Source organism: Spirochaetota bacterium (assembly GCA_004297825.1).
In the GTDB taxonomy this organism is placed as follows: domain Bacteria; phylum Spirochaetota; class UBA4802; order UBA4802; family UBA5368; genus FW300-bin19.
This window is the reverse complement of the sequence record SCSX01000071.1, coordinates 1-57,671: the sequence shown is the minus strand read 5'-3', so window position 1 is coordinate 57,671 and position 57,671 is coordinate 1. Positions and strand designations below refer to the sequence as shown.

The following is a 57,671-nucleotide window of genomic DNA, read 5'->3' as shown; positions in this document are numbered from 1 at the left end:
TATCGGTCCCACTTCCCCTGGCCGCGAAGCTCGGCGACGATGTCCTTCGCCTTCTCCTTGAGAGTCAGGTAGTCCGTCTTGGCCACACGGTTGAGCGGCATCTGCGCGGGGCCCAGGATGACCACGTGCGAGGGGCGTGAATAGGACGATATGTCGTCGCACGCCTTCATAACCATCTCCACGCTCACCTCCCTGCCGTCCAGCTTCTCCACGAAGGCCATGATCCCCTCGCTGAATACCTCGTGATCGACACCCACGACCGCGACCATCGACACGCTGTCCTTGAGTTTCTTGTGGATGTGGGTCTCCACGTCCTCGGGATACACCTGGTAACCCTTGGGCTTGATGACGAGCTTGGCGCGGCCCGAAAAGTGGAGCCCCTTGTCGTCGTAAAAGCCCAGGTCCCCAGTGTAGCATACGCCGTCGGAGGTGATGGTTTTCGCGGTGTTCTCGGGATCGTTCATGTAGCCCAGGAATATCTGCGGGCCGGAGAAGCAGATCTCCCCGATCTCGCCGGGGGCTTTGACCGCTCCGGCAGTGCGGTCGGTCTTTACCGGCTCGCGCACGCTGATGGGGCACAGGACGCTGTCGAAGCCGATCCCCTGGGTGATCTCCTCGACGCCGGCGTCCGGGTTCGTGTAGGTGACGAAGCCCGCGGTTTCCGTGAGCCCCAGCCCGGTCCCTATCCGCGGGGACATGGCTTTCATCTTTACGAGGAATTCCTTCGACACCGCCTGGCCCCCGTAGAGGACGAAGCGGAGCGTGGAAAGGTCGAACGAGGAGAATTCCGGGAGGCGCCATTGCATATTGAACAGCGCCGGTATCTGTCCCATGACCGTCACCTTGTGCTTCTGCACGGCTTCCAGGCTCATTTTCGCGTCAAAGATGTGAAGGATGACCATGGTCCCCCCGCCGAACACGGTCGTGGCGAGCTGCTCGGTCGTGCACCCCACGTGGGAAGGCGGGAGGTTGACGAGCATCCTGTCCCTGGCTTCGAGCTCGAAGGCGACTGCGAGCCCGATATTCTGGATAATGATGTTTTCATGGCACAGGAGCGCGGGCTTGGGCGATCCCGTGGAGCCTGTCGTGAAAATGATGAGGCAGGGATCGCGTTTCACCACCTTTTTACGCGCACGGCCGACCTTTCCGGTGAGCATGGACAGGATGAATACCTTCTTGATGTCCTTGACGAACGCAGCGATCCCCACGGCGCCGGGGATAATGAGGTTCGCTTCCTTCTGAAACTGGACCCATTGCTTCACGTACGGGGATTTGGGCATGAGCTCCTGGATCATGGGGCGGAAATCGGCGACGGGGGTTTTCCCCAAAAAGAAGTAGGCCTTTGGTTTGAGCTTGTCAAGGCAGTACTGGATCTCCGCGGTCTTGAGCCGGAGGTCGAGGGGCGAGATGATAATGCCGATCCGGAAGCACGCGTACATAAGGTAGATATGCTCTTTGAGCAGGGGCAGGCTCGTGGCTACGATATCCCCCTTCCGGAGACCGATCGAGAGGAGCTTCGCGGAGAACGCCGCAACCGAGGTATTGAACTGCTTCCACGACACGGATTCCCCCGTATTGTGCTCGATGATGGCGATGCCCGCCGCGTTATCCCGTGCGTACTTTGAGATGTAATCGGCGAGGTTGGGCAGCATTTCCCTGTACATCTCCCGGGAACGCTGGTCTTTCTTGGGGTCATGCATTATGTGCCTCCTATAAATAATGGCGATTTTGGATGCGCGGCGGCATGGCATGGGCCGCGGCCGGGCTCACGCCCCGGATCATAGCCTGGACCTGCATGCGGTTTTTGTCATCTTGGATTATGATTCCGGAAAGCAAATTGCGCGGAAAATTCCCGGCTTGTTTTCCAAGATTCGGGCACCGAAAGGGCATCGGGCAAAGAGTAGCGGGGTCCGATACGCGGGTCGGTCCGGGGCGGTGCGTATCGGACCCCGAAACCGGCGCTCCGGGTCCATGCGCTACGAGCGGGATTTCCGGCGGCCCTGGTTTTCCCGGTATTTCACGGGGGTCAGGCCAGTCAACTTGATGAACCATTCGTAAAAGGATGAAGGTGAATTGAACCCGACCGCGTAGGTGACCGATGTCACGGAACGCTCGGGGTCGGTCGTAAGGAGCCCCTGCGCCTCCCGGATACGGTATTCGTTCACGAAGGCGTTGAAGTTTTTATTCAGGCGCTCGTTCAATATCTGCGAAAGCTGGTAGGGCGCGATGGAGAGCTCCCCGGCAAGGAGCGCGAGGCTCAGGTCCTCCCTGGTATAGATTTTATCGGTATTCATCGCGTGAAGGAGGCGGTCCATCACCGCATCGACGTCCAGGCCCTGGATGCGCGAATTTTCGTAGCGAATTTTTCTCGCGCCTTCCCGCGCCTGGAGGGTGTACCGGGGGTATCTGCGCCCCATGTAATAGACGAGCAGGACGAAGGCGCACATCATGAGCGATATGGTCTTGATGACGATCTCGTAGAAGCCGTGACTGAAATCGTACACGTTGTAGAGCAGAAAGCCCGCGAAATAGGTGAATATGGCCAGGAAGGTGAGCGCCATGATGGCCAGCGAGAGGAAGGTGATCCTCCCGATTCGAATCAGGCGCGCGCGCATCAGGGAGGCGCTGTCTTTAAGGAATATCGCCATATAGATGATCATGGAAACGACGATGAGCAGGATGATGATGGCATAGACCGTCACGACGGGCCCGTCCCGGCTGAGCCGGATCGGGTTCACCAGGAGCTCTCGCTTCGTCTGGGCGTCCAGCGTGTAGAACGGGCTCAGGAGGAGGGTGATGAGCAGCCCGGGAATGAAGTGGAGGATGTTTATCAGCCGGTACCGATAACTATCGTCCGTGAGGAATCGGAAATAGAAGTACAGCAGGGGGCCCGTGAAATAGAGAAAAGGCGCATGCAGAAAGGCGAGATGGGGATATTCCGCGAGGATCCCCGATACCATGAAGCCGTGGTAGGATTGCCAGACGGCGATGCACAGGAGGAGCAGTGAAAGGATGTAGTTGCCCGCGTTCCTTGGACGTTCGATCATCTGGCCCACGGCAATGATGGCTGCAAGCCCCGCGCCGAAGAAGATCAGAAAAATGAGTATTTTATCCAGCATAGCGGACGTCCCGGTGCCTCATGATCATGGTGCATCATTGTCGGGGAATCCGCACGTTTGTCACCTGTTTTATCTGCGCCCGCCGCGCGCCCCCATGTGTGCCCGCTTGAAAAGTGACTTTACACGCGGGGGTGTATGCGTTACACAGGGCGGGCTAGGGGCGCGGCATGCGTCGATAAACATCAGGGAGGACGGTGCGATGAAGATGAAAGTGGGGGCGGGCATACTGGTGACACTGGCGGCGCTTGTCGTCGTCGTGCTGGGCATCGCGCGCATCATGGCGGACGTGCAGCCGGGGCGCGATGCCGCGGCGAAACTCGGTATTCCCTGCCCGGCGGTTATCGCGCACCGGGGGGCCTCGTACCTGGCCCCGGAGGAGACGGCCCCCGCCTTTATTCTCGCCCGCGACCTGGGCGCCGATTACCTGGAGCTCGATCTCCAGCGCACGAAGGACGGCGCGATAGTCGCCTTCCATGACGATACGCTCGAGCGTACCACGAACGTGAAAGAGGTGTTTCCCGGCCGTGAAAAGCAGTTCATCTCCGCATTCAACCTGGGTGAATTGAAGAGGCTGGATGCCGGTTCCTGGTTTAATAAACAATATCCCGACAGGGCGCGTCCGGCGTATGCGGACCAGAAGATACTTACTATTGAAGAGGCCGTCGCCATCGCCGAGGGCGGCGCGAATAAGATAGGGCTTTACCTGGAGACGAAGTCACCCGAGCGCTCACCGGGCATCGAGAAGCTGATCGTCGAAATCCTCGCCCTCCGGGGCTGGATAGGGCCTAATGCGAAAAAGGGCGCGCTCATCTTCCAGTCGTTCGATTCGGGAAGCCTGGACAGGCTCAAGGAGCTTGCGCCCTCGATACCGCGCTCGTACCTGGTGGATGAAGATATGGCGAAAAAGGAATCCTGGGCATCGCTGGTGGAGCGTGCTTCCGCGCATTCCGGTGTGGGTCCGGTCGGATATCTTGCGTTTCCCTGGAATATCGGCAAGGCGCATAAGAAGGGCCTCCTTGTGCATGTCTACACCATAAACGAGCTGGCGCATTTCAGGCTTTTCTCCTTTTTTGGCGCGGACGGGCTGTTCACGGACCGCTGCGACCAACTGCTCGCCTACCAGGGACGGGTGCTTCCCGCTCCGCCCGCGGATATTCTGAAAAAATACGGGTATTGAAAGCGCTGCAGGCTTCCCCGAAAATAGACTCAGGCATTTGAGTGCGGCCGGCGCTGATTTTAATCAGCCCGACCGGGGCATTCGTCGGCGCGCGTATTTATTTTCACCTACGTCGGAAATCATGCCGAAATCCGTCCCCCGGATCGTATAAGTACTATTAGATACGGAAATTGTCTTCGGGAGGCGTACAGTATGGAAACGACTATAAACATCAGCTTGAGGTATCGGAAGCTCCTTACCGAGCTGGCGAAATCGGTGGGAATTCCCCGGAGCTGGCTTGTCAGGAATCTGATACAGGGCGCGATGCAGGAGCGGGCCGGGAACGCAGCGGGATTCGTGCCGGTGCGATACCAGGAGCGAACTATGCCGGGGGTTCGGTCCGCGATGAGCGTGTGTCTTAACGAACGGGACTACGAGTGGGTTACCGATGCAAGGAAGTTTTTAAAGGAGTCTGTTTCGTTTATCGTCGTCTGGGCCATCGAAAAGTATTTAATCCTGAAACGAAAACCTGGGAAACGCCATGCTATAAAAAAATTCACCCATAACTATCGGTTCACCAATTATATCTTAGCATTTCAAGATACTCAAAGTGCGTTTTGCTGGATGATTTGCTGGGGAAAAGGAGGGAAAACGCCACCCATGGCAACTCCGACCAGACTCCTTATCGACCAGATCCCTTAGCAGCGAGCTCCGCACCCAGGTTGAACGCACGCGAATTCTTCGCGAAATCCGGAAACTGTTCCCTGATCGTTTCCAGCAGCGCTTCGCGCGGCACGGGAAGGCTGCCCAGCGCAAATGCGAGCCCCATCGAGATGGTATTGACCTGTCTCAAGGACTGGAAATGCTCCCGGGAAATTTCATCAAGGTTGAAAACGTGCACGCGGGGCGTGAACTCCCTCAGTCGTGCGTAGATCGATTCAACCGGTGGGTAGACGGAATCGCCGTTGCGCACCGAAACGGGGATGAGGGGAAAGTCATTCACGATCACGACCGAATCCTTATGCAGAAAGTGCGCGTGTCTCAGCGCCTCGAGCGGCTCCATCGCGATGAGCATATCGGCCCCGGCGGTGGGGATGAGTCCCGACACCTCGAATGCCCGCTCGTTCGGGGAATCGCCTGGCATGGTTCCAATATAACGCACGTTGCTCGTTACGACGCCTTCGCGCTGGGCCCCGCCACGGCGCTCGGCACCCACGACCGCGAGGCCGGCGCGGATCGCCGCGAGCTTGAGCGCGGTGCCCAGGGTGATCGCCCCCTGGCCGCCGATCCCGCAGATGAGAATATCGTAGCGGATCATTTCGCCGCCGCCTTATTCATGCGCCGAATCTCGGTGCGTACGATCGCGCCGTTGGGGCAGAGGTCGCGGCACGCGCCGCAGTCCAGGCAGGCCGTCTCCTCGATGTAATAGTAATAATCGGCGCCCGAATCCTTTCTTCGTATCGCCGGGCAGCCCAGTTCGATGTAGCACTCGTTGCATTTCTGGCAGCGCCCCGGGTCGATCTGGTGATATTCCTCGAAATCGTACGGATTGCGTGCAACGCGGCGCCCGTGCTGCAAAGCGCATTCCTGTTCGGCGATAACGACGCGCACCCCCTTTTTCACGCGAAGGGCGTCCTTCACGGCCGCGGTCGAGGCCTTTATGTTGAAGGGATTGACGGTCCGGACGTACGAAACGCCTATGGATTTGAGAAGCCCCTTGAGGTCCACCGGCTTCATCTTCGATCCGTCGATCGCGACATCCGTGGTGGGGCTGGGCTGGTGGCCGGTCATCGCGACCCACTTGTTGTCGAGGATCACGAGCACCATGTCCGCATTCTGCTGCACGGCGTTAATGAGCCCGGGAATTCCCGAATGGAAAAACGTCGAGTCGCCCACGTAGGCGATCACGTCCTCGCCCTCGATCTTCTGGAGCATGCCCTGCGCGATCCCTACGCCGCAATTCATGCACGTGACCCAGTCGAACGCGCGGAAGGGCGGGAGGCACGAGAGCGTGTAGCAGCCAATATCCCCGGCGAAGATCACCTTCCGGTCCGTCGCCTTTACGATCGAGTAGAGCGTCGCGCGGTGCGGGCAGCCGATACAGAACGCGCCCTGGCGCGGAGGGAGGTCCTTCGTGAGTTTTCCCGAAAGTTCCCGTGCCCGTCCGATGCGCGCGGGAAGCGGCTTTGAAAGCTCACGGCCTAGGAGGTCCGATATTACATCGGGGTCGAGCTCGCCGTACGCGGGAAAGATTTCCTTCCCCCTGATCGGGATCCGTACGTTCCGGTCATACAGGAGCCTCTTGACCTGGAACTCGACGAATCCCTCCAGGTCCTCCACGATGATGATTCTCTCGAGGCCATTCGCGAAGGACGCCACCTCGTCCGCGTTGATGGGAAAGGTGAGCCCCAGCTTGAGAACCGGCGCGTCCGTGACGCCGAGAAGCGCGAGGGATTCCATGAGGTACTGGAAGTTGATGCTCGAGGAGATAAACCCTGTCTTCCCTGTACCGGGGAAAACACGGTTGAATCCCAGCGACGGGGCGGTCGCCTGCAGTGCCGCCGCGCTCTCGATCACCCTGCGGTGATTAGCGACCGAACCCGCGAAGAGATTGATGTAGCGTACGGGGTTCCGCTCGAACCTTCCCTTTACCGCGACATCGGTAGGAAGTGAGCCTAACGCGAGTGATCCGATATTGTGGCAGAGCTTGCTGGGCGCGTTCAGGACGACGGGGACGTTGTATTTTTCGGAGAGCGCGAACGCGCGCAGGGTGAAATCCTTTGCCTCCTGGATGGACGCGGGTTCCAGCATGGGAAGGTGCGTGTGCAGGGAGTACCAGCGGTCGTCCTGCTCGCTCGTGGAGCTCGTGGCGCCCGGGTCGCTCCCGACCACCACCAGGAAGCCCGCCTTCACACCGGTATAGCCCGCGAAATGGAGCACCTCGGCGGCGACGTTCATGCCCACGTGCTTCATGGTGACCATCGAGCGGATCCCCGCCCAACTGGCCCCCTGGGCGCCGTGCGCGGCCACGTGCTCGTTCACGCTGAATTCCGCGTGGATGTGCGGGAACTCCGCGCGGAGCTTCATGTACTCGACCCCTATCTCGGAGGCGGGGGTGCCGGGATAGGTGCTAAAGTATCCAAGCCCCGCCTCGAGGCCGCCGCGCACGACCGCCTCGTTGCCCATGGCGAGGATCACCTTCCCGGGGGTATTTTCCGCAAGCTGGTTCATCGGCGCATCGGTCTTTCCTGGGTATCCAACGTCACTTGATTTCTTCGATGAGGACGGTGAGGTTCTTGAATTCTTCCATCTTTTCCCCATGTGCGGCGAGGAATTCAACGCCGTTGTCGACAAGATAGCGCGCGCGCTCGATCACCGCGCAGCATCCCGAAGCGGTGCGGATCGCGATCGCGAACCCTTTTGGGAGCGTTCCCGCCTGTTTCATGTCGATGGCCATCTTGAGCACCTGGGTGGGATCGATGTCGTAGACGGGGCGCGCCATGTAGTCTTCCTTATTAAGCTTGCCCGTCGCGATCACCACGCCGTCGAACCCGGAGGCGGCGGCGGTCGCCAGGAACGAGCGCGCCAGGTCGCGGTTCTTGGTGCTGGTGATGAGTTCCAGGAAGATTTTGCCCGCGTGAATTTTTTTCAGCTCCTGGAACATGCCCAGGGGGGAGAGAATGCCGTATTCCCCCACGAGGAGCGTTTCGCCGCGTCCCGCGCCGCGCGCGATGATCTCGCGGTCCCTGGCCATGTCGTTCAGGGCGGGGAGGTACTTGATAGCGACCGTGGCTAACTGCGCTCCCATAGTTCCTCCCGCGGACTCATGCATTTCGACCAGTCGACCGGCTCGTGGTAAACAGTGAAGCGTTCCAGCTGTCCGCGCTCTTTGAGCTTTTCGTAGATCGTGTGCCATACGCACTCGCGGTCCGTGAAGACCTCGCATTTCGTGTCCTGGATTCCCTCGCAGGGGCCGTTGCGCATGGACTTGGGACAGCGGGTGACGGGGCAGATTCCCGCCGTATCGTTCAGGATGCAGCTCCCGCAGTGCGAACAGCGCTCGTAGAATTTTCCCAGCCGCTCCACCATGCCCAGGAAGTGGGTGTCGAGCGCGGCGATAATCTCGCGGCCCGTCACCTCGGCGATGGCCTGTACGCCGCTCCCGCAGGTGAGCGCGATGACGGCGTCCGCACCGGCGATCTCCTCGTCGATGCGCTTGAGGTCGCGCGCGGTGATCCGCTTGTCGCAGGGGGACTCGATCGAGATGGTGGCGAGCACCTCGCGGTCGGCGAAAAGTTCGGCCATTTCCTTCACCTGCTCGGAACCGCCCGTCCGGCACACGGCCGCGCACTCGGAGCAGCCTATTATCACGAGGCGCTTCGCGTTTCCGGCGTACGCCTTCACCTGCTGCGGATCCTTTTTGCTCGTTACGATCATGGCGCCTCGCATCACTCCCGGCCGGACATGCGTATCGGCGCAGCCCGCCCCTTCCATTCTTTCCGGGGGATCGGGGGCCGATACGAGCACACAGGGAATCGTCTCTTCCTGCGTGTGAAAACCAATATAGAACGGCTTGGTTTAAAATCAATATTTTTTCACCGGGAGGCCGGCGCGCATATTTGTTTTGACTTCGCACCGGATCATGGTATCATACAGGTATTAGTGTGTGTGTCCATACCCGGTTCGATACGCCGGAGACCGCATAGGCATCCGGCCGGCAGGTTCGTGCGCAGCGCTTCGCGCAAAAAAAATCGCAAGGAGGATACAACTATGGATACTCTAGCCGTTGATATGATCGTCAAACAGAGTTTCGCGAAGGGTCTCAAGAACATGGTGCCGCTGCTCGTAAACGTGGTGCTGTGGATACTCACGCTCTGGATACCCTACCTTAATGTCGGCACCACGATCGGCCTGTTCGTGGGCATCACCACCAAGATGGCGAAGGACCAGCCCATCTCAATGACGGAAATTTTCGATCCCGTGTTCAGGAAGCGGATGGGCGAATTCTTCCTGGTCGCATCGTTCATCCAGATGGGAATCTGGATTGGGATTATGTTTTTCGTCATTCCCGGAATCGTTATCGGACTTTCATGGAGCCTGGCGATCCTGCTCGTAATCGACAAGGAGCTTTCTCCCATGGACGCCATCAACAAGAGCAATACGCTCACCTATGGGAAGAAATGGACCATTTTCCTGGGAAGGCTCGTGCTGTTCATCCTGGCGGGGCTCGCGGTCGGTATCGCGATGGCGATACTCGGGCTCATATTCAAGTACCTGGGCACGGTGGGAATGCTCCTGCTCGCGCTCGCCTATATCGCCGCCATGGCCTGTTTCATCAGTATCGCCATGGCCTCGAAGGCGGTCATCTACGCCGCGCTGGTAAAATAAATAAAGGGCGCACGAATCTCTGCCGGAAGGGTATCGATGAAAATAATCACGCTCAACTGCAATGGGCTGCGCTCCGCCTCGTCGAAGGGCTTTTATGAATGGATGCATAAACAGAAGGCGGACGTAATCTGCCTGCAGGAGACGCGTCTCACGGACGACCATGTGAAAGACGCCGCCTTCCATCCCGAGGGCTACCACGCCTTCTACATGTGCGCACAAAAGAAGGGCTACAGCGGCGTCGCGCTCTACACGAAAGAAAAGCCCGACAAGGTGATTTACGGTCTCGACTGGAAGGAGATGGACGACGAGGCCCGCTACATCGAGGCGCGCTTCGGGAAGCTCTGCGTCGTATCGGTCTACGTGCCCTCGGGTACGAGCGGCGACGAGCGGCAGGCCGTGAAGTACGCGTTCATGGACCGGTTCATGGAATTTTTAATGAAGCTGCGCCGGTCGCGCCGGGAATACGTCCTGTGCGGAGACTGGAACATCGCCCACAGGAATATCGACATCCGGAACTGGAGGAGCAACCAGAAGAACTCGGGCTTCCTGCCGGAGGAGCGTGCGTGGATGGACCGGCTCTATGGGGACGCGGGTTTCGTGGACGCCTTCCGCGTCGTCAACCAGGAGGCCGACCAATACACCTGGTGGTCGAACCGCGGCCGCGCGCGGGAGAACAACGTGGGGTGGCGGATAGACTATCAGGTGATCACGCCGGGACTAACTGACAAAGTCGTTTCCGCGTCGGTGTACAAAGAGAAATGGTTCTCGGACCATGCGCCGCTTGTTATGGAGTACGGGGTATAGGGGGCTATTTTTTATCTATCCCCAATCGCCTGGATACATCATCAAGCTTATGCAGTTTTTTCGTCGTCCGCAGCGATTTTATTCCATCCCTGTAGTCTCCTTTTTCCTCCTGGAGTTCCTTCAACTTCAGGTATTCCTTGTAGTCAATAATCACCGCTTTCGGTTTCCCGTTTTCTTTTATTATCTGTGGTTCAATCATTATATGCCCCCTGGCGACGCTTGATGCCGACGACGATCATTATGTCTTCTTGTATGGTGAAAATAACGCGGTAGTCGCCCACCCTAAGCCGGAACAGCTCTTCAAATTGGCCTTTAAGTTTTTTAACATCATGCTTTCGCCTCGGATTGCCGGCAAAACCTCCGGTCTTTTCAACAATCCGGGCGGCATCGGCTTTGTTGTCCACCGCAATTTTCTCGAGTTGCTTTACGGCCTTGTCCGTTAATTGTACTTCCACACTTGTTACATAATATACGAAACACTAATACTGCAATCAATTTATTACCACCTCCCCAGGGGGCGTTCTCGAAGCAATCCAGACAAAATCGGTCCAAATGTTCGGCCCATAGTGGTGCATGCGCATCCTTGCGTCCATGCAACTTCTTGAAAATATCAGAATTAATGACTTGACTGCTTTTCAACAAATGAACCACATTCATTAAGTGAGAGCCATACAGCACATGGCACAGCCGGCAAAACAAATTTTTATCAGATGCAGGTAACAGCCTAACACAAACCTCGGCGCAGGAGGCTTTATGGGCAGGATAAGACACCTATTATTCGGGGATTACGAAAGCCGGGAGCTTTGGGATCAGCAGAAGGTCAAGGCGATCGTCGTTATTTATTTTACTACGGCGCCCCTTATCCTGGCAATGGCCATTTTTTTCATGGCAGTTCAGGGGAAGAAATTCCTTGATTTCACCATACTCGGAATACTGTTTTTAGAAGCCATTTTACTTCTCGTGTTCATGCTCGCTCGCAAGAGCCATAATACCCTGGCTGCACACATCATGATGGTGTCGATGATGGCCATCGTATGGGCCGTAATGTTCACGACAGCGACTACGCTCCCCGTTGTCCGCGTCATCGACGCTATCGTGCTTATTTTTCCGCTTATCGGAATGGCATCGCTTCTGACAAATGCCCTCTCGATTACCCTGTACACTGTTTTCAATGGTGTCATTCTTTATGTTTTTACCCGATATACCCTGTCGATAGGGCTCATGAACCAGGCGGAGGCAAACAGCTATCTTATCGACTGTTCGGTTGCAATGATCATCCTGGGAGTTGTGTGTATCTCGATACTCCGGAACAGCCGAAAATCCAACGAGCACATAAAACTCACCCTTGGCGAAAGCATCCGCAGCCGTGAACAGATCAGCGACCTGCTCAGCCGCACGAATGAGGTAGCCATGCAGCTTGCCGCCTCGACCGAACAGATGGCGAAGACCATCCAGGCCTTTTCCCTGAACGCGCAATCGCAGGCCGCGTCCATCGAGGAAATAACATCCACCATCGAGGAAGTCGCCGCGAGCAGCGAAGGCATCTTCGTCATGGTCAAGAAACAGGTGGGCCTTTCCGAAAAGGTACGCGACGACATGGAAAGCCTGCACGGCATCGTCACCACCGAGGGAGAGAAAATGAAGGACGCCCTGGACATCCGGGACAGGCTCAACGAGATGGTGGAGCGCTCCAGGAGCGAAATCGAAAAGGTGCTGAATGTCATGTCGACGGCGACGTCGAATTTCAAGGATGTCCGGGACACCGTGGGCATCATCGAAGACATATCCGACCAGATAAACCTGCTCTCGCTCAACGCCGCGATAGAGGCCGCGCGCGCGGGCGAATACGGCCGGGGTTTCGCGGTCGTCGCGAGCGAAATCGGCAAGCTGGCCGACAATACCTCACTCAACCTTAAGTCGATCAACTCGATGTTCACGCTGAGCAATGAATCGATGAACGACGTTTATGGGAGGCTCCAGGTCTTCATCAACTCGCTCAACGGCATGATAGAGTGCATTTCAGAGTTCGGCGCGCGCATCGATCTCGTCGTCGACCTGACCGGGCAGGACCTTGAGCTGAACTCCACCGCCCGGGAATCCCTGGGCAGCGTATTCATGGAAGCGAACAATGTGCTGAATGCGTCAAGTGAGCAGCGAGCCGCCCTTGAAGAAGTCGTCAAGAGCATAGCCGAAATTAACAGCAGTACGCAGACATTCGCCGGTGGTTCGCAGGATCTTGCGGCGGCATCAAAGGAGATTTCGGACATGACCCTCAATCTCATGACGATGGCGGTGCGCACCTAGCGTAAAAGACGTGCGCGAACCGATACAGGTATCGGTCCCACAGCGTGTGCGTCCGCTCAATTTTCATGAGTCAAAACCGGTACGGCACCGCTATCTCCAGGTAGATTTTCCCCGTCGTGCCGGTTACGAGAAGATCGCGCGTAATCAGGATCATGTCCCACATCGAATGGATCGCGATCGCGGTCAGGATTCCATCCGCCCTGCTCCCGGTAATCAATCCATTGTACAATCCGAATAAAAAGGTACTGAAAAAGTATTGCGAGTCCGTGGCATTCGCGCTTTCTGAATTTTTAGCGACATATTCCCTGTCGATATCGATTCTGCGGGTATAAAATGCGACAGTGCCCACACCGTAGGGGAATGCGTTGAAGCCGCGTGACGCCATCATATCCGTATGCCGCAGGCCGAAATCCGTTGCCTGGAGGATATTCCCCAGCGCAACCGAGCTGGTGGCCTGCGAAAAAGCGGAAAAGAAAAAACCGCGGCTGAGCGATTCCTCGCCCACGCCGATCATTACCGATTCGGCGGCAATCAAGGGGAGCGCATACGCCAATCGCTTTGAGGTAATGGAATGGTGCACTCCTTTTTTAGAGAGATCGCGCGCCAGGTAGTACACGGGCAGCGCGAGTATGAGCGACGGTATCCTGTAATTATCGATCTGGAAAGGAGCGGTGTACATTTCAAACGCCGTGCTGTGCTTAATATTCAAAACGGAATTATAACCGGGATTGTTCTCCCGCGCTTCCTGGTACGCGTCGAATACCGTATAGAAATACAGGTCACGGGATATAAGGTAAGCGTTTGCCTTGATGGATTTTTTTGTAAAGGTATCCGTCGTTATATAATAATATGATGTCATCGGAAGAATCAGCGGAGCGGTCAGCGTGCCCTTGAACGAGTCGCCGCTGTAATAATATCCGGCGCCTGGAAAAAGGAGGGAGTAAAGACCGGCGATCACCGGATTCGGGAGTGCGGGTCTCACTTCGCGTATGGCCGGTGAATCTGTTTCCGGCTGCACCTCCAGCGGAAACGCATCATGCGCGCACAACCACATCGAGATGTACACCGTCATAGCTGCTGCAAAAACGCGAAAGCCCATAATCACCCGCGTGTATCCCATTCACGGCCATTTGTCGACGAGGATTTACCGGGATGTCCCCGTCGCTCAACTCACCTTCACCAGCATCTTCCCCAGGTTTTTCCCCTCGAATAATTCCATGAAAGCCCGCGGCGCGTTTTCCAGCCCTTCGACTATGGTTTCCGAATATTTCAATTTATCTTCCCTGACCCAGGCCGCGAGCTCTGCAGTCGCCTGTTCGTACCTGTCGGCGTACTGGAAAACGAGAAAGCCTTTCATCAGCGCGGTGCGAGTGAGAAGGAGCCTCTGGATGCGCGGTCCCGTGGATTCGGCTTCATCATTATAGGACGAGATCAGGCCGCACAGGGGAATCCGGGCATTGTTGTTTATCTGCGAAAGCACTGCATCGGAAATAGTACCGCCGACATTGTCAAAGTAAATGTCTACGCCTTTGGGACATGCGGATGCCAGGGCTTTTTCCAGGTTCGGAACGGTCTTGTAATTAATCGCGGCGTCATAGCCGAGCCTGTCGGTGAGATACCTGGTCTTGTCGTCGGACCCGGCGATGCCGACGGCGCGGCATCCTTTTATTTTCGCGATCTGACCCGCGATAATCCCCACGGCGCCGGCCGCGCCCGATACCACGACGGTTTCCCCGGGCGCGGGCCTGCCGATGTCGATCATACCGAAATACGCGGTGAGCCCGGTGAGGCCCAGCACCCCGAGGGCCGTGCTGACCGGCGCCCGGGCAGGGTCGAGCTTTTGCAGGGATGTGTCCAGTGCGACGACGTACTCCTGCCAGGGGAGAAATCCCAATACAAAATCTCCCGGGGCGAGGATCGGGGAAAGGGATTCGACCACCTCGCCCACGACCCCTCCGCTCATCGCTTCGTTCAGCGCGAAGGGCGGAAGATAGGATTTCTTCTCGGTCATCCTTCCCCTCATATAGGGATCGACGGAAATATATTTGGTACGAACCAGCACCTGGCCCTTTTCCGGCCGCGGCAGGGGGGATTCGTCAAGCGTGAAACAGCTGCCGTCGGGCATTCCCCGGGGCCGTTTCACAAGGAGAATGCGCCTGTTGGTTTCCCGCTGCATTGTTGTTCCCCCTTCACAATGATCGATGTGATTAAGCTTAAAGAAAATATAGTTCCGATATCGCCTCATGTCCATCGATGCAATAGTATATAGTCTACCTGCTTTTCCCGGCAAAGCTCTCAAGAAACTTTGTGATTTTTTGAGCGTAGAGTGCGTCATCCTTCAGCTCCTTCGAGTTGAATCCCGTCGAGGCAACGGCCTTTTTGCCGCTAATGGTTTCTAGATAGGGGAGCACCTCTTTCATGTCGGTATTGCCTGACGTTACGAAGAACGCCACCTGCTTGAATTTACCCTTATTGTTTTCGATGTATGTCCTGATCGCGGGCGTCATGTTCCACGACCATACCGGGGAGCCCATGATGACGATGTCGAACTTCGAGGCGTCAAAATTTTCCGGTTCGATCTCGGTGGCGTTCTCCCGCATGCTGTCCTTTCCCGCGATCAAATAGTTCAGGCAGCCGGTTCGTTCCTTTTTATCCAGGAGCTTCTCGATGTCCGCGCCCAATGATCCCGCGATGTCGCGTGCGACGCGTTCGGTATTCCCGGTTTTGGAATAATACACGACAAGAATCTGTTTCCCGGTTTCTACCTTCTGGAGATTGATATTCGGCGCCGGCCTTTCCGCCGTCTTGTTAGCGCTGGAACAGGCAGCGGTAAACACGAGCAGGGAAACGATTGAAATAATTTGAAATATTCGTTTCATATGAGCTCCTTGAGTGATTACATATTTTATTACTGGAATAATTCTTCTCAATGTTCCGAAATCGGTGCCAGATTAACACCCGGCAGACAGCAGGCAAGCAGTATACTAATCAACACCTGTCCAGGTGCTTTATCACCGTGTGTGGGCGCGGTTTCCGAGATAACCGCAGAACTACCGGATAGGGCCTTTCAATTGCAATAGACTTATTGCATAACTCAATTTTTTACGGGATTTAAGGAACGAAGCCCCTTAAAAGCCCCTCCGCAGGGGTTCCCTGCGAGCGCGAGACGGCAGTTTCGCAGCAGGTCTATTTTAAATATCTTGCAATAAAAAGAATGTTATTGCAAGATAATGTATTATCTTGCAATAAAGAAAATAGTAGTGCATATTTTGCAATTACTCATTACAGGTATGAAACGTATAAAAACAGGCAATTGGCTCACTATTAAAAGCGGCAGGGAATCCTACCAGGCTTTTCTTCCGGACCCTTTGCCTCCTCGCCCGCCGCTGGAAATAAACCCCATGCTTCAGGATCACATGGACCAGGCCCTGATCTCCCTGGGCCGTCTCGACAGTGTTGCAATGCTGTTGCCCGATGCGGTGATTTTCCTGTATACTTATATAAGGAAAGAGGCCGTGCTGTCCTCCCAGATCGAGGGCACGCAATCCTCGCTGTCCGATCTGCTGCTCTTCGAAATGGATGGCGTGCCGGGCGTACCCCTTGACGATGTCAGGGAATCGCTCAATTATGTAAAGGCCTTGAACCATGGACTGGAACGGCTGAAATCGGATTTCCCGCTGTCCCTGCGTCTTATAAAAGAGATGCACGCGGAGCTCTTAAAGAAAGGCAGAGGCGCGGAGAATGATCCCGGGGAATTCCGGACAAGTCAGAACTGGATCGGCGGAACGCGACCGGGAAATGCGCGCTATGTGCCGCCCCCTCCCGACCAAGTGGTAAAATGCATGGGCGACCTGGAATTGTTTCTTCACGACAAGCCACAACGGATGCCTGTTCTCATAAAGGCGGCACTCTCCCACGTTCAGTTCGAATCGATACACCCCTTCCTGGATGGGAACGGTCGACTTGGCAGACTGCTCATCACCCTTCTCCTGTGTCATGAGAAAATTCTCAAAGACCCCATGCTCTATTTAAGCCTATATTTCAAGACTCATCGGGATGCGTACTACGAAATTCTACAAAAGGTGAGGACAGAAGGCGACTGGGAGAGCTGGCTTGAATTTTTCTTCACGGCGGTAAAAGAAACCGCGGACCTGTCTGTGGCTACTGCCCGGCGCCTCTCAAAGATGGCCGAAGATGATCGCCGTACAATCCAGACGGTCGGCAGGGCGGCGGGTTCGATACTCCGGGTGCACCATTCGTTGTTGCAAAACCCGATCATCTCCATTCCCAGGGCGTGCGAATCGACCGGGCTAATGCCGAATACAGTCAAGGCCTCGCTCGATCACCTGGTTCGCCTGGGGCTTGTTCGGGAGGTGACCGGAAAAAGGAGGAACCGCCTGTTCGCGTATGTAAGCTATATTAATATTTTGAACGAGGGTACGTGACTACGGTCAGTGATTTCTCTGTTTTCCTGGAGCTTTTCAGGGGAGCCTTCAAACACTGCCCGCGCGATTTTTAGTGCGATGAGTGGTCGTGCAATACAGGATGCGGAGAATGAGTACGGAGGAGAAGGATGGATATGCAGGATAGATATCAACGTGGCTGGGAAAAGCTCAAGGAAGTGGACGGGGAAGCAGGTGAAAGGGTAATTGAAGGTCTAAAAGATATCGCACCGGACTTTGCCCGCTTGCTGATCGAATTTCCATTCGGGGACATCTACTCGCGTCCCGGCCTTGACCTCAAGTCGCGCGAAATTGCGGTCGTTGCCGCATTGACGGCGCTCGGCAATGCCGCACCACAATTGAGGGTTCATATTCATGGAGCGCTCAATGTCGGCTGTACCCGGAAGGAGGTCGTCGAGGTTATCATGCAAATGGCCGTGTATGCCGGATTCCCGGCGGCGCTCAATGGGCTTTATGCGGCGAAGGAGGTTTTCAAGGAGAGAGACGAATCGGGGAAAAGTTAACGCGGCTCGCAATTCCCCGGCCAACAGAAACGTTATCGCGAGAGTCGAAGTATGATATGAATAAATTACCCCCCCGCCCCGTACTTTTTCGCAAATTCCGCGAAGCTCTTGAACTCGTATGGGGACTTCTTCGTGTTCTCGCCGGTGACATTCTCCTTCGAGGTGTAGGTCTTGTTCTTGAACATGGTCTCCGTCTTCGCGATGATATCGCCCGACGGCTTTCCGCCCGGCTTGCAGAGCGGGTAGGCTGCCTTTAAGAGCGCCAGGTTCTCCTCCGAGTACCAGATACGCCCGGCCTTCTGCTCGTTCAGGTACGTCACGTGGGTGAAGATGCCGTTCCAGTCAATGCCAAAGTATTCCTTGAACTGGGCCTCGCGCACCTGCAGGTAGCCTGGATTGCATCCCTGGGTGCGGGCGATGTTCTCCATGGTCGCGTCCTTCCCGCGCGGGTCCGCCCAGCGCTCGTCATACGGGGCGAAGGCGCAGAAGGAATCGCGCCAGTCGTGCACGATGTCCAGCAGCCGCTCCCACGCCTCGTAGATCGCCTTCCACTTCGCGATCGCGGGCTCGTACTGCCACTCGATCGTGTAGCGCCACATCCCGAATTCCACCGGGTCAGGCCGCCCGAAGGCGCTCGCCTTCGCGAGCTCCTCCCACTTGGCGAGGATCGCCTCGTTCATCTTCTTTCGTACGGGATCGAACATGACGTCGGCGACGTGGATGTAGAATTCGATTACGGGCCTGTCGTTTCCGGACTTCATCATTTCGTAAATGCCCTGCTCCTCGCACGTGCGCAGGAACACGGGGTACGATACGCCGGATTTCCCGATCTCGATCGCTTTTTTAACCGGTCCCAGCAGGTGGACGTGGTCCGGATTGTCCTTCAGCTGGTTGTAGGAATTTTCCATCGCGCCTACCGACTGCTTCAGCAATGCCGCGTCGTCATAGGGCGCGTTCATGGCCTGCGCTGTGACGAGCTTCGTATAAAGCCCGCTGAACTTCGTGTAGTACCCGTCGTTGTAGAGCTTCATTGAAAACGCGGAGGCCTCGTCCATCTCCTCCCCGTATTTTTCCATCGCGGCCATAATTCCCTTGAGCTCGGCGAGCCCATCCGCGGCGACGCCGCGGTCCTCCGCGTCCTTTACCATCTGCCTGAAGGGATTCAGGATCTGTCCCGCCATTTCCTTTTCAACAGCCATCGCGTTCCGCCTCTATGAAATGATATCGCCGACAATTTTCTTGTGCTGTTCGATCCTGCGTGCGAGCGTCTCGTCGCCTACGGGTATCTTCCTCCGGTGCCGGTCCTCCCGGAGGAGCGCGTAGTCGAATTTGTAATCGGGCTTGATCTTACGCGCGGCCGGGAGGATCGAGTCCGTCCAGTTTTTCCGGAGCGAATCCTTCCAGCGCTCGATGCCTTCTTTGACGTCGGACTTCCAGCGCGACGGGTACTCGCCCTTTTCCAGCACCTCTATCCACTCGAGCTGGAGGAAATCCTGGTAGAAGTAATCGGTCATGAGGTCGAGCGCGATCTCGTCGGAGTTCGCGAGGCCGAGCTCCGTCACGCGCTGTGTGAGCGCGTTCACGTCGGTGATCCCCGGAAGCGCGGCGAGTATATCGGCGGAGCCCTTCGCGCGCACGGTCTCCCTGATCGCCCCGTACATTTCCTGCCGCAGGGTCTCCTGGTCCTTCACGAGCGCCACGGCATTCTTGTTGTGCAGGTTGTTCTTGAACAGCACGTCACGGAAATCCTTGAGCTCCGCGACGCCGCTAATCGCATCAAAGAGCGCCTTTTCCGTCTCGTATGAATTTTTGTAGTGGGGATTGTTCTCGTACTTTTTGAGGCGCGCCCGGTAGTAGTCGATATATTCCTGGTGCAGCTGTTCCATGACCGGTCTCCTTTTCCATGCGACGAGCGTGACGCGGGAAAAAACCGGCGTCGATTCCGCGCACGGGCCCTGCCGGCACCTGTCTCCGCGGGCGCCGACAGGCGGGGCGATGGCGTATCGGCCCCCCTGCTTTTCTCCCGGAGATGATCTTACCGCGCGCGTATTAAAAAGTCAAAGGTATTTATGCGCCGGTATCTTCGTCCGCCGCGCCCGGGTCCGGCCGAAAATTTGTTATTGCTGAAAAATCGCGTTCCGATAAAATAATTCTGATAATGGAGACGGAGCATATGGGTATGAAAACAGGTTTCGTTCGGGGAATTCTTGCGGGGATCGGGATACTCATCGCCTGCGCCGCGCTCCCCGCGAAAAGCGAGCCGCCGGTCCGCCCGGCCGCGTGGGCACAGCCCATTGTCCGGGAAGGGCTTCCCAATTTCCACAGGGTAAGCGATGCACTGTACCGCGGCGCACAGCCGGAGACGAAAGGCTTCCTGGAGCTGCAGGGACAGGGCATCAGGACGATCGTGAACCTGCGCTCCTTCCACTCGGACGCGATGATGATCACGGGACTCGGCATGTCCTACGAGCACATCTACATGAAGGCCTGGCATCCCGAGGACGAGGACATCGTGCGCTTCCTGAAAATGGCGACCGACCCCGCGCGCACCCCCGTCTTCGTCCACTGCATGCACGGCGCGGATCGCACGGGACTCTTGTGCGCGATCTACCGCGTCGCGGTCCAGGGCTGGACGAAGGACGAGGCGATCCGCGAGATGACGGAGGGCGGTTTCGGATACCACGAGGTATGGACGAATATAATCAAGTATCTCGGGGGGCTCGATATCGACTCCCTGAAAAAGAGGGCCGGGCTGTGATTTCCCTGAGTGGAATCGCGGACATGCACGTTTGGGAAAAGCCTGCCCGGATCGGGACCGACTGCCGGTGAAAAATATCCTTACTACCCTTTCGATAATTTTCGCGGCCATCTGCGCAGCGGCGCTTCTCTCCGCACAGGCGCTCGCCCCCGCCCAGGTTCGGGCAAATATCCTCGCGACGGCGCACAAGCTTTTAGGCGTCGGCTATGTCATGGGAGGGTCCTCGGAGGCAGGCTTCGACTGTTCCGGATACGTGAAGTACGTGTACGAGAAGAACGGCATAAGGCTTCCCCGCACCGCGCCCGCCCAGTACCTGAAGGGCGCGAAGATCCCCATCGAGAAAGCAAGGCCCGCCGACCTCGTGTTCTTCGACGTATACAAACAGGGCGTCTCGCACGTGGGCATCTACCTGGGCGACATGAAATTTATCCACGCCCCCAGCCCCGGGGGCAGGGTATCCATCGCGGTCATCGACCAGTACTACTGGAAGGATAAGCTCGTGGGCGCGGCTGCCTTCCTGGAAGAGCCGGCCCCTCAAAAAGACCCGAAAAAACCCTAACGTATGAGCCTGTACGAGGCACCGATAGTTATCGGTTTTCGACACGACATCCCGGATTGCCTTCGATCCTGCACGGGATCGGTGCCATGCAGCCCCGTCGGTTGACAAGTATCCGGATGTTCAGTAATTTAAGGCATTCTGACATCGATACCCCCCGGAGGAACACATGGAACGTACGGGAATAACTACTTTCAAAGGCGCCCCGGTCACGCTGGCCGGAAACGAGGTAAAGGTGGGCGATATGGCGCCCGATTTCACCGCACTCAATATCGACCTGGGACCGGTGAAGCTCTCTTCTTTCAGGGGACAGGTGGTCATACTGAGCGTGGTGCCTTCGCTCGACACGAAGGTGTGCGAGCTGCAAACCAAACGCTTCAACGAAGAGGCGTCCAAGCTCCGCGCGAAAATTCTCACGATCTCGATGGATCTCCCCTTCGCCCAGCGGCGGTTCTGCGATTCTTTCAAGATCGACAACGTCACCACGCTCTCCGACTTCAAGGACCGGGAATTCGGTCAGAAATACGGCATGACCGTCAAGGAGCTCGGCCTGCTCGCGCGCGGCGTGATCGTCGTCGACAAGGAAGGGAAAATTTCCTACATCCAGATCGTGAAGGAGGTGGGTACGGAGCCCGATTACGCCCCGGTGCTGGCGGAGGCGAAACGGCTGGGGGCCTGATACGCATACGGGTATTTCCATTGACAGGAGGCTCCATGATTGCTACACTTCAGGAGTAGCAATTTTGATTTCCGGGTGTTACTATGGTGAAACCAATCGAAAAAAGCAATTTCAGATACCGAGGCTGTTGCTTTGTGTTCGCGATCAGTTTGCTAACGCTTAACGTTTATGCAGGCACGAAGGTTGTAGTTACTTCCGGAGGTGGAACTATTACGGTCGACGGCCAGGAGGATTTGGAGAAACAGGTAGATGATATCGTCAATAAAAATGGCCCTTTCATTTCAAATTCCTTCGCAATGGCAAATTTAACGGGTTACCCGGTCGGAGAATCACATATTGGAAGCTTTCCCCATATGCAATTTGGCATAGCGCTGGGCATGGGCGGAACGAATATGCGATTCTTTGATAAAAACGACCCCGCCTCGAATAACGGCACGATGCCGGGAATCACACCAAACGCGGTACTGAACTTTGGTCTCGGGTTGGGCGAAAAAACGGATATCCTTGGAAAATTGTTCGTATTAAACAAGTCGATAATCGACCCCGGCGTTAAAACCGATATCGCCGAATTAACACACTACAACATCATCTCAACCGGTGGAAAATTCAGGTACCAGCTTTTTGGAAAGCAGACGCTCCTCCCCTTCCTGTTCAATTTTGGCGGGCTTACTATTTCAGCCGGTTTTGATATGATGTATGGTAATATCAGGGTACAAGGTAACTACGATGCCACTTACGACGCCGAGGTCAACTGGGGCCCCATTCAGGTAATTCCTCTGGATTTTGGCAGCGATTATGAGGGCAAGGTATTATGGGGAATATTCGGCATTACAACCCAGGCTATCGCGTACTTTGAGGTTTTTGGAATATTTCAACCATATACGGGATTTGGCATATCTGCTAATTATGGGTATTTCATCATAAATTTCGATGCGGCGGGTGATTTGGTATGTAATGATCCGAGTTATACCGGTTCGGGAGGAACGAACCCCGTAGGTACGATGCTGTTCACATCCCGCAACGGCTATAACCCCTACTACGTGATCCCAACTTACATCGTGGGTCTGGAGCTCAACCTCTGGCTGATCAAGATTACGGCCGAAACGATGGCCAACCTCTACAATCTCAGGGATATCAACGCCCAGCTCGGCGTACGCGTACAGTTTTAAGCTTAATCCGGCGGGGGAACGGCAGGTTATGGGAATATACCGCAAGCGCGAAACCTCCAGGCTGTGTATCTGCGCCCTGATTCTTATCGCGCTGGCCGGTGCGGGCGTCCATTGTTCAAAGGAAGCTTCGGATAATGCCCCCGGAAAGAAGGCGGAACAGGAGCAGCCGGTGGCGGAAAAAACCGCGACGGGCAAGGTCGTGCTTCATTTCTTCTACGGGAAGGAATGCACCCACTGCAACAGGATCAAGCCGGATATCGAATCCCTCTCCGAAAGCTACCCCGGGCTGGAAGTGCTAAAATACGAGGTATGGCATGACGCGGCCAACCAGGAACTGCTGGTGAGCACGCTGGAGGGCAAAAAACGGGTCGAAGTGCCGGGGAAGAGCGGCACCTCGCAGGGCGTGCCCACCACCATCGTGGGTGACGAATACTACGTGGGATCGGATATGGGCGTAATCCGGGGCATGGCGGTGCGGGGACTCAGGAAGGCGAAAGCGGGGCAGGGTTGAACGAAGCGTACGGCGGCACGGAGGCTTCATTATGTCGTATAACGCCTTCGCGCGGGCCCGGCGGTCGCCCTCCCGGCAGGGGAATATTTTCTTGACATCTATAAAAACGGTGTTTATACTCGGAATAGTCGCAATCGCCTCGAAAGGCTGCGCACCGTGCGCGGCAAGGGGTACGCTGGAATTAATTCTTGATTGATCGGCATTTTTATATAAATTTCTTTACTAAAATGGCCGATACATCTATAAGAAAGGATCAGATGTAGTGTCTTTATGCACTCGGCTTTACATTGATGGTTCTTCATTATAGCAATTTTCTGGCTAACAATATCGTTTTTAAAAGGAGTTAAAAATGAAAGGGGAGGCCAAGTCGATTATATTGGCGGTTCTGGTCAGCGGTCTCGTGCTGCTGCTTGGTGTCGGCAATGTAAGTGTACATGCGCAGGATGCGGCGAAAACCGACACGGCGGGCAAGACCGAGAGAAAGCAGGTGACCGGCCTTGTTACGGACTGGTTGAACGATTTCGAGGCGTCCGAGGATTGGAGGGCGAATTCCACATGCCCGCTGGGTGATACAAAAATCCGCAAGATACCCGGCAAACCCCGCCCGGTGAACGAGAAGGGCGAGATGGTGAATGACAAAGGCGATCCGGGCGAATTCCCCGGAGAACTGCAGGACGAAAACGGCAATACCCATAAAAACGATTTCGTTCTTGGCGTGAAGACCTATTATCTCGAGCGCGGGTACGACCGTGTCGAGGTGTCCCCGCCAAATGAATATATTATCCGCGGCAAGGCCAAGGAGATCAAGGTATGGGCTCTGGGGCGTAAATTCCGCCATACCCTGTTCGTGAAACTCCGGGACTACCGGGGAAACCTCTACAAACTGAAGGTCGGAAGACTCGATTTCTGGGGCTGGAGGGAGATGTCCGTCGTCGTTCCTGGATGGCTTCCGCAGTCGGCGAGCTATGCCATGCTCGACAAGAACCTCCACTTCGTCTCTTTCTTCGTGGAGAGCGACCAGTACGAAATGCCCGGCACTTTCTACTTCTACCTGGATAACCTGAGGGTGGTTACCGACATGTCTGAATTTACCGGCGACCAGTCTATCAAGGATACCTGGTAAAATTGAACGGCATATTGAAGAAGGAGGGATGTGATGAATAAGTCATCTTATAATAAAATTCTGGCGGTGCTGGTGTGCTGCGCGGCCCTGGTTATCGCGGGAACCGCGATGCCCCAGGGGGCGTACTCCCGCCTGAACACTAACGTTCCCGCTGATATCAGCGAAAACGAGCTGAAAGCGGTCGTGGTCGAGGACTTCGAGGCGATCAAGGACTGGACGATCGAATCCACCCCCAAGAAGATCGCGGATGAGAAGAAAAATCCCATCCCGGTCCTGGACCTCAAGCTTATAGAGGGGGGGCCTTCCGACCTCATACCCGAGCGCTGGTCCGCGGATAAAAGGGGACTGGAGAAGAAGAATTGTATCGGCGTGCATTTCAGATTCAAATACGCCGACGTGGGCAACTCGGTGCATCTCCTTCCCCCGCTTGAAACCCAGTGGGATGATCCCACGAAGGCGGTTTTTACCTTCGATCCCCGGACGGGTACCAATATCCAGGAGCGTGCCATCCAGCTTCCCGGGCGTGCGAAGGGGATTTCGATATGGGCCCATGGGCGTGGGAACGATTACACGCTTGAAGTATGGGTGAAGGATTTCAAGGGAGACGTGCACATACTGAAATACGGGTCCATTAACTTCGTAGGATGGAGACCTCTTAAAGTAGATATCCCGTCGTTTATACCCCAGGAAGTCCAGTCATACCCGCAGACCAAGGTGACCAAGATCGTGCGGTTTGTAATCCGCTCGACGCCGAATACCGGCCCCGAAGAAGTATTCATGTTCTTCGACCAGGTGAAGATTCTCACCGACGTATTCGAGGTCAACTTCGACGGCCAGGCGCTCCACAAGGCGTTTGGCGACTCGACAGGCGGGGGAACCAAGACGGATACCCCCAAGTAGTCGCAGATATTCACTCCTGAATTCAACAGCGCCCATCGGTAACGATGGGCGCTTGTATTAATAAAGTGCTTGCAAAAATAGCAATTATCAGTAAATTTGTATGTAGTAGTAATACAGGCTTTCTGCTGACTTGAATAATGTCCCTCCTGTTGGGAACGCGTGGCGATTGGTTTCCTGTTCGCGGTCCCGAGAAATCTTAGGTGCATACGTTACGATCCGAAGTCGAGAGATTGAACAGAGGTGATAGTATTCCATCGGCGGAAAAAAATTCCGCGAAAACCGGCATTTCAAATTGAAGTGTCAAGTAATCGGAAGAATAATATCTATGCTTATCGCACCGCAAGGAGCATAAGTGCGGGAAGGGCTTATGGAAAATGAAAAACTGCTGGAAAAACTCAATTCGCTGTTCAAAGAAGAGCTATGGGGCCGCATTGAGCCGAAGGACATCGGCATATCGAAATTCAAGATCCTGGATGACCTGTTCAATAACCTTATCGGACAGGGGCTGTTTAACGAGACCCAGGATGTTTGCAGGTCCCACATAGCGGATCATCCCGACTCCATCACCGCGTCCTATATCGTGGGGCTTATCGGCTACCACCTTGACCGCCTGGAGGACAAGGTCCACCTGCGCAAGCTCATCGAGCTGTTCCTCGACCATCACAAATGGGCGGTTGTACAACGAATCGCGGAAAGGGTGCTCGAATACGGTGAAAACCGCGTCGCGCTCAAGGCGCTCGCGACCGGCCTGGAAAAATTGGGGCGCAATAAAGAGGCCATCCCGATCTGGGAGAACCTGCTTCGCATCGACCGTTTCGACGCGGAAGTGTCCAAGAAGCTCGCGTTCGCGATAATCGAGGACGATCCGGAAAAGAGCATTCAATTCATGAAGCTCTCAATAGAGGGTTTCATTAAAAACGGGCAGTATGATGAGATATCGGAGCTGTGGAACAAGCTCGTGTCCGTATCATGGAGCGATATCCAGTTTTTCGAGCGCATCGAACGCATGCTCGTTGACGCCAAACAGCGGGATCTTGCCGCCACCCTCTTGAAATCGTTGCTGCATAAGTATCGCGACGAGGAAAACCCCGGGCAGTCCATCGATATTATCAAGAAGATTCTGGATTATCTTCCGGAAGATTCGTCGGCGCGCCGGGAGCTGATACGCTTTTACGAAAAAAAATATGGTACCCATTCCCAATACCAGCAGTTTCTTAAAATCTCGCGCCTGGGCAACTTCAAGATACCGGTCAGGCACGCTATCCAGGATTTTGAGAAGAATATCGTGTTCGACAAGGGGAACTACGCCTATCACCGTTCCTGGGGAATCGGGAATATCAATGAAATCGACAGTGAATACCTCGTCATCAATTTCAGGGACAAGAGCGACCATCGCATGTCCATACCCATGGCGCTCCAGTCGCTCACGCCCATCAAGCAGGATCATCTTTTCGTAGTGGAGTTCGAGGATCCGGAGGCGCTCAGGCTCATGTTCAAGGAGGATTTCCTCCAGTTTTTCGAAATACTGATAAAATCGTTCAATAACGAAATTTCGGTAACCGAGATAAAGAAGCTTCTCATCCCGAAATACGTCGAACAGAAGAACTGGTCCAAGTGGTGGAGCAAGGCGCGCACCGACATCAAGAAGGACCCGCGTTTCGGCACCTCTGAAAAGAAGAAGGATCACATATTCATGAGGGAAAAACCCGTCACCTACGCGGATGAGCTTCTCGACAGGTTTACGAACGCCCCCAACTTCAGCGGGCGCACGGACCTTGCGCTCGAGTTCGTCAATAACGTGGAGGCGGCCGAAAGCCCGGAGATCGCGCAGTATTTCATCGATTATTACACCAAGCAGGTCAAGGAGGGTTCGCCCACCAAGCAGATACTCTCCTACTTCATCCTGCGCGGCTTTTCCAAGTTTGTCGACGCCAAGAAACTCAAGCTCGACGCGGTACGGGCGAAGCTTGTCGAATACATCAAGGAAAGCCAGGAAATTCCGCTGCTGTCGATCAAGATCACCTCGTACGATTATAAGAAGGACCTTGTGAATATCATAATGGAATCGCGCGAGGATTGGACGCACGTAGTGTCCGAAATTCTCTTCGAAACCCCGGTACGAATCCACAAGTACATCATGAACAACCTCATCCAGAATCACGCGTACAACGTGATCAACAGCTTTATCGATCGCGTGATCACCGGGGCCAAGCAATACCCTGAAATATTCCTCTGGGTTGCACGCAGTCTCATGAGCAGGGTCTGGGATTACGAATGGTTGGATTATCCGCGCGAGGCGTTGCTTCTCACCTATTTCAGGCTCATGAACGAGCTGAAAAAGATCGAGGCGAAGGGCAATCGCATGAAAAACATGGCGGTTGATATCCTGTTTGACAACGAGGCCGCGGTTCTCAAGGAAATTGTCGCGACAATGCCACAGAGCTTTGTCGGCAAGGTATACGATATGCTCGCGGGCGTTTCTTATATCGAGGAATCGCAGCGAGACCGCTTTTTCGCGATAATACGCACCAGGTTCCCGGAATTTAGCGTGAAAACCGCGGTCCAGGCGCGCGAAACCGAAGAATGGAAGTTCGATGTCGAAAAAATTCTCGTATCAAGGGAGGGCTACGCGCGGATCACGCAGGAGCTCAACCACATGATCAACTCCGAGATGCCCACGCTTACCAAGGAGCTCGCCGGCGTTTCCGACGTTTCGGGCGATATCAGGGAAAATGTGGAATACAATACGCTGATGGAGAAGCAGACAATTCTGAAAATGGCCATAAACAAGCTCGAGAACGAAATAAAGAAAGCGGAGATACTGGACCTGGAAATGGTTTCCACCGAAAGCGTGAACGTGGGGACAAATATCGTCGTCGAAGAGGTAGCGACCGGGGAAAAGAATACGTATACCCTGCTCGGGCCGTGGGACGCCGATTATGAAAAACGCATACTTTCCTACCGCTCCCCGATAGGCATGGTGCTGCTCGGTAGGAAGCCGGGCGAGGTGGTGGACCTTAAGCTGGGCGAAGAGGTTCGCGCGCTCAGGATCGTCGCGATCGAGAAATACGTGCCATGAACAGTTTTGGTGAATACTTCACCTACCGGGGTTCGGAGCTGGTGTGCGAAGGCGTCGCCCTTCGCACCGTGGCGGCCGAATTCGGCTCACCGCTCTACGTGTATACCGAGCGCGGATTTGTGGAACGGTTCCAGGAGATCGACCGCGCCTTCTCGGGCATGGAACACCTTATCTGTTATTCGATCAAGTCCAACCCGAATATTAACCTGTTGAAAATAATGACGGCCCACGGTTCGGGGATGGACGTGGTATCGGGCGGGGAAATTTACCGGGCGCTGGCCGCGGGGGCGGACCCCCGGAAGATCGTGTTTGCGGGCGTGGGGAAAACCGACGAGGAAATCGGGTACGCCCTGGACACGGGAATCCTCATGTTCAACTGCGAATCGATGCTGGAAATCGGCGAGATCAACCGGATCGCGCTGGGGAAAAATATGATCGCCGATATCGCGATCCGCATCAATCCGGACGTGGACGCGAACACCCACCAGTACATTACCACGGGCAAGAAGGAAAACAAGTTCGGGATCGCGATCGAGCACTTGAAGGAAAACCTGGATGCCCTGAAGGGCTTTACGGGGGTCAGGCTGCGCGGTATTCATGCGCATATCGGTTCGCAGATAGCGCGCGTGGAGCCTTTTATCGACGCGCTCGACCGGCAGATCGTGCTGATCGGCGAGCTCCGCGGGCTTGGATTCGACTCCATCGAAAATATCAATCTCGGGGGGGGCTTCGGCATTCGCTATAAGGACGAGGAATCGTTTCCCGTTGAAAGGCTCGCGGGCGAGATCGGGAAGCGCATCGCCCCGCTGGGTCTCAGGCTCATCGTGGAGCCGGGACGGTATCTGTCCGGTAACAACGGCGTACTCATCGTAAAGGTGCTTTATAAAAAGAAGAGCGGCGGAAAAACATTCCTCATTACCGACGGGGCGATGAACGACCTGATCAGGCCTTCGCTCTACAATGCCTACCAGCACATTCTCAATTGCGTCCTGCGCGAAGGGACGGAGAAGGCGGACGTGGTGGGACCGGTGTGTGAATCGGGGGATTTTTTCGCGAAGGATCGCGAGGTCTCGCTCACCGGGCAGGGGGATTATCTCGCGGTGATGTCGGCGGGCGCGTACGGCATGTCGATGGCCTCGCGCTACAATTCCCGCCGTCTTCCCGCCGAAGCGCTCATCATGCCGGACGGCAGGGCCCGCCTTATTCGCGCGCGGGACCTCTACGAGGATTTGATAGCCCAGGAACGGGTCTAAAATTAAATTGACAAAAAGCCCGCATATATTATAGAGATTCAACGCTGCCGCGATGGCGGAATTGGTAGACGCGCTAGGTTCAGGACCTAGTAGGTGCAAGCCTGTGGGGGTTCGAGTCCCTTTCGCGGCAATAGCACAAGGGGGAGGTCTTCGGAAGAGGATCCCCCCCTTTTTATTAAATGGATTTTTTGATTTCCGCCATGGTGACGATTGGAACCCTGATCGTCCCCTTGCCCGCCACCCTGTCGAGCAGTTTCTGCGACGCGACCGCGTACAGAAGTTTCGCTTCCACGAAAAACCTTTTACCCGCGAGGGGAGAAACGCTTATCGTCTCGTAAAGTGATCCCCCGGCGGGGACGCGCCTGTTTTTCAGCACCTCGCGCGCCTTGGCGATGTTCTCCACGGGATTCCCCTTCCCGTCGCCAAAGACGGTGTTATACAAGATTGTACCGTCGGGGAGATACCCGTTCGCGTCCGGGACCCCCGTCTCGAAGACGGGGGCGCCTGATTCATCGGTCACGCGCACCTGCAGCCACACCTGGCGCACGTCGGTGAGTCCCGTCGGGAGGGAATGACCGGCCCCGGTATTTTTAACCGTCACGACGATCGAGCCCGCGCGTGCCGCGGACACGTCGAGATCGAGCACGGCTGCGTTCTGCAGGCGCTCTACCGCCATCGCGGCCTTGACCTTGTCCCCGGATCCCGATGGAATGAAACTGTTGCCGCCCACGAAAAAGTGGGTGAACACATGTTCGCGCGCGGGACCGTCGGCGGAGGCGAGCCCGGGATTTTTCGGCCGTTTCGTCGAACCCGTCGCGGGTATCCCCGGCCGCTGGTACATGTGACAATCCTGGCATACGAGCCTCTTCGAGGAGTCGGCCGAGTTATAGGGGCTGGCCTGCCATTCCTCGTAGGTGGTCTCGAGCTTCGTTCCATACACGACATGACGCACATCGTGGCACACCGCACATATCTCCGGGCCGGTATGAAATTTCGAATGCGCGCTCACGTGATAGTCCGACCTGGAATCGGCGAAGGGTCCGCGCTTCGTTCCCGGCCTGGATTCCCCATGACCCGGATCCAGGAGAATGTTATTGTTGAAAAGCGTCCTGGCGCCGGTAGCCGAGTGGCAGAAATCGCACTGCACGCCCTGCGCCGCTATGCCGGCGACTTTCCCCTCTTTCTCTTCCGAGGTCTTAACCGGGAACCCGGAAAAAAAGCCCACAGGCGTATGACACTTCACGCACGATTCCGCTTCCGCAATTTCATCCCGATCGGTGAGCCCCTCGAGGTAGTAAAAGGCGGCCGCGCGGTACACCCTGTCGCTTTGCGCGAGGTGGTGGAGTGAATTTTTCCACTGTTCATAGATAGTGTCGTGACAGCCGCCGCACACCTCGGGCGCGATGAAACGGGAGAGTTCGTAGTGCCCTTCCGGCATACCCGGGAACGAGGCGATGGGCAGAATCGCGAGCGCAGCGGTGAGGCACACGAGGTAAAAGGCCGTTTTTCCGGTTTTCATGGGTTTATCCGGTTGTCAGTTTGGCAGCTTATAGTTTTTCAATCGCATCGAGAATGGCTTCGATGGGTTGGGCGCCGATTAACTCGACTCTATCGTTGATCACGATTTTAGGCACCGAGCTTACGTTGTACTTGATCGCCAGCGGCGTAAACGTGGAAGCCTCGACCATATCGGCCCTGATCTTCGGGTTTTCGAGCGCGAGACGGTGCGCGGTCATGACCGCTGCCGGGCAATACGGGCAGCCCAGGGTCACGAATACCTGGATGTGGGTATCCTTGCTTATCTTCGCTATGCGTGCGGACAGCGTTTGCGGGAGCGATTCCTTGATTCCCGAAACCTCGAGTATTGCGCCCAGGAATGAGTTGATCTCGTACCCGCCGGGAAATCCGTAGAACTTGATCCTCGTGTCCTTTCCGTCGTTGTCAAGGAGGACGACCGCGGGAATGCGTTCCACCCCGAGTTCTTTCGCCCGCGCGCTGTCCTTCCTGAATTCGTAGGACACCAACGAAAGTCTGGGTGAGAGAGCGGTGAGCTCATCGAGAAACACGTGCGTGTCCCTGCAGGTCGGGCATTCGAATTCCTGGGTGAAATAGGCTATCCCGACATTGGATTTGAGCTGGCTGAGGATCGAGGTGAGCTGCTTTTTAACTTCTTCGTTCAGTATGCCCATGGTTGTCTCCTTTCGTGCGTTAGTCGTTTTTCATAAGGTAGTCACAGGCGGAAAGCGCGGCCTTGGCGCCTTCGCCCGCGGCGATAATAATCTGCTTGTACGGAACCGAGGTCACATCGCCGGCGGCGAAGATCCCCGGTACGTTCGTGTTGCATGAGGCATCTACCACGATCTCTCCAGCGGTGTTCATTTCAAGGAGACCGTTCACGAAATCCGTGTTCGGGATCAGGCCTATTTCCACAAAAACGCCCTGGACGTCCAAAACCTTCTCCAAACCGGATTTCATTTCACGGATGACCGCGTGTTCGACGCTCAATGAGCCTTGAATCTCTTTTATCGAATGCTCGAAAAGGATGGTAATATTTTCAAACCTTGCAAGCACGTCGATCATGACCTTGTCGGCGGAGAGATACGGCAAATGAAGGATCAGGGTCACATGCTGGGCGATCTTCGCGAGATCGATGGCGGCTTCGACTCCGGAATTTCCGCCCCCGACGACCAGGACGCGCTTGCCCGCGAACAGCGGGGCGTCGCAGATGGCGCAGTACGCGACCCCCCTGCCGGCAAGCTCCATTTCGCCCGGCACACCGAGCTTTCGCCAGCTCTTGCCGGTCGTGATTATCAGGGTCCGCGCCCTGAACATGCCGCCGTCATCGAGCGTGACGGTCACGGGCGAGCCCTTCTTTATCGCGCGGGCCTTCCTGCCCTGCGAGATGCCGATTTCGAACTGCTGGACCTGCTCCTTGAAGCGCTCAGTGAGCTGGATGCCCTCGATGTATTTATATCCCATGTAATTCTCTACCGCGGCCGTCTCGGCGACCTGTCCGCCGAAATCCATGGTCACCAGGCCCGTCGATACACCCTTCCGTATGCAATACACGGCGGCCGTTAACGCGGCAGGCCCGCCCCCTATGATAAGCACGTCATAGACGCGATTTGGGTCGAGGGCGACCGCCTTGTGCTCGCTGGTGAGCGCGCCCAGATTCAAGTTGAAGTCCATAGTTGCCTCGGATGGATCTGCCGGATGAAGGGCCGGCGAAACCGGGGAGGTAATCCCCGGGGTTGCGCACGTGCCTTAAATAAGTTTAAGGCGAAAATGGAAAAAGTCAAGCGCCGAATTCCCCGGTTCTATGCTATTTACGGATTATGCGGTTACACGCGTCATGTGCCATGAAAATAGCGGTTTACATTCCATGCGTAAATGATTATCAATGAACTCGATTCGAACGGAGGAGCGGGGCACCATGAAACTTTATTCGTCTGAATTCACAAGCGTAAGAATAACCATTGAACGGGAGGAGCGCGCCGTGAGACCGGGGGGCGCCCTGAAGCCCAAAACGGGACTCGACCTCGACAATTCCATGCAGCACCGGATCGAACTGGGCTGGAAGGATTTCCTCGGGGCGCGTGAATGTATAGGCCGTTTCTTTTTCACGCTGGCGACGGCCGGATTCGGTCTTGTGCTGCTTCTCGGGGCGCTTTCCATAGGCCAGATCGTGAGCCTGAGCCGGTCCCCCTTCATGGCGCCCGAATGGATGTTTATCGGCGGGGGGCTGGTCGTATTTTTTTCAACCTGGGTAGTCCAGACCGTGAGGGCGGTGATACAGCATGCGAAGATAAACCTTGTCACCCGGGAACGGGGAAACGGCAACTGGAAGCTTCTGGGCATGGAGGAATTCGCAAAGACTAAAAGTGTGCTCGCCGCCGTCAGGGAGCGTGAACTTGCGGAGAGGGAAAAAGCGAGAATTGAATCGGAGCAACGCGACAGGGCCCGATTCACGGGAAAGCCGTAACATTGGAACTGCCGGTTAATCGGCCCCCCCGTATTAATACAGTGCCAGAGCCGGGCGCGGGTGTAGCGGAAGGACGCCTATTCCTTGAGCGCTTTCTGGAGGCTCTTATCTATGTAATTAATATGGATTACCATGAGTTCCTTGGCGAGCGATGAATCGCGGGATTCAATGGCCTGAACGATCTTGATGTGATGATCATAAATGGCCTTCCCGCTTCCCTTGACCTTAATGAGCTTTTCCCGGCTATACGGCAGAACGCCGCGGATAATAATAGAAATCGATTTCAGCAGGTGGGTAAAGATGGTGTTGTTCGTGGCATCATACAGGTCGTTATAAAATTCCCCGTACAGCTTCCCGCCCTCGCGGGTCACCATGAGGTTGTCCACGCCCAGGTTGTCGGCCTGTTCCTTGAAATTCCTGAGTTTGCGGATCTGCTTTTCGGTTGCCGAAAGGGCAGCCAGCGCAGCCGCCTCGGAATCGAGGATTCTTCGTACGGTTATAAGCTCCCAAATCTTGCGATGATCGACCGATATGAGGCCTTCGATGGGAGACCTGATCGCGTTATCCACCACCGACCTCACATATTTACCCTTGCGTCCCTGTGACTCTATGAATCCCTTCGCTTCCAGGAGCTTCATTGCCTCCCTGAGCGAAATCCGGCTGATCCCGAAACGTCGCGTCATCTCGAGCTCGGAGGGCAGACGATCGCCCACCTTCAGGATGCCCGTGCCTATGAGTTCAACCACCTGGTTTACTACCATGCTGGGAATGTCCGGCGCCTTTTCGATCCGGTTAATCTTGATATCTACGCCTTTCGCTTTTTTATCCATTAGAGGGGTTCCTATGACTCATTGATAAATATGGCTGATCGAATCCGAATCGCAATAATATCCGAAGTGCTCACCCGGCACACAGGAAAAATCGACAGGCGGGTCGCTGGCAATTCAATTTTGTGGCCTGCGCAAAAAAACATAAAGTATTATTGTAATATAATATTTAATTTATAATGTCAATAATATTTACAGGGTGGCGCCTAAAAAGTGACATCGTGAAATTCGGGGCGGGTTTCGGCCCCGGATCGGCAAACGCGGGTGATACTTTTCTCCCGGGGGGGAACGGGCTGCGTATTCCAGGCGCCCGCGGAAATATCCGCCGGCAAAGATGCAGGCAGGCGTGGCATTGTACGGACCTTGCAGGCGTGAAGAAAGTATTTGACAAACGTGTCGCACGGTACTAGGCTTCAGGACATAAGGCTCACACAGCGTAAAAGGATTTTACTCATGGTGAGACGGTTAAGGTCCTTTTCCAGGATACAGGGAGGTAGGTACATGCGAGTGGTACATAAAACCGGGCTGGCGCTTGTTGCGGCGATCCTGTGCGTGGCGATCACCGGGATCAGGGGTAATGCGAAGGACATCCAGTTTGAAAACATTGAAGTGGAAAAGATCTCCCGCTACGATGAGGACCGGATAGCATACCAGCAGGTTGAAAAGGATGTGTCGCCCTTGCTGGACCCGAGCCTTGCTACGCTGCTGATAATCAAGGATCGAAAAATCTATCTCATCAAGGACGGCTACGATAACCTCCGGGATGTGCAGACTCAGCGCCTGATCCTCGAGATGGAGAACAAGTTATTGGGCGACCTCTGGCCCAACAAGATCGACAACAAGCCGGACTTTATCCGGGTCACGGAACGCAGGGTGGAATTGCTCAAGAATACCGATGAAGTCAAGCCGGTTGCGGAGAGCAGGAAAGAGGTTAAAGCGGAGACCGGGGCCGAAACCAAGGGGGAAACCAAGGATTTCGTCGAGAGAAACTTCGGGTCATTTTTTATCTCGGTGAGAAATGCGCTGCTGAAAAAGCACGTGGCCATCTTCAGGCAGCTTATGCGGGACCGCCGCGAATCGGGTCTCATCGTGGACAGGTTTCCCCTGCCCAAGCCGACCTACCTTGGTGCGGCGCAGGTCCAGAAATACGGAATCACCGTCGTGGGAAAAACGATCGATGAAAAGGTTTATTACGCGGAAGACGCGGACGGCGACGGAGTGGCCGAAATATTCTACGTGGATATTCCGGACGGTTTCACCTGGGGCTATAATTCGGGGCCCAACATCATATTCATCTACAATAACAGGCAAAAGGATATACAGGATATAATCGGTAGTCTCACCAATGACGCCTATTTTGGCACCAAGGAGGAAGAAGAGCATATCCTGAAAACCTTCCCCAAGGACAGCGATATTATCCGCGAATACGATCTCGAATTGCCCGCCGAGAAAAAATAGCCCGGAAACCAGGTTGAAACGAGGGGAGCGATGTGCGCGGCACATCGCCCTTTTATTTGGCGCGCATCGCCTCGTGGGCCTCACGCAGATCCAGGTAAAGCTGGAGATAGTTGTTCTCGACTCCGCCCATGGCCACCTTGGGCTTCGTGGTGGGCCCGTGAAAGTCCGACCCCGCCGTGATGAGCAGCCTGCGGGAACGGGCATATGCCGTGAAAAATTCGATTTCCTCCGGGGAGTGATAGCTTGATATGGCCTCGATACCCATGATCCCATTGCCCGCAATCACATCGAGGAGCGAGCGGTTCTTGACGAACACGGGATGCGCGAGAATCGGTATCCCCCCCGCGTCGAGTATTGCCCGGATACCCCGGGCCGTGGGGATGGATTCGAAATTCACATAACCGGGTTTTCCCTCGACCAGATAGTCCCGGTAAAAATTCATGAGCGGATTGTCGCTCTTTGGTCCCGTCCGGTAGGTTTCCAGGAAATCGAGCCCCGCGTTCTCCGGGGCGCCGATAGCCTCCCGCATGATTGAGGTCGCCGCGGGGGCGCGGCCGTCCGCCATCTTCCATACCCTGTCGGCGTCCATGAAGATGCCCTGCGCCCGGAGTGCTTCCATGCGCTTCACGGCAATGGCGGTCCGATACTCCTGTATGGTTTTCAGGATTGCCTGGAGGTCAGGAGAAGCGGGATCGATAAAGTATCCAAGGATATGCTGCTGGGAGCCGTCCTCGGGCAGGACCGTGGTTATTTCCGCGCCGGGGACATAGTGAACCGGCGACGTCCCGGAGCATGCGCGGGCGTCGGGAATGGATTCGATGGAATCATGGTCGGTGATGGAAATGGCGGCAAGACCACGCGATTCGGCGAGCGCGAACAGGTCCGCGACCGGCAAATCTCCGTCCTCGCTGTATCGTGAATGGATATGAAGGTCGATGCGCGCGCTCATTTCGGATCCGAGCGGCCCGGCCAAGAGCTACTTCCAGTTCTTGATCGTATGGATGAGCTTTACCGTTTCATTTTCAGGGAGAAAATCCAGCGGATCGAGAGGGATGTTGATGCATCGTATCTCGAAATGGAGGTGGTTGCCCGTCGACATCCCGGTACTTCCCACGTAGCCGATTATCTGACCCTTCCTCACGAAATCCCCGACCTTCACCATGTTGACCGAATTGTGGGCATAGCGCGTGATGAAGTTGTTTCGATGCTCGATCTCGACGGTATGGCCGTATCCGCCCATGTAGCTCGAATAGATCACACGGCCGCCCATGCTCGCCCGTACGGGACTCGCGGTACCGGCCGGAATATCGATCCCGGTATGGAAAAATCCGCCCCTGACGCCCAACACCGAAGATATATTCACCACCTGCTCGACCGGCCAGATAAACTCGTCGTCCGTGGTTTCAATCCCGGTACGCACAATGTTTCTGGTCTTCAGCAGGTCGATGAAGGCCTGGGTATAGGGAACAAACAGGTATTCATTGCCGATCACCGCGTTTGCGGCGAGGCCGTTAACGGCGTAGATATCCTCCACCGATGTGCCGTATTCACGCGCCGTGGTGGGTATGGAATACTGGGAAGGCATGAGAACCCAGCGGCCTACTTTCCCCCTGAATTCCTGGAAATTGCTGGTATCCGGGAAGATTTTCTCCGCGGCGCCGGCGGCCGCAGCTAACGCAAGGATCATGAGTAGTATAATAGCGATTCGTTTCATTTTTGTCCTTATCACACACACAGGATTATCTTCGAAAACAAGCGCATGTCGTCCGAAGATGTTTAATTACCGTCCACGTTAAACGGGAAACCGGGCTTCCGGATGAATGTGCCTTCTAGTTAGCCTGATCGGCAGGATGGCCCGGCCGGTGAAGCGCGTTATCCCAGGGAACGAATTCTGTATCTGCGGCGATATCGCGAATGCCCCACCAGCGCCATTATCGACGAAATCTGAGGTGTTTGTCAATAAAAAAATGGTCCCTCCCCGCGCCGGGAAGCCGTTCAAACAAGGCTTCCCGCCGAGGGGACGGGAAGAAAAATGAGAAGGGGAAGGTTGCGTTAAGCGATATGGGTTTTTCTGGCCTCGAAGGGCTCTGTTGCGCCCATGAGCTCATTGAGGACCGATTCCCAGTCGAAATTTTCCACCGCATTGCTGCGGGATTTGTCTTTCATGTCCAGATAGGCCTCGTAATCCGAGGTGATGAGCCGGATCATGTATTCCAGCTTTTCAACCCAGTCCGCCTGATCGCTGGATCGGGCCACGAGACCGGTGCTGCCCGGTATGATGATTTCCTTGGGGCCGCCCGAATCGGAAACCACGCCGGGCAGTCCGCACGCCTGGGACTCGAGAACCGACATGCCGAACGTGTCCGAGACGCTCGGAAAGACGAAAATATCCGAACCGGAATATATCTCGGGCAGAATCGCCTGGCCGAGCTTGCCGGTGAACACCACCCTGGGGCAGTCCTTCATGCGCGTCTTCATCTCGGGAAGGTCCGGTCCGTCGCCCACAAGGAGCAGGTTGAGGTTCTCGTGTTTCTTCCTGAGCACCTGATACACGTCGAGCAGGAAATCCAGGTTCTTGTCCTTGGAAATACGGCCCGTAAAAATCATCGTGATGCCGTCGCGGACGCCGAATTTCTCCATGAGCGTGGTTTTGCCGCGTTCCCGCATGGAGAAGTACCTGGCGTCGATGCCGCGCTTGAAAATGTGCATGCGCGAACGGTCGTATCCGCGCCCTTCGAGAATGTCCATGTACTCATAGGTGGGGACCCTGACGTCGTCCATGGAGTCGTAAAACCAGCGGATAGCCCGCTCTATGACGGGCGGTATGAAGCTGTTTTTCGTTATCGCCTGCGACTGGAGGTAGAAGTCGGTATGATAGATGGCGATTTTACGCACCTTGAGTATATTCGCCGCCCACATGGCGAAGAGGCCAACGGGCCCGGGCGTCGAAATGTAGATTTCCGTGGGCTTGTATTCCCTGATGATCTTCAGCGATCTCAGGAAGGCCGGCACCTTTATGGTGTATTTGTCGTAATAGGGAAGCTTGAACGACAGCAGGTGCGGCAGGTTGATCACGTTCGGGGGAAGCTCCGCCGTAATCTCCCCGGGCAGCAGCGATGAAACCAGGTGCAGGTTCATCCCACGTTTGTGGGCGAGCCATCCGAGCTTCTTGAGGGTCACGGAAGGACCGTTCAGGTCGTTCAACGTGTCCGTGAACCAGAGTATGCGCTTTTCCTCCGCGGATTCCTCGCGGGGCTTGAGGTTCCTAACAAGCTGTCCGTCCTGGAGGAAGAAGAGCTTCAGGGCCGAAAACGTGGGCATGGAGAAAAATGCAGAAAGCGCCCCCTCCCTGCCCGCGGCCGGGCCGTACTCCCGGGGCGCCGTCTTGTTCTTATTTGACATTTTATCGCGTGACATTGTATATTCCTTTAGTGTCGAAGTCGTTGACCGACGCAGCATGAATCCGGCTACGCGGCGAAAGTATCTTCTTTCCGGTCCTTCTCATAGGACTGCATCGCGCGGCGCGCGCGGTCGCGCTTGCTGAGCCGCTGGTGTATGTACTCGACGAGCACCCACAGGAAGGCGCTGAGCCAGAAGATGAAGAAGATCTCGAGTACGCTGAACTTCATGGTGTTTACCTCTCAAAGCCCCTTGGGGCCGTGTACGGGATAGTTAAGCAATTGTCGTGCCAACAGGGTATTTTTTCTAAAATAGTGTAACTCCTGGAATTTCGAGTACTTGTAACGAGGGGGTGCTTTGGGGCATCAGGGCGATTCCAGGGTAAGTATAGAGAATTAATCACACTGTTGAAAAATTGCAACACCGGGCCTCATCGTTAGCCAATCCGGCCCCGGGTAGAGATGCTCTGAAAGGCTGCTTTCAACATATATTAAATGGAGGTCGGTTATGAAAAAATGTATCGCCGCCGGGGTCGCCCTGGCGTGTTGTGTGGTTTTTAGCGCGTGCGGCAAGGCCGGGAAGCCGGGAGAGATTACGGGGACCATAACGATAGCCGTGGGGGAGGTGACCGTTAACGGAAAGCTCGCGAAGGCGAACGACACGGTAAAATTTGGCGATGTCATAGAGACGAAAAAAGACGCAAAGTGCCGGATTATCGTGGACGGCCAGAACGTCATTGAAACCTGGAAAGAAAGCTTGTTGGTATTCAAGCTCACGCAAGGGGACGGGCTCCTGGAGTTGAAATCGGGGTCCATGGGCGCCCTTTTGAAAAACCTGAAGAAGGTGAAGGAATTCCGTGTGACGACACAGACGGTGGCGGCGGGAATACGCGGCACGGCCTTCTGTATCAACGCCGAAACCCCGGACAAGACCTACACCTGCACCTGCAACGGCAAGGTGGCGTACAAAGCGGAAGGCCAGGGGAAGGAGACGGTGATATCGGCGGCGCACCACAAGGCAGCGTATTACGAGCGTGTGGACGGCAAAATCAAGGATAAGGAAGCCGGGATGCTCTATCATACCGACGCGAAGATGGAAGAGCTTGCTTCCAGCATTGGTGTCAAGATAGATTGGGGGAAGGCGGAATAGAATCGGCGGGGGCCGATTCTCCCGTATCCGCGATCGCACATAGTTATATATCGAACGCGTGCGATCGCGGCCGGGACCCTGGCGCGCTTATTCTTTCCCTTTGCTTTTCCGGACCGCGCGCAGGAGGTTGGACTTCCCGCGTCCCATCCAGACCCCGTACCCGAAATTGAAGGCAAGCGGCGTGCTGCCAATCGAGTATGCATAGGCGAGGTCCGGCTGCTGGGGCGGGTTTGGAAGGTCCGAGAGCGCAACCGGCGCGGAGTAGGTCCCGAATAACAGTATCTCCCACTGGGCCGGGTCGAAATACCGGTAGGGTATCGCCGAATCGTCCTGGATGATGATATCGCTCCTGTCCATGAAATGGCGCGCCACGTCGAGAAGCCATTCGGTATGCAGCAGGTAGACCGCCGATTTCGTGATCATGTTCATGTGCTTCATTTTATCGAAAAACTTTCCCTCGGGCGTGCCCTTGGCTAGTATGCTGTTGTGAAGCCGCGCCTTGAGGTAGACCAGGCTCCGGGCGGCGGTTTCGCCGGGCACCATGAACATGATCCTGCTTCCGTAGACGGCCGGCTTTGACCCGCCGATAAGCCCCTGTGCGTCAAGGGGCTCCACGTCGCCCTTGGGGCCGATTCCCACGAGGGAAACATCGGTCACGGTGAACCCGAGCCGCGCGACGAAAATGAGGAGGGAAGGGGTCACCCCCTCGATATACTTGTTCGCCATCTCCCGCGCCATGATGCCGCTCTGCAGGTAGTTCTGCGAAGCGATCGTCGATATCGCGCGCTGGACCGACTGAAGCCCGTAGGCGAGCTCGTTGGCGTTGAGCTTGAGCGGCTCCGGGATGGCGCCCGGCTCCTCGAGCGCCATCATGAGGTAGGAGGGGCAGTCGGGATAAAAGGTGTACAGGTTGATGAAATCGGCGCCGCTGAACGGGTAAAAGCCCATGGTGCCCTTCACCCGGGAGGGTACGTACTGGGTGCGCCAGGGAATGATGAAACCCTCGTTTTCCTTTTTAACCAGCGTCCAGAACCACTCCATCGCGGACGCGTGCTGGGTGTAGACGTCGAGTCCGGTGAGGGGCAGGAAGCTGCTCTCCTGGCGTTGGGGGAGCCCCGCGAGGAAGCGCGCAAGGTCGTTCCAGTAGGGATCGACCGCCTTGCCGGTATCGGTCTTTGAAAACGAGGGGGCAGCCGCGGCGACCAGCGCGACGAGTATGAGTCCATGGATGATTTTTTTCATTTGAATTCCTGCTCTGCGATGCTGATTGGGCTCAAGAGATACGCACACTTTTTCCGCGCCGGGACGCGTTCGTCAATATCTTTTCGGGTAAACCATGGCCGGCTGTCAGGCTACGGCAGAGGCGTGTAAAAGGCCGGGGGTCCGATATTCTTTCGCCCTTGCCGCGTTCGTGGTGGAAAAGATTCTTAGCCGCCGATTCACACGGATACAGATATGCTTCCCCCACGATGAGGGCTTATCGGCCACCCTAACGCGAAAATAGGCATTGTTATGCATCAATGTGGCTAAAAAAGCAAAATGGTTCATGAGCCCAATAGAAAAAAATCACGGGTCAGCAATTATATTTCATGCATTTAGACAAAAATATCCTGCGCTTGGATCCATCCTACAGAAGGAAAGAGAATGACTGAATCTGATTTACATGCAGGGTTTGAACGGGAAATCGCCGGTGCCCGTGAAAAGCTTATCCGCATGGCGGAGTCGATCCTGAAAGACAGGCTCGATGCCGAGGATGTGGTCCAGGAAACGCTCGTTGCCGTGTGGCAGGCCTATGGTGAAGGCATGGTGCGCGATCTGCAGGCGTACGCGGCACGCGCGGTCTGGCTCAATGCTCTCAAGCAGAGGGCGCGGAGGAGGCGGTTCGTGTCCCTGGAACCGGAAGCGCTCCGGGCACAGGGGATTCCCGAGCCGTCATACAGCCCGGATGAGGACCTTGTGATATCCAGCTGGGAATTGGAAAAAGCAATTCTCGGTCTGCCTTCCCATCAGCAGGCGGTGGTGCGTCTCAAGTACTACGGCGGTCTGACGTTCAGGGAGATTGGGCGGGCGATGCATATCTCCATGAACACGGCCGCAAGCCGGTGCCGGTATGCGCTCATCGCCCTGAGAATCGCGCTGCGAATCGAGAAATAAAAGGAGAAAAATCATGAATGATCACGACGTGAAAGGAATTAATTTCGGCGGAGGCGGCGCCACCAGCGTCGCGGGAATCATCGGAGGGGTGGTCTTTGCCACAGGCGTGCCCTTCGTGATCCTAAATTTCGGAGGGGTGCTGTCCCCGGCAATGGTGACGGGTATTGTGATCGGCTCCATCGCAATCGGCGGACTTGTGGTGCTCACCTCGGCGTTTTTCGGGCTCGTGATGCCGTCGAACATCTCGGAAAAGTGGCAGGAGTACGACAGTGATCACGGGAAACGAAAAACCGGCGAGACCACATAGGAAGGCGAATAATCGGCTCGATAGTAGGTCCCGGGGGATGGGGTCGCGGCCCTGTTCCCCGGAATTCCGCTTTTTATTTTATCGACCCGGGCGGCGCAGCCATTTTCCAATTATTTACATCCTGGGGCCGGGAAAATAAAAAATTTTCCTTGACCGGGTTGCCGGTTTGAAACTAATTGCTTAATTTAATTAACTGGTTAATTTAATGCGATGATTATATCAGACCCCCCTCGCTTTAAAAAGAAGACCGGGGACGGGAGAAATTCGATGAAGGTCGGGAAAGTGCGGCAATGAGCAACGAGCGCGAACAGCATGAGACCAGGGAGCGGATACTCTGGGCGGCAAAAAAGGAATTCGCCGGCAAGGGGTACGCGGGTGCGCGCATGAGCTCCATCGCGAAAAAAGCGCGCGCCAACCAGGCGCTCATTCACTATTATTTCAACAGCAAGGAGAATCTCTACCAGCAGGTGCTTTACCGGCTTTTCGGGCTCGAGCGCAGTGAACTGGAGCAGCACGATTTCGAGAAGTTCAGCATGACCGCCCCCCAGAAGCTGCACGCGGCGATCTATCTCCTGGTGCGCCTGTATACCGAGGCGACCGACCCGGACATGAACAGGATTATCTCCCGCGAGGTCGCGGAGGGCAGGCGCTTCCTGAACCCGCTGTTCCGGGATTACCTGATTCCGCGCTTTGAGCGCCTCGTGAAGGTCATCGAGGAGGGCGTGGCGGAAGGGGTGTTCGAGACGCGAAACCCGTTCCTGTTCGTGCTGCAGATGATAATGTTCCTGATGTTCATTTCGAACAACAGGGAGACCTTCCAGGGATCTCCCTACGAGGAGAGGCTCTATGGGGAGAAGGGGGGGGAACGGCTTTACGAATATATCGTGAGCCAGAGCTTCAAGGGCCTCCGGCCAGAAGGCGGAACGCTCCCGGTGCCGCCGATTCCGCCCGAGGTGTGCGTGGATCTTGACGAATTTATACGGAAAATCAAAGAGGACCAGATAGGAGGAACACTCAATGACTAGCCTACGATATTCGCTCGCGGTGCTGTGCGCGGGCGCGGTACTCGTCGTGTACACTGCAGGATACGCGCAGGAGAAAGACGCCGACGATGGCGCGTCCTTTACGATTGAACAGGCGATAGACCTGGTGCTCCAGAACAACCTGAGCCTGCGGGCCGCGAAATACGACGTGATCATGAGCGACAGCGCGGAGAAAAGGTTCGACAAGAAATACGCGCCCACGATCTCCGCCGAGGGCGGGTATATGTGGCAGAAGACTCCGGCATCGGGTATGTCGGTTTTCTCCGGAGATAAGCAATATCAATGGGATGCGGTCGCAAGCATATCCAAGAATTTTTCAAGTGGTACGAACCTGTCCGCCGGGGTAAAGGAGATATATTTTGACGGCAACGATCCCGGCATAGCTGACTTCAATATTCCCAAACAGCCCCCTTTACATAAGCCGGCCTTGTTTGTGAATCTCCAGCAGGAGCTTCTGAAAAACACCTTTGGCGTGAACGACCGGGCACAGGCGGGGATACTAAAAAACACGACCACCATGCAGCGCCTGGCCATAATCGATCAGCTCGCGGGGCTCGTGGTGACGACGCTCGTGGATTACTGGAACGTGAGCCTGCAGCGCTCGGCGGCGGATAACGCGCGGCTGGAGCTCGAAAGCAATACCCAGGTGCGCAACATCATCGCGCAGAACTTCGCCTATGGGCTGGCCGAGGGCTACGACCTGAACCAGTTCAATGCGCTCGTCGCGGGGGCGGAGTCGAAGCTCGACATGGCGCGCCAGTCCTACAAGGAGGCGGTCAGGAAGCTCCTGCGCACGCTCAACATGCCCCCCGATACGAAGGTTAAGGGCGTGACCGACCTCGTGGAAACGCTCCCGGAGCTGGATCCCGACGCGGGTGTGAAGACGGCGTTCATCAAACGCGTCGATTACCGGAACGCGCTGATGCAGCTCGACAGCGCGAAAAAAGAGCTCTCGATACAGGAAAACGGCATGCTCCCTTCCCTCACGCTCAGTTTCGGGGGGACGACGCTGGGACAACAGGAGAGCATAGCGCGCGCATATGGCGACACGGTTACCGGGGATTATCCCGGGTGGAACGTGCGGCTCAAGATGAGCTACCCCCTTGGAGACAGCGAGGCGGAGACGAATTTAAGGAACGCATACCTTAAAATCAAGCAGTCGGAGCTCGCGGTGGCAAACCTCAAGCTTGAGGTGCGGGACGACGTGTACTCGAAATACGACATGGTGAAGCTGCAGCACGGCGTGCTCGGCAAGTCGCGGCTGATGCGCAACGAATCGGAGGCGTATTACCAGCAGATCATGGTCAAGTTCCGGCAGGGAAAGGTGAAGTCGCTCGATATAAAGACGGCGCTGGACACGGTCGTGGCGGCGCGCCAGCGCGAGCTCGAGGCGCTCATCACCTACAACGTGGCGCTCCTGCGCCTTGATTTATCGAAGAACGAGATATTCGAGCGATACAACGTGGACGTGGAAAAATACATCAAGCAGGTAAAGGAGTAATCACATGAATATAGCGCGGCTGGCAATCAAGCGGCCTATCCTCATAGGGTGCATCGTGATCCTGATTCTGGTCACGGGCATTATTGGTTTCAATAGGCTGGGGGTGGACCTTTTTCCTCCCATCGACTTTCCGGTGGTGACGGTGACCACCATCTATCCCGGCGCCACGCCGGAGGAGATAGAGAACCTGATCACCAAGCCCCTCGAGGAGCAGATGAGTACCATCGCGGGGATCAAGAGGCTCACATCGAGGAACCTCGAGGGTCTCTCGGTCGTGGTGGCTGAATTTACCTACGAGACGCAGGTGCGTTACGCCGAAGAGAAGGTGCGCGAGAAGGTTTCTATCGCGCGCGGAGAGTTGCCGACCGATCTCGAGCAGGAACCTCTCATACGCCAGTTCGACTTCACCGACATGCCCGTACTCACCCTGGCGGTGACGGGAGACCTCCCGCCCACGGAGATGTACGACCTGGTGAAAGAGCGGATTAAGCCCGTCATCGAGCAGGTGAGCGGGGTGGGCGAAGTGCGCATATCCGGCGGCCGGCGCAGGGAGATACAGGTGGAGCTCGACCTTAACAAGCTGAACGCGTACGAGATCTCCGCGATCACGGTGGCAAACCAGCTCAAGAACACCGGCGCGAACATCCCGGTGGGCAAATATGATCGTGGGCAGACATCCACGCTGTTCAGGACGATTGGCGAGTTCACGAACATCGAGCAGATCAAGAAATCCGTAATCAGTTTCGAGAACGACGTCTCCAACGCGATCACCCTGGAAAAACTGGGGGTCGTTCGCGACGACGCCGAAGAGGTGAAGACCATCTCCTACCTGTATTACCCCATCGAAGAACAGGGGGAACAGCCCGGATTCTTCAAGCGGATGTTCGGCGGCGAGAAAGCCAAGGAGATGAAGTTCGAACAAAAACCGGCACTGGTGATCGATATCTTCAAGCAGTCGGGAACCAACAGCGTCGCGGTCACCGATGGGGTGCTGAAGCGCATCGACAAGGTGAACGCGATTATCAAGGCGACGAAGGGAGATCCCAAGCTTGTCTTCGTGTACGACACCGCCAAGTATATCAGGCGCAACGTCGACGACGTTAAGGAAACCATGATCATAGGCATACTCCTGGCCGTGGTCGTGGTATACCTCTTCCTGGGCAACCTCCGATCGACAATCATCACGGGGGTTGCGATACCCAACTCGCTCCTGGGCGCCTTCGTCATCATGTACTTCATGGATTTCACGGTGAATATCATGACCCTGCTCGCCCTCTCGCTCACGGTGGGACTCCTGGTGGACGACGCGATCGTGGTGAGGGAGAACATTTTCCGAAAGCTCGAGTCCGGGATGCACCCGATGAAGGCGGCCGAGCACGGAACCAAGGAGGTGATGCTCGCGGTCATCGCGACTACGCTTACGGTCATTGCCGTATTCCTGCCCATAGGCTTTCTACAGGGCATCGTGGGCAGGTTTTTCAAGCAGTTTGGTCTCACGGTCGTGTTCGCGATGTCGATAAGCCTCTTCGACGCGCTCACCGTGGCACCGTTGCTGTCTGCTTATTTTGCGGGCAAGGGCGGCAAAGCGAAGAACATTCTGGTGCGGAAGTTCGACGCTTTTCAAGATCGGACCGACAAGGTATATTCCAAGCTCATCAACTACAGCGTCAACAACCCGATGAAGATCGTCGGGATTACTTCACTGGTGTTTTTTCTGAGCATCGGCGCGTTTTTCGTTATCGGCAAGACATTCCAGGCCGATCCCGACGAGGGCGAGTTCATCGTCAGCATCGAGATGCCTCCCGGGACGAGCATCTACGGAACCCAGGACCTGGCCCAGAAGATCGCGGATAAAATCAAGACCGTCCCCGAGCTTCACCACATGAATATCCAGATAGGTAATGACCAGGGTGAATACAACCTTGCCTCTATCGGCGTATTCATGGTGCCGCGCACGGAGAGGAATCGGACGACCAACCAGCTCAAAGAGGAGATTCGCGGTTTCCTGAAGGAAAAGCAGTTTGCGGTCGCCAATCCTTCCCTGGATAACTACACGCGTTCGGCCGGGGGATCCGGGAACAAGCCCTACATCCTGAATCTGTCGGGAGACGACCTCGAGGTCCTCCACCAGTACTCGCTCAAGGTGATGGATAAGCTCAAGGAAATCCCTGACCTGACGGAGATAACGACGAGCTTCCAGACCGGCAAGCCCGAGTTCCAGGTGCAGCTGAACGAGCAGAAGATGCAGATGCTGGGCGTCTCTCACAGGACCGCGGGCGCGGAGCTGCGCTACCGGGTGGAAGGGGGTGTGGTGGGCAAATTCAAGGACAAGTCCCAGGATCTCGAGTACGACATCCGCATGAGGCTGCAGCCCGACCAGCGCGACCTCCAGCGCGTGTACAACGAGACCCGCATCCCCAACATGAAGCAGAAGGTAATTCCGCTCTCGGCGATCGCCGTTGGCGTGAACACAACCGGGCCGGCGAAGATCCTGAGGCAGGACCGCTCGCGCATCATCCAGATCCTCGCAAACATCGCGCCGGGGGGTGCCGATGGAAACGCGATCGGGAAGACGCGCCAGATACTCGAAAAGGACCTGGGTCTTCCCCAGGGCGTGACCTATGGCTTCGTGGGGCGGGCCGACGCATTCGAGGACATGATCAAGAATATCAGCTTCGCGTTCATGCTCTCGATCGTGTTCATCTACCTGGTGCTGGCCAGCCTGTATGAATCATTCATCACGCCGGTGACCATTCTCCTGGCCCTGCCGCCGGCGATGTCCGGCGCGTTCCTCGCGCTGTTCATCACGGGCAAGCTTATGGACATGAACTGCATGATCGGGGTCGTAATGCTCCTGGGGCTTGTGACAAAGAACTCCATCCTGCTGGTGGACTTCGCGCTGGAGGGTACGCGCGCGGGACTCCCGCGGAAAGACGCGATCATCAAGGCTGGCATGATCAGGCTTCGGCCCATCCTCATGACGACCTTCGCGATGCTCGCGGGCACGCTTCCCGTCGCGCTGGGCGTGGGCGAGGCGGCCAAGTACCGGGTATCTATGGGTATCGCGATCATTGGCGGGCTCGTGGTGTCGACGCTCATCACGCTGCTCGTGGTTCCCGCGGTGTTCGAATACATCGACAGGATCCGCGAGTCGATCGAGAGCAAGTTCCGTCCCGCGCCGGAGAAGCAGGGGGCGGGGGCCGATAATACTAACGGCGAGGACAGCATCGCCCACGAGATCGTGAACGACCTGAAAAAATTCGAACGGAAACACGGCGACCTGGCATTCGCCGGCGATGATATGCCCCTTGCGGTGACGGGCCCGGTCAGGCGCGACACGTCCAGAAAAAAGAAGTAGGCTCTACGCATACCCCAAAGCGGGGTATGCAAAAAATTTCTGGCGACGGTCGTATCCAGGGAGAATGATGCTCGAACGGGAGGTTTGAGATGGTCATTACATACACCCCGTCTCCGCGTCTGGCGGAATTCGTGAGCTGCTTCTGGGCGCTCTCCAGCCTTGATGCGGCTCACTCGGAGCTCGTGTATCCTACTGGTCGCATCCAGGTCATTTTCCACTATGGCGATCCTTTTATCGATACGCTGCCCTCCGGATCCGCTTTGATACATCCGCGTTTCGCCTTGTGCGGGCAGAAGACTTCCTACAGCCATGTTTCCGCGGGCGGCTCATGCGGGATGATCGGGGCCGTGTTGCACACCCATGCAGCGTTCAGGGTCCTTGGCCTGCCGGTGCACGAGATCACGGACTTAACCGTCGGGCTTGCCGAAGTCGTGTGCGAATGGAGCGATCTGGAGGAGGAGTTCCTGGATTGCGTGGACGATCCCTCCCGCATCGCGGTAATTGAGAAGTTTATTCTCCTGAAAACGGCAGGAGACGCGTGCTGCGGCGATTACTTCGTCAGGTCGTGTGTCGACGAAATCGAACACAGCAGGGGGACGACCGTTCCGCACAAGAGCCTGGAGCGGTTCGACCTTTCGAAACGAAGCATGCAGAGGATATTTCGCGAGCGCACGGGGCTATCGCCCAAGAAATATGCGGAGATAGTGAGGTTCGAACACTGTATCGCGCTGCTCGGGAGGCACCGGGACACGACCACGGCAGCCCTTGAGGCCGGCTTCTACGACCAGTCCCATTGCATAAGGGAATTCAGGAGGCTGTGCGGACTCACCCCGCTGGAATTTTCACGGGCGATGTGAATTCTACGAAATGGCGTTTTTATACAATCGGTATTTTCAGCATTGTGGCAGGTATCCGGAAAAACCAAAAGGAGATATGCCATGAATACCACGCTTGTAGAAAAGGCCGCATGCCACCTGGACGTTCTCTGCCGCCGGGTAGGGAACCGTGCCGTGGGCAGTCGCGGAAACAGGGAGGCGACGGAATTCTTCGAAAGAACAGCGTCCTCGTTTGGATGGGAAATCGAGACGGATGCACTCGATGTTGTGGACTGGGATGGAGGCGCGGCGGGGCTCACGTTCCGCGGGGATTCGTTCCACGTCCAGGCGAGCCCCTACTCCAGAGGATGCTCGATCGAGGAGGCGGAACTTGTCCGCGTATCAAGCGTTCATGAACTGGAACGAGCGGAGCTCCGCGGGAAGGCGGTCCTTCTCCACGGGGAGATAGCCCGTGAACAGCTTATGCCCAAGAACTTTATCTTCTACAATCCTGAAAGTCACCGCATGATAATCTCGCTCCTCGAACATAAGAATCCCGCGGTGATCATTTGCGCCACGGGGAGAAATTCAGCGCTCGCGGGCGGCGCCTATCCATTCCCACTCATCGAGGATGGGGACTTCGACATCCCGTCGGTGTATATGACCGACGTTGAGGGAGCGCGACTTCTTGCGCACAGTGGAGGGATGGTTACGATTCGCTCATCCGCGGCCAGAAGGCCGGACAAGGCCTTCAACGTCACCGCTCTCAGGCGTGTCTCCGGGGCGAAACGAATCGTTCTCACCGCGCATATCGATGCCAAGAAGGGAACCCCCGGGGCAATCGACAACGCGACCGGGGTGGTGATTCTACTGCTCGCCGCGGAACTCCTGCGCGACTACACGGGCGGTTTTCAGCTTGAGCTCGCTGCGTTCAACGGCGAGGACTACTACGCGGTCCCGGGGCAGATGGATTTCATCCGGAAGAACGAAGGCAGGTTTGGCGGGATCATGTTGAATATCAATATCGACGGCGCGGGATATATGGAGGGCGATACGGCCTTCTCGTTCTACGGAACTCCAGACCATGTGCGGGAGACGGCGGAAGGGGTGATACGCGAGGCTTCCGGTGCAGTCACCGGTCCCGAGTGGCCCCAAGGCGATCACAGCATCTTTATGCAGTATGGCGTGCCCGCGATAGCGGTAAGCTCCCTGTGGCTTACCGCGGGAATGGAAACCCAAGCTCTCACCCACACGGAAGCCGACAACCCGGATATCGTCGATTGTGAAAAAACCGCCGCCGCCGCGCGGATGATTGCGGAGATCGTGCGACGGCTGTAAGCGCGGCTCGCATCGCGCGTATTTTCCGATCCAGGCCTACATCGCGGAGGGTTGCAGCATGCTCACCCTGTTGCCCTCCGTGTCGATAAAGGAAACGTACCATCCTATGCCCGGTATTTCCATGGGTTCCCCGAGCACCGTTCCCCCGGCCTTCGTCACCTTTTTCATGTGCTCTTTAATATCGTCGACCCCGATCACGATCGAGGGGAATTGCGCCGGCATGTCGTCCGTTTTCGGGAAGAAGCCCCCGTTGATCGCCCCCGGTTTCACGGGACGGCCGTCGCCATCGCTCTCGGTCGTGGTGGCCAGTACGTAGTCCCCCATATCGGGGCCCAGGAGCTGGGTCTTCCAGTCGAAAACCTGGGAATAAAAGGCAGCCATGCGCTCCCGCTTTTCGGCGGGCATTTCGAAGTGTATGACGGGATTCATAGTGTTCTCCAATATAACGCCGCCGGCGAATGCGTCCGTCCTGCGGCAAATGTTTAATAAGCGTGGGCTGTGATTCAACCACTCATATGCGGGCGTGCGGTTGAATCATGGCTATAGTCCTTCAAGATACGAATAGTGAACGCGGTTTCAAAATTAATTATCGAACATAATGATTCAGCGCCGGGTCCGGGGTTGCGCATCCTTCACACCCGCTTCTTTTCCCGGCCGCGGGCAATTTTCCGTCTCGCCCGCATACGCTTCATGACAGCACCCATGGTCCGCCCTATCGCTCTCGCAGCTGAACGACATTCCGCACTCTTCACAGGTATATTCGATCGATGTCATAGTTTCCATGCGCATCCTCCCGGGCAGTCGCCCCGAATCGTCACGATTAATATACGGCGAATTCCGGGCTTCGTCCATGGGCCGCGTGAAGGCGGGTGTGAATTAATTTTCGGGTAGATGCCTTAGTCGGTGCTGATACGGCGGTGTATTTTCCGCTTCGGCGTGTCGCCGGGGTCTCCCCAGTACAATTCCCAGCAAATGACGCCATTTTCGATCCTCTGGCCGATGGCATAGTGAGAAAACTTTGCATAGTTATGCCTGTTTTTCTTGCCTTGCAATATTTCGTCCAGATATCGGTCCGTGGCGATCGCCACCAGGTAGGAGACGGAGAACCTACCAAGCTTACGAAAATCCGAAACAAGCTCATTCTCAGCCTCCCTGAAGGAAATCGGAAAACAATGCCAAAGCTTCCGGGGATCGCGCGGCTGGTACTTCACTAGGGTAAACCCCCCCTGGAAGTGATCGATATCGCCCCGTATGCGGCTAAGAAGCATAATCACGACCTCGCGTTGAGATTTCCCAAGCCGGACTGTGGCGATGCTTATCTTAAAGAAGATATCGTTTCTCATGTTGATGCTCGTTCGCAGCATTCCGTATCCTCCGGAGAAAACGTGGAGCGTATGAAATGAATACGAATGAGGGTCTGAAAATATTAACATTTTCATAGATTCTCAATGCGAAACGTCTGAAACTTAATTCACACCCGGATACGGTTCGCGCATGGCTCCCTAAAAAAAGCTTGAATTCGCCGGATTCCGGGGCATACTTTTGAGGCTGCGGGCATGACATGAAACCGGGGTCGATACGATGCGCTACAATGTGCAGGTCCTGAATTTCGCAAAGCTTGTGACCGATAAAATCGATTACAACGCGCTTGCGTTTAAAATAGAGATCGGAAAGATCGCCGACCTGAGCAGCTCAAAAAGCCTCAGGATCCTCCTCGAAACGCTCGTCGCCGGCGGCGCCCGGAAGATCGTCGTGGATCTCAAGGACCTTGAACAGATTGACAGTTCGGCCATCGGCATCATCATCAACGCGACCAAGCTCATCCGCCAGCACAAGGGCGATCTCGTGATACTGAATGTGCCGCCGGACATCGAGGCGATTTTCAAGGTCGTGAGCCTGCAGCGCTTTATAAAAATATTTAGCTTCGAATCCGATGTCATCGAATATTTGCGCATCGTTTGAGTGCCGGAGGCCTCGGTGGAACTTGAACTCGAAATCATCCGGCTCTCGCCCATCGCCGCCACGGCGATCGACTACAATCTGTACATTTTCAGGGTCAATATCAATGCCCCGTCGATCGACCTCAACACGGGCGCCGCGCTGACCGCCTTTCTCGAGACCATTATCCGCGGGGGGGCGCAAAAGATCGTAATCGATATGAAAAACGTGGAGCAGCTGGACAGCTCCGGGATTGGTGTTTTTATCAACGCCTCCAAGCTCATGAGCCCGAAAAACGGGGAAATCGCGATATTCAACATCCAGCCGGAAATCAAGACCGTACTTAAAACCATCAATCTCCAGAAGCTGGTCCTGATTTTCAACCTCGAAGCCGAGGCAATGGCACATTTCCGTTACCTTTAGACTAAAGAGGCCCTTTTTTATAAAAAAATACATTTATTATAATTAAAAGTGCTGGAAAACTTGTCTCTTCCCCGGAAATGTAGTATATTATTCTGGTTTGCGTACTTAGCAAATCTAAGCGTGACGGGAACGTCAAGATGAAAGCGTGAAGCGAATGCGTCCAGGGAAACATACGGTTAGAAGGCTCACCGCCGCGTTCTTCGCGGTGCTTCTGGCATGTGGTTTTCTTGTTCCGTTTGGCTGCTTTCAGGACAACTTTAGCAGGGATGTCGAATCCGTAAACGACCAGGAGCGTGAGGAAGGCTCTTCGGCCGAGGGCTTTCCCGAACCAGGGAACGGCGGCGCGATCACCATTTCCGCTATCACGTTCACTTCACTACAACTGAAATGGCTCCCGGGGATAGATACGGTTACGCTGCCGGCTGAGCTCCGGTACCAGGTGTATTGTTCCAAGATCAACAACATTCACACCCTTGAAGATATCGACGCGAATCTTTCCACCGTACTCCTGGCCGCCGACTCGTATGCGCTCTCCACGTTCAATATAACCGGCCTCATTGCCGGCACCAGCTATTACTTCAATGTGGTTGTAACAGATGCCGACGGAAATCGAGCGGCCTACACATCAACCTCCGGCGCGACGCTGGTCGCGAACGGAATTTTCCTTTTTTCCCCAAGCGATACGTACAACGGCAACCTCATGGCCGTACCGGTCCCCGTTACCACCCTCGTGACGACGTCGGTTGTTGGTACTCCCATCCGGGACCATCTCGACGCGATCTGTGTCGCGGTGAGGGCGAACGACTTCGCGGACCTTCCCTGCACCGCAGTGCACGCGTTTATCAGCACGGGGGAAATAGTTTCCAATACGGCGGGGTATGACTCTATCAAGGGGATGCCGGAAACATTTGGCCTGCCCGTTGACCAGCCGGTGCGCGGGCCGGGCCCGGCGTTCTATAAGGTCGCGGACAACTGGGCCGATCTCTTCGATGCGGATGAGCTCGCCTACGATTTGTTGGCCGCGGATATCGCCGGACAGGACTGGTGGTCGGGCTCCCTGGGGGATGGAAGCTTCGCGACGGATCCGACCGGCACCACCCAGGGCTACAATTGCAACGGCTGGTCGGTGGGCAACAATTCCGCCTTCGGAAGAATGGGAAAAAAGACCATGGCCGATTCGCACTGGATCTCCGACGACAATGTGAATTGTAATACGCCGCAGCGCCTACTCTGTGCGTGTTGGTGAGGAACGGGACCGGTAGCGTATGAACCCTCCCACTTCTTCCCGACCGTCCCCGAACACATGGCGACGTGTCCCGCTCATCCCGCTCCTGTTTATATCGATCTTCCTCTTCTGCGAAGACGGGATGCGCCAGGACGTAGAGCAGGTCAACGATTTGGAGCGTGACGGCCAGTATGCGGGATACCCCGTGCCCGGGGGATACAGCATCATCGCGATGGAAGACCGTACCTTCACCTCGATCGAACTTTCTTGGGAACAGGCGACCGATATGAAGACCCCGCAGGGATCGCTCGAATACCGCGTATACCGCTCGCACATCAACAATCTCCGCACCGTTGGGGAGATCGACGCGAACGAGGCTTCGCTTACTCTGGTGAGGGATTGGACTCCTGCGACAGGCACCGTCCAGATTTCCGGACTTGTTGCGGGCACCCGGTACTATTTCAATGTGGTCGTGCGCGACGAATCGGGGAATCGCTCCTCCTATATGTCCACCCGCAGTACTACGCATCCCGCGAACCTGGTGTTTCTCTTTTCCACGGACGAGGTGGCGGGCGACCTTGTATCGGATCTCGTAAATCCCATACCGGGCACTTCGCGGGAGAAGGCCGATTCGCTATGCCGGGTTATTAAATCCGAGAATTATGACGAGATGCCGTGCGACACTATACGCGCGTTCATCAGCATCGACGCGGCGGACGAGATTGCCGACATGCCCGCCAATTACGCTGTGCCCACCGACCGGGCCATCCGGGGTCCGTCCGGGAAAAAGGCCGACCAGATCGCGGCGAATTGGGGCGATCTTTTCGATGGGGGCGACCTGGAACAAACGCTGGCGAAATCAGGGATAAGCTCGGGCAACTGGTGGTCCGGGTCGAATGCGGCCGGCAACTCCGATTTGACGAATAATTGCAGCGGATGGACGGTTGCCACCGGTGGCCAGGACGGCATGATCGGCAAGAAGAACAAGACCGATACGGAATGGATAAGCTCCGCGACTTCCAAGTGCAACAAGACCCATCGCGTCATCTGCGCGTGCTGGTAACGTCCGGCTAAATTACAGTTGACACCCTCCCCCGGCGACACGCTACACTCCGCTATGACTTCCAGGCGATTCTATTCCGATTTTCTGGTTATCGGCAGCGGCATTGCGGGCCTCACGTTCGCGATCAAGGCCTCGACGCTGGGCACGGTCAATATCGTCACGAAGAAAAAAGACTTCGACTCGAACACCAACTACGCGCAGGGCGGGATAGCCTCGGTTATCGCACCCGGCGACGAGTTCGAGAGCCATATCGAGGACACCCTTCGTGCGGGCGCCGGGCTGTGCAACCCCCGGGCCGTCGAGATACTCGTCAAGACGGGCCCGGAGCGCGTCAGGGAGCTCATGGAATGGGGAACCCATTTTTCCACGACGCGCGACGAGCACGGGCAGACGGTCCTTGACCTGGGCAGGGAGGGGGGGCATTCCCGGAACCGCATCGTCCACGCGACCGATCTCACCGGCCGGGAGATCGAGAACGCCCTGCTGAACAAGATTTCCACCATTCCCAACATCACCATCTTCGAAAATCATACCGCGGTCGACCTCCTGACGGAACACCAGCTTGGTCTCGCGCATCCTGATACGCGCCCGGGGAAGGACGAGCCGGTCACCTGCTTCGGGGCCTATATCCTTGAAAACGCGACGGGCGCCGTGCACATATTCAATTCCCGCACCACCTTCCTCGCCTCCGGCGGGGCGGGACAGGTGTACCTTCATACCACGAACCCGGAGATCGCGACCGGGGACGGCATCGCGATGGCCTACCGCGCGGGGGCGATGATCGCGGACATGGAATTCATCCAGTTCCATCCCACCACGCTCTTCATAGAAAACCAGCAGGGACGTTCCTTCCTTATAAGCGAGGCGGTGCGCGGTGAAGGGGCGATCCTCCTGAACAGGAAGGGAGAGCGCTTCATGGACGGCGTCCATCCCATGAAGGAACTCGCCCCGCGCGATATTGTCGCGCGCGCGATCGACTGGGAATTGAAAAAATCCGGCGAGCGCTGCGTCTACATCGACATCTCGTTCAAGAGCGGGGATTTTCTCCTCAAGCGCTTCCCCTACATCTATTCCCACTGCCTGAAGCGCGGGATCGACATTTCCCGGCAGTCCATTCCCGTGGTCCCGGCCGCGCACTACCTGTGCGGGGGCGTGGTATCGGACCTGTACGGGCGAAGCTCCGTGAGGAACCTCTTCGTGTCGGGCGAGTGCGCGTGCACGGGCGTTCATGGGGCAAACCGGCTGGCGAGCAATTCCCTTCTCGAAGGGGTCGTGTTCTCCCATTGCGCGTACGAGTACCTGAGAGACAATTCGACGGCGGCGGGGGCCGATACGCGCATTCCCGAGTTCCCGCACTGGAACAAGGAGGGAACCTTCGACCTGGAGGAGTGGATCCTCATCCAGCATAACGTGGAGGACGTGAAGCGCCTCATGTGGGACTACGTGGGCATCGTGCGCTCCAACCTGCGCCTGCAGAGGGCGTATCGCCGCATCCTGCTCCTGGACGAGGAGATCAAGGACTACTACCGGCGCAGTACCGTGTCGGCCCGGCTTGTGGAGCTGCGGACGCTCGCGACGCTCGCCAAGCTCATCATACGGGGAGCCGTTACGCGCAAGGAGAGCCGCGGGTTGCATTACAACACCGATTACCCCGAGCCGGTCGAGGGGCTGCGAAAGAGCGTGGTGCTGCGTACCGGGCAGGAGCCGGCGATGATATCCCTGGAGGGCATCTCCTTTCCTTCGCCGGACGGCCCCGTGTCCCGGGTGTGATCCCCCGGTGAAAACCCGAAAAATGCCTTGAGTCCGGCGCCCGCCGGGTGTATTTTTCAGTATCTGTGCGCACACGACAAATCATCTGAGTGATAAGGAATGCTTAGTATCGGGATAGGGAGCGACGTGCTGGTGCTCAAGGCGTCGGGCGAGATG

General features: G+C 56.0%; 54 protein-coding genes and 1 tRNA gene (1 of these 55 running past the window's edge). 32 read left to right on the top strand and 23 right to left on the bottom strand.

Going from position 1 to position 57,671, the window contains the following annotated elements:
* Positions 1-1,700: the 5' portion of a long-chain fatty acid--CoA ligase gene (locus tag EPN93_15665; protein TAL32742.1), read on the bottom strand. 1 nt of this gene lie to the left of the window's left edge; 1,700 of the gene's 1,701 nt are visible here — the first part of the coding sequence; the start codon lies at positions 1,698-1,700; only part of the stop codon is in view: it crosses the left edge, with 2 bases visible at positions 1-2.
* A 276-nt stretch (positions 1,701-1,976) separates the two neighbouring features.
* A complete protein-coding gene (locus EPN93_15660; GenBank protein ID TAL32741.1) occupies positions 1,977-3,119 on the bottom strand; it encodes an AraC family transcriptional regulator in 1,143 nt (380 codons plus the stop codon).
* A 199-nt stretch (positions 3,120-3,318) separates the two neighbouring features.
* On the opposite strand from EPN93_15660, the gene EPN93_15655 reads away from it, so the two are divergent.
* Both EPN93_15655 and EPN93_15650 read left to right on the top strand, forming a co-directional pair.
* Positions 3,319-4,296: a glycerophosphodiester phosphodiesterase gene (locus EPN93_15655; GenBank protein TAL32740.1), complete on the top strand. Its 978-nt coding sequence runs from the start codon at positions 3,319-3,321 to the stop codon at positions 4,294-4,296.
* A gap of 192 nt (positions 4,297-4,488) precedes the next feature.
* On the top strand, positions 4,489-4,977 hold the full coding sequence (locus tag EPN93_15650) for a hypothetical protein (protein TAL32739.1): 489 nt from the start codon (positions 4,489-4,491) through the stop codon (positions 4,975-4,977).
* Here the strand turns inward: EPN93_15650 and EPN93_15645 are convergent.
* Genes EPN93_15645 through EPN93_15630 form a run of 4 tightly spaced genes read right to left on the bottom strand, consistent with a single transcriptional unit; the run spans position 4,958 to position 8,769 of the window.
* Entirely contained in the window at positions 4,958-5,593 is a 636-nt protein-coding gene (locus EPN93_15645; protein TAL32738.1) for a hypothetical protein, read from the bottom strand. The genes EPN93_15650 and EPN93_15645 overlap by 20 nt on opposite strands.
* On the bottom strand, positions 5,590-7,596 hold the full coding sequence (locus EPN93_15640; protein ID TAL32737.1) for a hypothetical protein: 2,007 nt from the start codon (positions 7,594-7,596) through the stop codon (positions 5,590-5,592). The genes EPN93_15645 and EPN93_15640 overlap by 4 nt, the downstream gene beginning before the upstream one ends.
* On the bottom strand, positions 7,538-8,083 hold the full coding sequence (locus EPN93_15635; GenBank protein TAL32736.1) for a hypothetical protein: 546 nt from the start codon (positions 8,081-8,083) through the stop codon (positions 7,538-7,540). The genes EPN93_15640 and EPN93_15635 overlap by 59 nt, the downstream gene beginning before the upstream one ends.
* The gene (locus EPN93_15630) at positions 8,068-8,769 is read right to left on the bottom strand and encodes a 5,10-methylenetetrahydrofolate reductase (protein TAL32735.1); all 702 of its coding nucleotides are present in this window, start codon (positions 8,767-8,769) and stop codon (positions 8,068-8,070) included. The genes EPN93_15635 and EPN93_15630 overlap by 16 nt, the downstream gene beginning before the upstream one ends.
* 276 nt (positions 8,770-9,045) lie before the next feature.
* On the opposite strand from EPN93_15630, the gene EPN93_15625 reads away from it, so the two are divergent.
* On the top strand, positions 9,046-9,663 hold the full coding sequence (locus EPN93_15625) for a hypothetical protein (protein TAL32734.1): 618 nt from the start codon (positions 9,046-9,048) through the stop codon (positions 9,661-9,663).
* A gap of 36 nt (positions 9,664-9,699) precedes the next feature.
* The gene (gene xth, locus EPN93_15620; GenBank protein ID TAL32733.1) at positions 9,700-10,467 is read left to right on the top strand and encodes an exodeoxyribonuclease III; all 768 of its coding nucleotides are present in this window, start codon (positions 9,700-9,702) and stop codon (positions 10,465-10,467) included.
* Between the two features lie 4 nt (positions 10,468-10,471).
* Here the strand turns inward: xth and EPN93_15615 are convergent, their stop codons facing one another.
* Positions 10,472-10,666: a type II toxin-antitoxin system Phd/YefM family antitoxin gene (locus tag EPN93_15615; protein TAL32732.1), complete on the bottom strand. Its 195-nt coding sequence runs from the start codon at positions 10,664-10,666 to the stop codon at positions 10,472-10,474.
* A complete protein-coding gene (locus EPN93_15610; GenBank protein TAL32731.1) occupies positions 10,659-10,922 on the bottom strand; it encodes a type II toxin-antitoxin system RelE/ParE family toxin in 264 nt (87 codons plus the stop codon). The genes EPN93_15615 and EPN93_15610 overlap by 8 nt, the downstream gene beginning before the upstream one ends.
* A gap of 298 nt (positions 10,923-11,220) precedes the next feature.
* Between EPN93_15610 and EPN93_15605 the strand changes: the two genes are divergently transcribed.
* Positions 11,221-12,771: a hypothetical protein gene (locus EPN93_15605; protein ID TAL32730.1), complete on the top strand. Its 1,551-nt coding sequence runs from the start codon at positions 11,221-11,223 to the stop codon at positions 12,769-12,771.
* 70 nt (positions 12,772-12,841) lie between these two features.
* On the opposite strand, the gene EPN93_15600 is transcribed toward EPN93_15605, so the two are convergent.
* The 3 genes from EPN93_15600 to EPN93_15590 all read right to left on the bottom strand — a co-directional run bounded on the left by EPN93_15600 (position 12,842) and on the right by EPN93_15590 (position 15,650).
* The gene (locus EPN93_15600) at positions 12,842-13,891 is read right to left on the bottom strand and encodes a CPBP family intramembrane metalloprotease (protein ID TAL32729.1); all 1,050 of its coding nucleotides are present in this window, start codon (positions 13,889-13,891) and stop codon (positions 12,842-12,844) included.
* Between the two features lie 45 nt (positions 13,892-13,936).
* Positions 13,937-14,947, bottom strand: a complete 1,011-nt coding sequence (locus EPN93_15595; GenBank protein TAL32728.1) for an NADP-dependent oxidoreductase — start codon at positions 14,945-14,947, stop codon at positions 13,937-13,939.
* A 94-nt stretch (positions 14,948-15,041) separates the two neighbouring features.
* The gene (locus EPN93_15590; GenBank protein ID TAL32727.1) at positions 15,042-15,650 is read right to left on the bottom strand and encodes a hypothetical protein; all 609 of its coding nucleotides are present in this window, start codon (positions 15,648-15,650) and stop codon (positions 15,042-15,044) included.
* 411 nt (positions 15,651-16,061) lie between these two features.
* On the opposite strand from EPN93_15590, the gene EPN93_15585 reads away from it, so the two are divergent.
* Together EPN93_15585 and EPN93_15580 are read left to right on the top strand one after the other, a co-directional pair.
* Positions 16,062-17,216, top strand: coding sequence for a Fic family protein (locus tag EPN93_15585; GenBank protein TAL32726.1), 1,155 nt, complete (start codon positions 16,062-16,064; stop codon positions 17,214-17,216).
* A 128-nt stretch (positions 17,217-17,344) separates the two neighbouring features.
* Positions 17,345-17,737, top strand: a complete 393-nt coding sequence (locus tag EPN93_15580) for a carboxymuconolactone decarboxylase family protein (GenBank protein TAL32725.1) — start codon at positions 17,345-17,347, stop codon at positions 17,735-17,737.
* A gap of 65 nt (positions 17,738-17,802) precedes the next feature.
* Here the strand turns inward: EPN93_15580 and EPN93_15575 are convergent, their stop codons facing one another.
* Positions 17,803-18,936 carry a hypothetical protein gene (locus EPN93_15575; GenBank protein ID TAL32724.1) on the bottom strand — a complete coding sequence of 378 codons (1,134 nt, stop codon included), beginning with the start codon at positions 18,934-18,936 and terminating at the stop codon, positions 17,803-17,805.
* A gap of 12 nt (positions 18,937-18,948) precedes the next feature.
* Complete coding sequence (locus EPN93_15570; protein TAL32723.1) at positions 18,949-19,623, bottom strand: hypothetical protein; 675 nt, start codon at positions 19,621-19,623, stop codon at positions 18,949-18,951.
* 272 nt (positions 19,624-19,895) lie between these two features.
* On the opposite strand from EPN93_15570, the gene EPN93_15565 reads away from it, so the two are divergent.
* The 10 genes from EPN93_15565 (at position 19,896) to EPN93_15520 (ending at position 29,895) form a co-directional block, all read left to right on the top strand.
* Complete coding sequence (locus EPN93_15565) at positions 19,896-20,495, top strand: protein-tyrosine-phosphatase (protein ID TAL32722.1); 600 nt, start codon at positions 19,896-19,898, stop codon at positions 20,493-20,495.
* 67 nt (positions 20,496-20,562) lie between these two features.
* A complete protein-coding gene (locus EPN93_15560) occupies positions 20,563-21,054 on the top strand; it encodes an NlpC/P60 family protein (GenBank protein TAL32721.1) in 492 nt (163 codons plus the stop codon).
* A gap of 166 nt (positions 21,055-21,220) precedes the next feature.
* Complete coding sequence (locus EPN93_15555; GenBank protein TAL32720.1) at positions 21,221-21,730, top strand: thiol peroxidase; 510 nt, start codon at positions 21,221-21,223, stop codon at positions 21,728-21,730.
* A 134-nt stretch (positions 21,731-21,864) separates the two neighbouring features.
* Complete coding sequence (locus tag EPN93_15550) at positions 21,865-22,899, top strand: hypothetical protein (GenBank protein TAL32719.1); 1,035 nt, start codon at positions 21,865-21,867, stop codon at positions 22,897-22,899.
* A 28-nt stretch (positions 22,900-22,927) separates the two neighbouring features.
* Positions 22,928-23,410 (top strand): thioredoxin, encoded by a 483-nt coding sequence (locus tag EPN93_15545; GenBank protein ID TAL32718.1) that lies wholly within the window; start codon positions 22,928-22,930, stop codon positions 23,408-23,410.
* A gap of 349 nt (positions 23,411-23,759) precedes the next feature.
* Positions 23,760-24,533, top strand: coding sequence for an endoflagellar filament sheath protein (locus tag EPN93_15540; GenBank protein TAL32717.1), 774 nt, complete (start codon positions 23,760-23,762; stop codon positions 24,531-24,533).
* 33 nt (positions 24,534-24,566) lie between these two features.
* Entirely contained in the window at positions 24,567-25,433 is an 867-nt protein-coding gene (locus EPN93_15535) for a hypothetical protein (protein ID TAL32716.1), read from the top strand.
* A gap of 367 nt (positions 25,434-25,800) precedes the next feature.
* Entirely contained in the window at positions 25,801-28,512 is a 2,712-nt protein-coding gene (gene greA, locus EPN93_15530) for a transcription elongation factor GreA (GenBank protein TAL32715.1), read from the top strand.
* Positions 28,509-29,765, top strand: coding sequence for a diaminopimelate decarboxylase (gene lysA / locus EPN93_15525; GenBank protein ID TAL32714.1), 1,257 nt, complete (start codon positions 28,509-28,511; stop codon positions 29,763-29,765). Before greA ends, lysA begins: the two co-directional genes overlap by 4 nt.
* 46 nt (positions 29,766-29,811) lie before the next feature.
* Positions 29,812-29,895 (top strand) — tRNA-Leu (locus EPN93_15520).
* Positions 29,896-29,940: 45 nt separating this feature from the next.
* Here EPN93_15520 and EPN93_15515 read toward each other — a convergent pair.
* From EPN93_15515 to EPN93_15505, 3 genes are read right to left on the bottom strand one after another with little or no spacing between them, the layout of a single operon-like run.
* Positions 29,941-31,284 (bottom strand): cytochrome c554 family protein, encoded by a 1,344-nt coding sequence (locus EPN93_15515; protein TAL32713.1) that lies wholly within the window; start codon positions 31,282-31,284, stop codon positions 29,941-29,943.
* Positions 31,285-31,312: 28 nt separating this feature from the next.
* Positions 31,313-31,954, bottom strand: coding sequence for a glutaredoxin (locus tag EPN93_15510; GenBank protein ID TAL32712.1), 642 nt, complete (start codon positions 31,952-31,954; stop codon positions 31,313-31,315).
* Between the two features lie 19 nt (positions 31,955-31,973).
* On the bottom strand, positions 31,974-32,954 hold the full coding sequence (locus tag EPN93_15505; protein TAL32711.1) for a hypothetical protein: 981 nt from the start codon (positions 32,952-32,954) through the stop codon (positions 31,974-31,976).
* A gap of 244 nt (positions 32,955-33,198) precedes the next feature.
* Here EPN93_15505 and EPN93_15500 point away from each other — a divergent pair, with 244 nt between their 5' ends.
* Complete coding sequence (locus EPN93_15500; GenBank protein ID TAL32710.1) at positions 33,199-33,747, top strand: hypothetical protein; 549 nt, start codon at positions 33,199-33,201, stop codon at positions 33,745-33,747.
* 77 nt (positions 33,748-33,824) lie between these two features.
* On the opposite strand, the gene EPN93_15495 is transcribed toward EPN93_15500, so the two are convergent.
* Complete coding sequence (locus tag EPN93_15495) at positions 33,825-34,577, bottom strand: FadR family transcriptional regulator (protein ID TAL32709.1); 753 nt, start codon at positions 34,575-34,577, stop codon at positions 33,825-33,827.
* 498 nt (positions 34,578-35,075) lie between these two features.
* On the opposite strand from EPN93_15495, the gene EPN93_15490 reads away from it, so the two are divergent.
* Entirely contained in the window at positions 35,076-36,032 is a 957-nt protein-coding gene (locus EPN93_15490) for a hypothetical protein (GenBank protein ID TAL32708.1), read from the top strand.
* 52 nt (positions 36,033-36,084) lie between these two features.
* Here the strand turns inward: EPN93_15490 and EPN93_15485 are convergent, their stop codons facing one another.
* The 3 genes from EPN93_15485 to EPN93_15475 form a co-directional block, all read right to left on the bottom strand.
* A complete protein-coding gene (locus EPN93_15485; GenBank protein TAL32707.1) occupies positions 36,085-36,981 on the bottom strand; it encodes a PHP domain-containing protein in 897 nt (298 codons plus the stop codon).
* 27 nt (positions 36,982-37,008) lie between these two features.
* Positions 37,009-37,746 (bottom strand): M23 family metallopeptidase, encoded by a 738-nt coding sequence (locus tag EPN93_15480; GenBank protein TAL32706.1) that lies wholly within the window; start codon positions 37,744-37,746, stop codon positions 37,009-37,011.
* A 338-nt stretch (positions 37,747-38,084) separates the two neighbouring features.
* Complete coding sequence (locus EPN93_15475) at positions 38,085-39,491, bottom strand: glycosyltransferase family 1 protein (GenBank protein ID TAL32705.1); 1,407 nt, start codon at positions 39,489-39,491, stop codon at positions 38,085-38,087.
* Positions 39,492-39,938: 447 nt separating this feature from the next.
* On the opposite strand from EPN93_15475, the gene EPN93_15470 reads away from it, so the two are divergent.
* The gene (locus tag EPN93_15470; protein ID TAL32704.1) at positions 39,939-40,580 is read left to right on the top strand and encodes a hypothetical protein; all 642 of its coding nucleotides are present in this window, start codon (positions 39,939-39,941) and stop codon (positions 40,578-40,580) included.
* An 87-nt stretch (positions 40,581-40,667) separates the two neighbouring features.
* On the opposite strand, the gene EPN93_15465 is transcribed toward EPN93_15470, so the two are convergent.
* A complete protein-coding gene (locus tag EPN93_15465) occupies positions 40,668-41,822 on the bottom strand; it encodes a hypothetical protein (protein ID TAL32703.1) in 1,155 nt (384 codons plus the stop codon).
* A 402-nt stretch (positions 41,823-42,224) separates the two neighbouring features.
* Between EPN93_15465 and EPN93_15460 the strand changes: the two genes are divergently transcribed.
* The 7 genes from EPN93_15460 to EPN93_15430 all read left to right on the top strand — a co-directional run bounded on the left by EPN93_15460 (position 42,225) and on the right by EPN93_15430 (position 51,096).
* Entirely contained in the window at positions 42,225-42,734 is a 510-nt protein-coding gene (locus EPN93_15460) for a sigma-70 family RNA polymerase sigma factor (protein TAL32702.1), read from the top strand.
* A gap of 13 nt (positions 42,735-42,747) precedes the next feature.
* Positions 42,748-43,041, top strand: coding sequence for a hypothetical protein (locus EPN93_15455; protein ID TAL32701.1), 294 nt, complete (start codon positions 42,748-42,750; stop codon positions 43,039-43,041).
* 290 nt (positions 43,042-43,331) lie between these two features.
* Entirely contained in the window at positions 43,332-44,066 is a 735-nt protein-coding gene (locus tag EPN93_15450) for a TetR/AcrR family transcriptional regulator (GenBank protein TAL32700.1), read from the top strand.
* Entirely contained in the window at positions 44,059-45,585 is a 1,527-nt protein-coding gene (locus tag EPN93_15445) for a TolC family protein (GenBank protein TAL32699.1), read from the top strand. Before EPN93_15450 ends, EPN93_15445 begins: the two co-directional genes overlap by 8 nt.
* Before the next feature lie 4 nt (positions 45,586-45,589).
* Positions 45,590-48,943 carry an efflux RND transporter permease subunit gene (locus EPN93_15440; GenBank protein TAL32698.1) on the top strand — a complete coding sequence of 1,118 codons (3,354 nt, stop codon included), beginning with the start codon at positions 45,590-45,592 and terminating at the stop codon, positions 48,941-48,943.
* Positions 48,944-49,032: 89 nt separating this feature from the next.
* A complete protein-coding gene (locus EPN93_15435) occupies positions 49,033-49,800 on the top strand; it encodes an AraC family transcriptional regulator (protein TAL32697.1) in 768 nt (255 codons plus the stop codon).
* A gap of 81 nt (positions 49,801-49,881) precedes the next feature.
* Positions 49,882-51,096: a Zn-dependent exopeptidase M28 gene (locus EPN93_15430; GenBank protein ID TAL32696.1), complete on the top strand. Its 1,215-nt coding sequence runs from the start codon at positions 49,882-49,884 to the stop codon at positions 51,094-51,096.
* A 36-nt stretch (positions 51,097-51,132) separates the two neighbouring features.
* Here the strand turns inward: EPN93_15430 and EPN93_15425 are convergent, their stop codons facing one another.
* Positions 51,133-51,525 carry a VOC family protein gene (locus tag EPN93_15425; GenBank protein TAL32695.1) on the bottom strand — a complete coding sequence of 131 codons (393 nt, stop codon included), beginning with the start codon at positions 51,523-51,525 and terminating at the stop codon, positions 51,133-51,135.
* A 467-nt stretch (positions 51,526-51,992) separates the two neighbouring features.
* Complete coding sequence (locus EPN93_15420) at positions 51,993-52,460, bottom strand: hypothetical protein (GenBank protein ID TAL32694.1); 468 nt, start codon at positions 52,458-52,460, stop codon at positions 51,993-51,995.
* 217 nt (positions 52,461-52,677) lie between these two features.
* Here EPN93_15420 and EPN93_15415 point away from each other — a divergent pair, with 217 nt between their 5' ends.
* The 5 genes from EPN93_15415 to EPN93_15395 all read left to right on the top strand — a co-directional run bounded on the left by EPN93_15415 (position 52,678) and on the right by EPN93_15395 (position 57,515).
* Positions 52,678-53,058, top strand: a complete 381-nt coding sequence (locus EPN93_15415; protein ID TAL32693.1) for an anti-sigma factor antagonist — start codon at positions 52,678-52,680, stop codon at positions 53,056-53,058.
* Entirely contained in the window at positions 53,059-53,457 is a 399-nt protein-coding gene (locus EPN93_15410; protein ID TAL32692.1) for an anti-sigma factor antagonist, read from the top strand.
* 154 nt (positions 53,458-53,611) lie between these two features.
* A complete protein-coding gene (locus EPN93_15405) occupies positions 53,612-54,703 on the top strand; it encodes a fibronectin type III domain-containing protein (GenBank protein ID TAL32691.1) in 1,092 nt (363 codons plus the stop codon).
* 19 nt (positions 54,704-54,722) lie between these two features.
* Entirely contained in the window at positions 54,723-55,745 is a 1,023-nt protein-coding gene (locus tag EPN93_15400) for a fibronectin type III domain-containing protein (protein ID TAL32690.1), read from the top strand.
* Between the two features lie 54 nt (positions 55,746-55,799).
* Positions 55,800-57,515 carry an L-aspartate oxidase gene (locus tag EPN93_15395; protein TAL32689.1) on the top strand — a complete coding sequence of 572 codons (1,716 nt, stop codon included), beginning with the start codon at positions 55,800-55,802 and terminating at the stop codon, positions 57,513-57,515.
* Positions 57,516-57,671 lie beyond the last annotated feature (156 nt).

Bases quoted from the DNA above. Each gene is read 5' to 3' on its own strand.
- EPN93_15660 (TAL32741.1), bottom strand. From the start codon at position 3,119: ATGCTGGATAAAATACTCATTTTTCTGATCTTCTTCGGCGCGGGGCTT.
- EPN93_15655 (TAL32740.1), top strand. From the start codon at position 3,319: ATGAAGATGAAAGTGGGGGCGGGCATACTGGTGACACTGGCGGCGCTT.
- EPN93_15650 (TAL32739.1), top strand. From the start codon at position 4,489: ATGGAAACGACTATAAACATCAGCTTGAGGTATCGGAAGCTCCTTACC.
- EPN93_15645 (TAL32738.1), bottom strand. From the start codon at position 5,593: ATGATCCGCTACGATATTCTCATCTGCGGGATCGGCGGCCAGGGGGCG.
- EPN93_15640 (TAL32737.1), bottom strand. From the start codon at position 7,596: ATGGGGAAAAGATGGAAGAATTCAAGAACCTCACCGTCCTCATCGAAG.
- EPN93_15635 (TAL32736.1), bottom strand. From the start codon at position 8,083: ATGGGAGCGCAGTTAGCCACGGTCGCTATCAAGTACCTCCCCGCCCTG.
- EPN93_15630 (TAL32735.1), bottom strand. From the start codon at position 8,769: ATGGAAGGGGCGGGCTGCGCCGATACGCATGTCCGGCCGGGAGTGATG.
- EPN93_15625 (TAL32734.1), top strand. From the start codon at position 9,046: ATGGATACTCTAGCCGTTGATATGATCGTCAAACAGAGTTTCGCGAAG.
- xth (TAL32733.1), top strand. From the start codon at position 9,700: ATGAAAATAATCACGCTCAACTGCAATGGGCTGCGCTCCGCCTCGTCG.
- EPN93_15615 (TAL32732.1), bottom strand. From the start codon at position 10,666: ATGATTGAACCACAGATAATAAAAGAAAACGGGAAACCGAAAGCGGTG.
- EPN93_15605 (TAL32730.1), top strand. From the start codon at position 11,221: ATGGGCAGGATAAGACACCTATTATTCGGGGATTACGAAAGCCGGGAG.
- EPN93_15600 (TAL32729.1), bottom strand. From the start codon at position 13,891: ATGGGATACACGCGGGTGATTATGGGCTTTCGCGTTTTTGCAGCAGCT.
- EPN93_15595 (TAL32728.1), bottom strand. From the start codon at position 14,947: ATGCAGCGGGAAACCAACAGGCGCATTCTCCTTGTGAAACGGCCCCGG.
- EPN93_15590 (TAL32727.1), bottom strand. From the start codon at position 15,650: ATGAAACGAATATTTCAAATTATTTCAATCGTTTCCCTGCTCGTGTTT.
- EPN93_15585 (TAL32726.1), top strand. From the start codon at position 16,062: ATGAAACGTATAAAAACAGGCAATTGGCTCACTATTAAAAGCGGCAGG.
- EPN93_15580 (TAL32725.1), top strand. From the start codon at position 17,345: ATGGATATGCAGGATAGATATCAACGTGGCTGGGAAAAGCTCAAGGAA.
- EPN93_15575 (TAL32724.1), bottom strand. From the start codon at position 18,936: ATGGCTGTTGAAAAGGAAATGGCGGGACAGATCCTGAATCCCTTCAGG.
- EPN93_15570 (TAL32723.1), bottom strand. From the start codon at position 19,623: ATGGAACAGCTGCACCAGGAATATATCGACTACTACCGGGCGCGCCTC.
- EPN93_15565 (TAL32722.1), top strand. From the start codon at position 19,896: ATGGAGACGGAGCATATGGGTATGAAAACAGGTTTCGTTCGGGGAATT.
- EPN93_15555 (TAL32720.1), top strand. From the start codon at position 21,221: ATGGAACGTACGGGAATAACTACTTTCAAAGGCGCCCCGGTCACGCTG.
- EPN93_15545 (TAL32718.1), top strand. From the start codon at position 22,928: ATGGGAATATACCGCAAGCGCGAAACCTCCAGGCTGTGTATCTGCGCC.
- EPN93_15540 (TAL32717.1), top strand. From the start codon at position 23,760: ATGAAAGGGGAGGCCAAGTCGATTATATTGGCGGTTCTGGTCAGCGGT.
- EPN93_15535 (TAL32716.1), top strand. From the start codon at position 24,567: ATGAATAAGTCATCTTATAATAAAATTCTGGCGGTGCTGGTGTGCTGC.
- greA (TAL32715.1), top strand. From the start codon at position 25,801: ATGGAAAATGAAAAACTGCTGGAAAAACTCAATTCGCTGTTCAAAGAA.
- lysA (TAL32714.1), top strand. From the start codon at position 28,509: ATGAACAGTTTTGGTGAATACTTCACCTACCGGGGTTCGGAGCTGGTG.
- EPN93_15515 (TAL32713.1), bottom strand. From the start codon at position 31,284: ATGAAAACCGGAAAAACGGCCTTTTACCTCGTGTGCCTCACCGCTGCG.
- EPN93_15510 (TAL32712.1), bottom strand. From the start codon at position 31,954: ATGGGCATACTGAACGAAGAAGTTAAAAAGCAGCTCACCTCGATCCTC.
- EPN93_15505 (TAL32711.1), bottom strand. From the start codon at position 32,954: ATGGACTTCAACTTGAATCTGGGCGCGCTCACCAGCGAGCACAAGGCG.
- EPN93_15500 (TAL32710.1), top strand. From the start codon at position 33,199: ATGAAACTTTATTCGTCTGAATTCACAAGCGTAAGAATAACCATTGAA.
- EPN93_15495 (TAL32709.1), bottom strand. From the start codon at position 34,577: ATGGATAAAAAAGCGAAAGGCGTAGATATCAAGATTAACCGGATCGAA.
- EPN93_15490 (TAL32708.1), top strand. From the start codon at position 35,076: ATGCGAGTGGTACATAAAACCGGGCTGGCGCTTGTTGCGGCGATCCTG.
- EPN93_15485 (TAL32707.1), bottom strand. From the start codon at position 36,981: ATGAGCGCGCGCATCGACCTTCATATCCATTCACGATACAGCGAGGAC.
- EPN93_15480 (TAL32706.1), bottom strand. From the start codon at position 37,746: ATGAAACGAATCGCTATTATACTACTCATGATCCTTGCGTTAGCTGCG.
- EPN93_15475 (TAL32705.1), bottom strand. From the start codon at position 39,491: ATGCTGCGTCGGTCAACGACTTCGACACTAAAGGAATATACAATGTCA.
- EPN93_15470 (TAL32704.1), top strand. From the start codon at position 39,939: ATGAAAAAATGTATCGCCGCCGGGGTCGCCCTGGCGTGTTGTGTGGTT.
- EPN93_15465 (TAL32703.1), bottom strand. From the start codon at position 41,822: ATGAAAAAAATCATCCATGGACTCATACTCGTCGCGCTGGTCGCCGCG.
- EPN93_15460 (TAL32702.1), top strand. From the start codon at position 42,225: ATGACTGAATCTGATTTACATGCAGGGTTTGAACGGGAAATCGCCGGT.
- EPN93_15455 (TAL32701.1), top strand. From the start codon at position 42,748: ATGAATGATCACGACGTGAAAGGAATTAATTTCGGCGGAGGCGGCGCC.
- EPN93_15450 (TAL32700.1), top strand. From the start codon at position 43,332: ATGAGCAACGAGCGCGAACAGCATGAGACCAGGGAGCGGATACTCTGG.
- EPN93_15445 (TAL32699.1), top strand. From the start codon at position 44,059: ATGACTAGCCTACGATATTCGCTCGCGGTGCTGTGCGCGGGCGCGGTA.
- EPN93_15440 (TAL32698.1), top strand. From the start codon at position 45,590: ATGAATATAGCGCGGCTGGCAATCAAGCGGCCTATCCTCATAGGGTGC.
- EPN93_15435 (TAL32697.1), top strand. From the start codon at position 49,033: ATGGTCATTACATACACCCCGTCTCCGCGTCTGGCGGAATTCGTGAGC.
- EPN93_15430 (TAL32696.1), top strand. From the start codon at position 49,882: ATGAATACCACGCTTGTAGAAAAGGCCGCATGCCACCTGGACGTTCTC.
- EPN93_15425 (TAL32695.1), bottom strand. From the start codon at position 51,525: ATGAATCCCGTCATACACTTCGAAATGCCCGCCGAAAAGCGGGAGCGC.
- EPN93_15420 (TAL32694.1), bottom strand. From the start codon at position 52,460: ATGCTGCGAACGAGCATCAACATGAGAAACGATATCTTCTTTAAGATA.
- EPN93_15415 (TAL32693.1), top strand. From the start codon at position 52,678: ATGCGCTACAATGTGCAGGTCCTGAATTTCGCAAAGCTTGTGACCGAT.
- EPN93_15405 (TAL32691.1), top strand. From the start codon at position 53,612: ATGCGTCCAGGGAAACATACGGTTAGAAGGCTCACCGCCGCGTTCTTC.
- EPN93_15400 (TAL32690.1), top strand. From the start codon at position 54,723: ATGAACCCTCCCACTTCTTCCCGACCGTCCCCGAACACATGGCGACGT.
- EPN93_15395 (TAL32689.1), top strand. From the start codon at position 55,800: ATGACTTCCAGGCGATTCTATTCCGATTTTCTGGTTATCGGCAGCGGC.